General features: G+C 57.1%; 57 protein-coding genes and 2 tRNA genes (1 of these 59 cut by a window edge). 38 read left to right on the top strand and 21 right to left on the bottom strand.

Translation table 11 applies throughout. The features are described from left to right. The 5 genes from GYN08_RS10620 to GYN08_RS10600 all read right to left on the bottom strand — a co-directional run. Positions 1–1,112, bottom strand: partial view of a beta-glucoside-specific PTS transporter subunit IIABC gene (locus GYN08_RS10620; protein WP_166274179.1) — the 5' portion only. 805 nt of this gene lie to the left of the window's left edge; the window shows 1,112 of its 1,917 coding nt (coding positions 1–1,112); the start codon lies at positions 1,110–1,112; the stop codon falls past the left edge of the window. 298 nt (positions 1,113–1,410) lie between these two features. Further along, positions 1,411–2,247: a BglG family transcription antiterminator LicT gene (gene licT / locus GYN08_RS10615; protein ID WP_166274178.1), complete on the bottom strand. Its 837-nt coding sequence runs from the start codon at positions 2,245–2,247 to the stop codon at positions 1,411–1,413. A 210-nt stretch (positions 2,248–2,457) separates the two neighbouring features. Then, the gene (locus GYN08_RS10610) at positions 2,458–3,087 is read right to left on the bottom strand and encodes an SdpI family protein (RefSeq protein ID WP_166274177.1); all 630 of its coding nucleotides are present in this window, start codon (positions 3,085–3,087) and stop codon (positions 2,458–2,460) included. Positions 3,088–3,090: 3 nt separating this feature from the next. Further along, entirely contained in the window at positions 3,091–3,363 is a 273-nt protein-coding gene (locus GYN08_RS10605) for an autorepressor SdpR family transcription factor (RefSeq protein ID WP_166274176.1), read from the bottom strand. A 111-nt stretch (positions 3,364–3,474) separates the two neighbouring features. Then, positions 3,475–4,317, bottom strand: coding sequence for a helix-turn-helix transcriptional regulator (locus GYN08_RS10600; RefSeq protein WP_166274175.1), 843 nt, complete (start codon positions 4,315–4,317; stop codon positions 3,475–3,477). 146 nt (positions 4,318–4,463) lie between these two features. Between GYN08_RS10600 and fabF the strand changes: the two genes are divergently transcribed. Then, the gene (gene fabF / locus GYN08_RS10595) at positions 4,464–5,705 is read left to right on the top strand and encodes a beta-ketoacyl-ACP synthase II (protein ID WP_166274174.1); all 1,242 of its coding nucleotides are present in this window, start codon (positions 4,464–4,466) and stop codon (positions 5,703–5,705) included. A gap of 71 nt (positions 5,706–5,776) precedes the next feature. Here fabF and GYN08_RS10590 read toward each other — a convergent pair. Continuing rightward, positions 5,777–5,849 (bottom strand) — tRNA-Ala (locus GYN08_RS10590). Positions 5,850–6,050: 201 nt separating this feature from the next. Here GYN08_RS10590 and GYN08_RS10585 point away from each other — a divergent pair. Beyond that, complete coding sequence (locus tag GYN08_RS10585; RefSeq protein WP_166274173.1) at positions 6,051–7,214, top strand: serine hydrolase domain-containing protein; 1,164 nt, start codon at positions 6,051–6,053, stop codon at positions 7,212–7,214. A gap of 334 nt (positions 7,215–7,548) precedes the next feature. Here GYN08_RS10585 and GYN08_RS10580 read toward each other — a convergent pair whose 3' ends face one another. Continuing rightward, a complete protein-coding gene (locus GYN08_RS10580; protein ID WP_166274172.1) occupies positions 7,549–8,634 on the bottom strand; it encodes an AI-2E family transporter in 1,086 nt (361 codons plus the stop codon). 242 nt (positions 8,635–8,876) lie between these two features. Here GYN08_RS10580 and GYN08_RS10575 point away from each other — a divergent pair, with 242 nt between their 5' ends. Beyond that, positions 8,877–9,158, top strand: coding sequence for a DUF6171 family protein (locus tag GYN08_RS10575; RefSeq protein ID WP_166274171.1), 282 nt, complete (start codon positions 8,877–8,879; stop codon positions 9,156–9,158). Here GYN08_RS10575 and GYN08_RS24065 read toward each other — a convergent pair. From GYN08_RS24065 to nirB, 5 genes are all read right to left on the bottom strand, one after another. Then, the gene (locus GYN08_RS24065; protein WP_166274170.1) at positions 9,155–9,997 is read right to left on the bottom strand and encodes a methyl-accepting chemotaxis protein; all 843 of its coding nucleotides are present in this window, start codon (positions 9,995–9,997) and stop codon (positions 9,155–9,157) included. The genes GYN08_RS10575 and GYN08_RS24065 overlap by 4 nt on opposite strands. A 135-nt stretch (positions 9,998–10,132) precedes the next feature. Continuing rightward, entirely contained in the window at positions 10,133–10,978 is an 846-nt protein-coding gene (locus GYN08_RS10565; RefSeq protein ID WP_166274169.1) for a methyl-accepting chemotaxis protein, read from the bottom strand. Positions 10,979–11,215: 237 nt separating this feature from the next. Then, positions 11,216–12,043 carry a formate/nitrite transporter family protein gene (locus GYN08_RS10560; protein WP_166274168.1) on the bottom strand — a complete coding sequence of 276 codons (828 nt, stop codon included), beginning with the start codon at positions 12,041–12,043 and terminating at the stop codon, positions 11,216–11,218. A gap of 108 nt (positions 12,044–12,151) precedes the next feature. Then, complete coding sequence (gene nirD / locus GYN08_RS10555) at positions 12,152–12,490, bottom strand: nitrite reductase small subunit NirD (RefSeq protein WP_166274167.1); 339 nt, start codon at positions 12,488–12,490, stop codon at positions 12,152–12,154. A 146-nt stretch (positions 12,491–12,636) separates the two neighbouring features. Further along, positions 12,637–15,081, bottom strand: a complete 2,445-nt coding sequence (gene nirB / locus GYN08_RS10550; protein ID WP_166274166.1) for a nitrite reductase large subunit NirB — start codon at positions 15,079–15,081, stop codon at positions 12,637–12,639. Positions 15,082–15,778: 697 nt separating this feature from the next. Here nirB and GYN08_RS10545 point away from each other — a divergent pair. The 10 genes from GYN08_RS10545 (at position 15,779) to GYN08_RS10500 (ending at position 24,496) form a co-directional block, all read left to right on the top strand. Then, a complete protein-coding gene (locus GYN08_RS10545) occupies positions 15,779–16,882 on the top strand; it encodes a GntR family transcriptional regulator (RefSeq protein WP_166274165.1) in 1,104 nt (367 codons plus the stop codon). A gap of 164 nt (positions 16,883–17,046) precedes the next feature. Continuing rightward, positions 17,047–17,130, top strand: a tRNA-Leu gene (locus tag GYN08_RS10540). A gap of 247 nt (positions 17,131–17,377) precedes the next feature. Next, entirely contained in the window at positions 17,378–19,912 is a 2,535-nt protein-coding gene (locus tag GYN08_RS10535) for an excinuclease ABC subunit UvrA (RefSeq protein WP_166274164.1), read from the top strand. Positions 19,913–20,065: 153 nt separating this feature from the next. Next, positions 20,066–20,695: a 50S ribosomal protein L25 gene (locus GYN08_RS10530; protein WP_166274163.1), complete on the top strand. Its 630-nt coding sequence runs from the start codon at positions 20,066–20,068 to the stop codon at positions 20,693–20,695. 239 nt (positions 20,696–20,934) lie between these two features. After that, positions 20,935–21,222 carry a Dabb family protein gene (locus GYN08_RS10525; protein ID WP_166274162.1) on the top strand — a complete coding sequence of 96 codons (288 nt, stop codon included), beginning with the start codon at positions 20,935–20,937 and terminating at the stop codon, positions 21,220–21,222. Between the two features lie 105 nt (positions 21,223–21,327). Then, entirely contained in the window at positions 21,328–21,765 is a 438-nt protein-coding gene (locus GYN08_RS10520) for a DUF86 domain-containing protein (protein ID WP_166274161.1), read from the top strand. 39 nt (positions 21,766–21,804) lie between these two features. After that, positions 21,805–22,902 carry a DUF4261 domain-containing protein gene (locus tag GYN08_RS10515; protein ID WP_166274160.1) on the top strand — a complete coding sequence of 366 codons (1,098 nt, stop codon included), beginning with the start codon at positions 21,805–21,807 and terminating at the stop codon, positions 22,900–22,902. A 149-nt stretch (positions 22,903–23,051) separates the two neighbouring features. After that, a complete protein-coding gene (gene racE / locus GYN08_RS10510) occupies positions 23,052–23,858 on the top strand; it encodes a glutamate racemase (protein WP_166274159.1) in 807 nt (268 codons plus the stop codon). 78 nt (positions 23,859–23,936) lie between these two features. Next, complete coding sequence (locus tag GYN08_RS10505; protein ID WP_166274158.1) at positions 23,937–24,242, top strand: HesB/IscA family protein; 306 nt, start codon at positions 23,937–23,939, stop codon at positions 24,240–24,242. Between the two features lie 26 nt (positions 24,243–24,268). Next, positions 24,269–24,496: a DUF1450 domain-containing protein gene (locus GYN08_RS10500; protein WP_166274157.1), complete on the top strand. Its 228-nt coding sequence runs from the start codon at positions 24,269–24,271 to the stop codon at positions 24,494–24,496. Positions 24,497–24,636: 140 nt separating this feature from the next. Here the strand turns inward: GYN08_RS10500 and GYN08_RS10495 are convergent, their stop codons facing one another. Both GYN08_RS10495 and GYN08_RS10490 read right to left on the bottom strand, forming a co-directional pair. After that, on the bottom strand, positions 24,637–26,658 hold the full coding sequence (locus GYN08_RS10495; RefSeq protein WP_166274156.1) for an LTA synthase family protein: 2,022 nt from the start codon (positions 26,656–26,658) through the stop codon (positions 24,637–24,639). 46 nt (positions 26,659–26,704) lie between these two features. Beyond that, entirely contained in the window at positions 26,705–27,850 is a 1,146-nt protein-coding gene (locus GYN08_RS10490; protein ID WP_166274155.1) for a THUMP domain-containing class I SAM-dependent RNA methyltransferase, read from the bottom strand. 277 nt (positions 27,851–28,127) lie between these two features. On the opposite strand from GYN08_RS10490, the gene GYN08_RS10485 reads away from it, so the two are divergent. The 21 genes from GYN08_RS10485 (at position 28,128) to GYN08_RS10390 (ending at position 46,593) form a co-directional block, all read left to right on the top strand. Next, the gene (locus tag GYN08_RS10485; RefSeq protein WP_166274154.1) at positions 28,128–28,784 is read left to right on the top strand and encodes an O-methyltransferase; all 657 of its coding nucleotides are present in this window, start codon (positions 28,128–28,130) and stop codon (positions 28,782–28,784) included. A gap of 183 nt (positions 28,785–28,967) precedes the next feature. Then, positions 28,968–30,038 carry a uroporphyrinogen decarboxylase gene (gene hemE, locus GYN08_RS10480; protein WP_166274153.1) on the top strand — a complete coding sequence of 357 codons (1,071 nt, stop codon included), beginning with the start codon at positions 28,968–28,970 and terminating at the stop codon, positions 30,036–30,038. 46 nt (positions 30,039–30,084) lie between these two features. Next, positions 30,085–31,038 (top strand): ferrochelatase, encoded by a 954-nt coding sequence (hemH, locus tag GYN08_RS10475; protein WP_166274152.1) that lies wholly within the window; start codon positions 30,085–30,087, stop codon positions 31,036–31,038. Next, a complete protein-coding gene (hemG, locus tag GYN08_RS10470) occupies positions 31,031–32,461 on the top strand; it encodes a protoporphyrinogen oxidase (RefSeq protein ID WP_166274151.1) in 1,431 nt (476 codons plus the stop codon). The genes hemH and hemG overlap by 8 nt, the downstream gene beginning before the upstream one ends. Positions 32,462–32,711: 250 nt before the next feature. After that, on the top strand, positions 32,712–34,301 hold the full coding sequence (locus GYN08_RS10465; RefSeq protein ID WP_235946118.1) for a CapA family protein: 1,590 nt from the start codon (positions 32,712–32,714) through the stop codon (positions 34,299–34,301). A 39-nt stretch (positions 34,302–34,340) separates the two neighbouring features. Continuing rightward, positions 34,341–35,117, top strand: a complete 777-nt coding sequence (locus GYN08_RS10460; protein WP_206023687.1) for a glycerophosphodiester phosphodiesterase — start codon at positions 34,341–34,343, stop codon at positions 35,115–35,117. A gap of 60 nt (positions 35,118–35,177) precedes the next feature. Next, positions 35,178–35,798: a fumarylacetoacetate hydrolase family protein gene (locus GYN08_RS10455; RefSeq protein WP_166274150.1), complete on the top strand. Its 621-nt coding sequence runs from the start codon at positions 35,178–35,180 to the stop codon at positions 35,796–35,798. Between the two features lie 34 nt (positions 35,799–35,832). Then, positions 35,833–36,654 carry a DUF92 domain-containing protein gene (locus tag GYN08_RS10450; protein ID WP_166274149.1) on the top strand — a complete coding sequence of 274 codons (822 nt, stop codon included), beginning with the start codon at positions 35,833–35,835 and terminating at the stop codon, positions 36,652–36,654. Further along, positions 36,651–37,229: a TetR/AcrR family transcriptional regulator gene (locus GYN08_RS10445; protein WP_166274148.1), complete on the top strand. Its 579-nt coding sequence runs from the start codon at positions 36,651–36,653 to the stop codon at positions 37,227–37,229. Before GYN08_RS10450 ends, GYN08_RS10445 begins: the two co-directional genes overlap by 4 nt. A 141-nt stretch (positions 37,230–37,370) precedes the next feature. After that, complete coding sequence (locus tag GYN08_RS10440) at positions 37,371–39,344, top strand: ABC-F family ATP-binding cassette domain-containing protein (RefSeq protein WP_166274147.1); 1,974 nt, start codon at positions 37,371–37,373, stop codon at positions 39,342–39,344. Between the two features lie 171 nt (positions 39,345–39,515). Beyond that, positions 39,516–40,139, top strand: coding sequence for a GyrI-like domain-containing protein (locus GYN08_RS10435; RefSeq protein ID WP_166274146.1), 624 nt, complete (start codon positions 39,516–39,518; stop codon positions 40,137–40,139). Positions 40,140–40,475: 336 nt separating this feature from the next. Beyond that, complete coding sequence (locus tag GYN08_RS10430) at positions 40,476–41,273, top strand: hypothetical protein (protein WP_166274145.1); 798 nt, start codon at positions 40,476–40,478, stop codon at positions 41,271–41,273. Between the two features lie 154 nt (positions 41,274–41,427). Continuing rightward, entirely contained in the window at positions 41,428–42,264 is an 837-nt protein-coding gene (locus GYN08_RS10425) for an HD domain-containing protein (RefSeq protein WP_166274144.1), read from the top strand. A gap of 201 nt (positions 42,265–42,465) precedes the next feature. Next, entirely contained in the window at positions 42,466–42,873 is a 408-nt protein-coding gene (locus GYN08_RS10420) for a DUF6210 family protein (protein WP_166273845.1), read from the top strand. A 240-nt stretch (positions 42,874–43,113) separates the two neighbouring features. Beyond that, positions 43,114–43,287, top strand: coding sequence for a DUF2281 domain-containing protein (locus GYN08_RS10415; RefSeq protein WP_166274143.1), 174 nt, complete (start codon positions 43,114–43,116; stop codon positions 43,285–43,287). Further along, positions 43,284–43,439 carry a hypothetical protein gene (locus GYN08_RS23490; protein ID WP_206023686.1) on the top strand — a complete coding sequence of 52 codons (156 nt, stop codon included), beginning with the start codon at positions 43,284–43,286 and terminating at the stop codon, positions 43,437–43,439. Before GYN08_RS10415 ends, GYN08_RS23490 begins: the two co-directional genes overlap by 4 nt. A 17-nt stretch (positions 43,440–43,456) precedes the next feature. After that, entirely contained in the window at positions 43,457–43,660 is a 204-nt protein-coding gene (locus GYN08_RS24120; RefSeq protein ID WP_408015059.1) for a type II toxin-antitoxin system death-on-curing family toxin, read from the top strand. Next, positions 43,636–44,313, top strand: coding sequence for a hypothetical protein (locus tag GYN08_RS10405; RefSeq protein ID WP_235946116.1), 678 nt, complete (start codon positions 43,636–43,638; stop codon positions 44,311–44,313). Before GYN08_RS24120 ends, GYN08_RS10405 begins: the two co-directional genes overlap by 25 nt. A gap of 104 nt (positions 44,314–44,417) precedes the next feature. Continuing rightward, the gene (locus tag GYN08_RS10400) at positions 44,418–45,086 is read left to right on the top strand and encodes a Type 1 glutamine amidotransferase-like domain-containing protein (protein ID WP_166274142.1); all 669 of its coding nucleotides are present in this window, start codon (positions 44,418–44,420) and stop codon (positions 45,084–45,086) included. Between the two features lie 117 nt (positions 45,087–45,203). Further along, entirely contained in the window at positions 45,204–45,725 is a 522-nt protein-coding gene (locus tag GYN08_RS10395) for a hypothetical protein (protein WP_166274141.1), read from the top strand. Between the two features lie 214 nt (positions 45,726–45,939). Beyond that, positions 45,940–46,593 carry an SMI1/KNR4 family protein gene (locus GYN08_RS10390; protein WP_166274140.1) on the top strand — a complete coding sequence of 218 codons (654 nt, stop codon included), beginning with the start codon at positions 45,940–45,942 and terminating at the stop codon, positions 46,591–46,593. A gap of 83 nt (positions 46,594–46,676) precedes the next feature. Here GYN08_RS10390 and GYN08_RS10385 read toward each other — a convergent pair whose 3' ends face one another. The 6 genes from GYN08_RS10385 to GYN08_RS10360 all read right to left on the bottom strand — a co-directional run bounded on the left by GYN08_RS10385 (position 46,677) and on the right by GYN08_RS10360 (position 51,435). Next, entirely contained in the window at positions 46,677–47,534 is an 858-nt protein-coding gene (locus tag GYN08_RS10385) for a hypothetical protein (RefSeq protein WP_166274139.1), read from the bottom strand. Next, positions 47,518–48,558: a M42 family metallopeptidase gene (locus GYN08_RS10380; protein WP_166274138.1), complete on the bottom strand. Its 1,041-nt coding sequence runs from the start codon at positions 48,556–48,558 to the stop codon at positions 47,518–47,520. Before GYN08_RS10380 ends, GYN08_RS10385 begins: the two co-directional genes overlap by 17 nt. A gap of 107 nt (positions 48,559–48,665) precedes the next feature. Further along, positions 48,666–49,061 (bottom strand): LapA family protein, encoded by a 396-nt coding sequence (locus tag GYN08_RS10375; protein ID WP_166274137.1) that lies wholly within the window; start codon positions 49,059–49,061, stop codon positions 48,666–48,668. Positions 49,062–49,145: 84 nt separating this feature from the next. Then, positions 49,146–50,948, bottom strand: coding sequence for an oligoendopeptidase F (gene pepF / locus GYN08_RS10370; protein ID WP_166274136.1), 1,803 nt, complete (start codon positions 50,946–50,948; stop codon positions 49,146–49,148). A gap of 64 nt (positions 50,949–51,012) precedes the next feature. Continuing rightward, the gene (locus GYN08_RS10365; protein ID WP_166274135.1) at positions 51,013–51,195 is read right to left on the bottom strand and encodes a hypothetical protein; all 183 of its coding nucleotides are present in this window, start codon (positions 51,193–51,195) and stop codon (positions 51,013–51,015) included. A 6-nt stretch (positions 51,196–51,201) separates the two neighbouring features. After that, the gene (locus GYN08_RS10360; RefSeq protein ID WP_166274134.1) at positions 51,202–51,435 is read right to left on the bottom strand and encodes a hypothetical protein; all 234 of its coding nucleotides are present in this window, start codon (positions 51,433–51,435) and stop codon (positions 51,202–51,204) included. A gap of 167 nt (positions 51,436–51,602) precedes the next feature. Here GYN08_RS10360 and GYN08_RS10355 point away from each other — a divergent pair, with 167 nt between their 5' ends. Then, the gene (locus GYN08_RS10355) at positions 51,603–51,800 is read left to right on the top strand and encodes a cold shock domain-containing protein (RefSeq protein ID WP_166274133.1); all 198 of its coding nucleotides are present in this window, start codon (positions 51,603–51,605) and stop codon (positions 51,798–51,800) included. Between the two features lie 171 nt (positions 51,801–51,971). Here the strand turns inward: GYN08_RS10355 and GYN08_RS10350 are convergent, their stop codons facing one another. After that, positions 51,972–53,285: a multi antimicrobial extrusion protein MatE gene (locus GYN08_RS10350; protein ID WP_166274132.1), complete on the bottom strand. Its 1,314-nt coding sequence runs from the start codon at positions 53,283–53,285 to the stop codon at positions 51,972–51,974. A gap of 326 nt (positions 53,286–53,611) precedes the next feature. On the opposite strand from GYN08_RS10350, the gene GYN08_RS10345 reads away from it, so the two are divergent. The 3 genes from GYN08_RS10345 (at position 53,612) to GYN08_RS10335 (ending at position 56,722) form a co-directional block, all read left to right on the top strand. Beyond that, positions 53,612–54,694, top strand: coding sequence for a tetraprenyl-beta-curcumene synthase family protein (locus GYN08_RS10345; RefSeq protein ID WP_408015058.1), 1,083 nt, complete (start codon positions 53,612–53,614; stop codon positions 54,692–54,694). Between the two features lie 15 nt (positions 54,695–54,709). Next, a complete protein-coding gene (gene pfkA, locus GYN08_RS10340) occupies positions 54,710–55,681 on the top strand; it encodes a 6-phosphofructokinase (protein ID WP_166274130.1) in 972 nt (323 codons plus the stop codon). Between the two features lie 177 nt (positions 55,682–55,858). After that, the gene (locus tag GYN08_RS10335) at positions 55,859–56,722 is read left to right on the top strand and encodes a DUF72 domain-containing protein (RefSeq protein ID WP_166274129.1); all 864 of its coding nucleotides are present in this window, start codon (positions 55,859–55,861) and stop codon (positions 56,720–56,722) included. The last annotated feature ends 34 nt before the right edge of the window (positions 56,723–56,756 follow it).

The following is a 56,756-nucleotide window of genomic DNA, read 5'->3' as shown; positions in this document are numbered from 1 at the left end:
GATCTCAGTTTGACGTCTTTCGTTTTGAGCAGAATGGCGAGAACGACGCCCGTCTGGGCGAAGGAAGCGCCGAACATGCCGGTCAGCACGACCGGATCGTAGCCGAGCGTCGCCAGGTTGTTCATGGCGATCGGAACGAGTCCCCAGTGCAGGCCGAAGATAACGAAGACCTGCCAGAACGCGCCCATGATGATGCCCGCGACGATCGGACTCAGATTATAAACGGCAAGCGTGCCGGCGCCGAGCAGTTGGCCGGCCCAGGTCGCGACGGGACCGATGACGATGAACGTGAGCGGAACGATGACGAGCAGGGTGCAGAACGGAACCAGGAACGTTTTGACGACGCTGGGAATCGTTCTTTTGAAGAAGGCTTCGATCTTGGAACCGACGAACGTAGCCAGGATGATCGGAATGACGCTGGACGAGTAGGTCATCAGAATGACCGGAATGCCCAGGAACGTGATATAGACCGGCGATTCGAACATGGTGCCGCCGAACAAGGTATACAGCGGCGGGTTGCCCGCGGACGTGATGCCCGAGATGTTCGGATAGACGAGCGACGCGCCGATCGCCATGCCGATAAAGATGTTGGCGCCGAATTTCTTCGCCGACGTATAGCCGAGGAAGATCGGGAAGAAGAAGAACAGGCAGTCGCCGATCGCGTTCAAGATCTGATAAGTGCCCGATTCCTGAGTCAGCCAGCCCAGCGTCAGGAACAGGGCGTTCAGACCCTTGATCATGCCGGTAGCGGCCAGGACGCCGAGCGTCGGCGCGAACACGCCGGAGATCATGTCGACGAAGCGGTTGAACAGGCTGGTCTTCTCGCCGGAATTCGCGCCGTCTCCGGAGCCGCTTTCGGTAGAGAAGCCGCCTGCGGAAGTGACTTCCGCATAAACGTCGGGGACATGGTTGCCGATGACGACCTGGTACTGTCCGCCGCTTTTGACGACCGTGACCACGCCGTCCATATTTTTAAGCACGTCGGTGTTGGCTTTGTTTTCGTCTTTCAGTCTGAAGCGCAGTCTCGTGACGCAGTGTTCGAGGCTGTTGACGTTCTCTCTGCCGCCCACGTGTTGAATGATGTCTTTGGCCAATTGCTCATATTTTCCCATTGTTCTCGCTCCTTTTGCATAGATGATAGTAAAGGAAGAAGCTTATAAAAAAAGGCGAGACCAAGGAAGCGCGCGCCCCGGGGGAGCCTGCTTCCTGTTGGTCTCGCCTGCATTACCAGTCACGATCCTTGATTTTATGAAATTGAATACGCTTACTGAATACGCTTGCTTATTGCGGCCCGCGAATCTCCGCTGGTACGTTGACCAAGACGAAAGTAAGGTTACGCCCTCCTGAATCGCACCTAAAGCGTATACATTTCAGCCGAACGCAAACCTCTGATTAGGTTTGGTCAACGTACTAAGGAGCGGAATCCCGGGTGACCCGATGGATATGCAGCGTCAAATACAATTTTTCCTCGTCGGGCAGCTCGATCCGCAAATACTTTTCGACTTTGAGCATGCAGGCGTAGGCTTTTTTGTATTTCGATTTGACCTGCTTGAGCAGAAAGTCGTCTTCGAGCTCGCCGCGTCCCGGCCTGTCGATCCGCTGGAAGAAAAACCGCAGATGGGTGACGAAGCGTTCGTAGCTGATCGAGTTCTCGTCCGGCGATTTGCCGTAGCTGTACTTGATGATGTTCAGGATGTCGCTGATCTTCTCCGTCTGGGCGGCGACGTTTTCCGTCCGGCGGGAAGACTGGTCGATCTGCGCGTTGATGAGATGCAGCGCCACGTTGGCCGCTTCGTCCTCGGGCAGTTTTTTGCCGAGCGTTTCTTCGATGAATTCCAGCACTTTTTTGCCGATGCCGAATTCCTTGGGGTAGATGCGCCGGATTTCCCAGATCAGCGGATTCGTCGCCTTGATCCCTTCGTCGAACAGCTTGAGCGCGTTGTTCATATGGTCGGTCAGCGTCACGTAAATATAATCGCTCAGCGGCACGTCCAGCATGTTTTTCCCGTATTCGATGATGTCGTAGCATAAGGAGATGTACTCGGGCGGCACGTCTTCCAGCAGCAGCTTGAATTTCTCCGAAGCTTCTTTTTGCTGGAGCACGAAAATTTTCTCGACCAATTCCTGATCGACCGGTTCTCCGACTTTTTTCTTGAACGCGATGCCGCGTCCCATGACCACGAACTCGCTTTTGCCCGCATCGCTGGCAATGATGGCATTGTTGTTGAAGATTTTTCCGATAATCATCTGCCGCCCTCCTTATCCTGCGAAATCGCGCAACGGGGATCTATCGATTACATCCTGCCGAAAAAAAGAAATTGATACGAAAAGAAGGCAAACCCCAACACATATGCAGCTTGCATACGCGGTGGGTTTTGCCTTCTTCAGTAACAATCCCAAGGTCATCATAGCAGGTCGAAAAAAGTTTGGCAAGAAAAAAGTATGCGCTTTCTTTGCTTATTTTGTCGAATGCGTTTTCGGACGGCCAACGTGCGAGACGCATGCGGCCGCGACGGAGGTGGCGACGACGAGGGCGATAAATACGGGCAGCAGCATGGCTCCGGGGAGGAAGGCCGACAGCAGCATGAGCAGCCCGCCGCCGATGAAAAAGAGCGCCATCCGGCGTCTGGTTCTGCGCCAAGGATCGGAAGGAGACGCGTCCGGCCGCGCGGCCTCGCCGGAAGAATTCTGATTCACGAGCGGCAGATAGTTGCCGACGGCGATAAACACGATCCCCGTCACCAGCGGGGCGATCAGCTGCTCGTCGATGCCGTAACCCATGCCGTAAGCGAGAATGAGCGCATGAACGAGCAGCAGTCCGACGTAAACGGCGTTCATGACGGCAAACAGCGGCCGTTCGGTTCGCGAGAAAGAACGGTTGCGCGCGGCCAGCGAAGCGATCAGCAGCGTCAGGGCGGACAGAACCAGCAGGAGAACCGGCACGATCGATACGGCGGTCAGCTTGGACAGGGATACGGCGTTATAGCGGGCATTGGTCGTTAGGACGTCGGGCAGCTTGGGATACGCCCAGAAGCTTGCGGCAATGGAGAGAATCAGCAGAAGCACGGGCAGGATCATCTTTTTCATCGGTCACACTCCCTCGTTCGAATTGAATTTCAACATCCAGGTCATCAATTCCTCAAACATGGTCAGGTTGATCGAATAATGCACATGCTGGCCTTTTTTCTCGTTCACGACCAGTTCCGCCTGCTTCAGCAGGTTCAGATGGTGGGAGATCGCCGGCTTGGTCATCTGAAAATGATCCGCGATTTCGCCCGCCGTCAGATCCCGTTCCTTCAGCAGATCCAGAATGGTGCGTCTCGTCGGATCGGCCAATGCCTTGAAGGTGTCGTTGAACGACATGCTGTTCCTCCTCCCGTCTACCTTTAAGTATTTAAACAATTATTTAACAATTTAATAAAAACACGTCCGTAAGCGAAAGTCAATGCCCGAACGCAAAAAAAGAAGACGGATTCAGCCGCCTTCTTCCATCAGCCGCCGCAGCTTGGCTTCCGTGGTCGTGTCGGGAGCCGGCGTGTAGACGCTGCAGCGCAGATCGTCCGGACCGTACACGCTGAGCGACGTCAGTTCGTACACCATTTTGCCGGCCTTGGCGTGGCGGAATTCCAAATGCACTTCGGGCGCGTAGCTGACCTGCCCGTGCTCCCACATCGTCTTGAATTCGGGATGGGCGGCGATCATTTCTTCCAAAAAGCGCTCGTACCAGTCGTCGCCGACGTAGCGGCCGTAATAGGAGCGGAACATGGACAGAAAGCCGCTGGCGAACTGCTCCCAATTCACGGCCAAGCGGCGGAATTCCCGGCGTTCGAACAGCAGGCGGATCATGTTGCGTTCATCCGGGGGGATGCGTTCGAAGTCCAGAAAAACGTGGCAGGCGGCCGCGTTCCAGCCTACGATGTTGCACATGCGGTCGGAAACGATGGCGGGACAATGCTCGAGGCCGGTAATGATTTTTTGCAGCGCAGGACCGATTTGAAGATTTGCGCTTTCGGCGGAAGGAACGGAGGAAGCTGCTTCCAGCGCCAGCGAATACAAATATTTGCGTTCGTCGGCGTTCATGCGCAGCGCGGCGGCGATGCAGTCGAGCACCGACGGAGAAGCTTGGATATCGCGGCCTTGCTCGAGCCACGTGTACCAGGTTGTGCTTACGCCGGCCAGCTGCGCGACTTCTTCCCGGCGCAGTCCGGGCGTTCTGCGCCTCGTTCCCACGGGGAAACCGGCGTCTTCCGGCAGGATCTTGGCGCGCTGGCTTTTGAGAAAAACGGAGAGGGCTTGCAATCGGGCGGTGGAATTCATGGTAAATCCTCCTCTTCAAACGTCGGCATGCCTTAAAATAGCAGTCGTTATACCCGTATAAACGATAACTTGTACTAGGATATTCTCCGTGCCATTATAGCGGTACGGAAAGCAAACGACAAGGAATCGAAAGGGGAATTTTGCGCATGGACAAAGAAAGGGTCGTCATTACGGGAATGGGCGTCGTATCGCCGCTGGGCAGCGAAGTGGAGACATTTTGGTCGGGGCTGGTTAGCGGGGAATCGGGCGTGAAGCCAATCGAATCGTTCGATACGGAAGGCTATAAAACGAAAATAGCGGGCGAGGTGCGGGACTTCGAGGCGGCGGCGCTGCTCGGGGCGAAGGAGGCCCGAAAGCTGGACCGCTTCTGCCAGTTCGCGCTGCATGCGGCGGATCAGGCGATGCGCCAGTCGGGACTCGATCTAGAGCGGACGGATCGCGAGCGGATCGGCGTCTATGTCGGTTCGGGAATCGGCGGGATCGGGACGCTGATGGGACAGGGAGAAGTGCTTGCGGGACGGGGACCCGGGCGGGTCAGTCCGTCGCTCGTGCCGACGATGATCGCGAATATGGCGGCCGCGCTGATCGGCATCCGCTTCGGCGCGCTCGGTCCGTCGATGGCGCCGATCACGGCATGCTCCATCGGCAACACGGCGATCGGCGAGGCCTTTTTTCATATCGAGGCGGGACGCTCGGACGTGATGATCGCGGGAGGGACAGAAGCGGCGCTGCACGGCATATCGCTGGCCAGCTTCTCGAACGCGACGGCGCTGTCGGCGCGCAATGACGATCCGCGGGCGGCAAGCCGGCCGTTCGACCGGGACCGCGACGGATTCGTAATGGCTGAAGGCGCCGGCATTCTCGTGCTGGAGTCGCTGAGCCACGCGCTGAATCGGGGAGCGGACATCCTGGGCGAAGTGATCGGATACGGCGCCAGCTCGGACGCGTATCATATGGTCGCCACGCCGGAAGACGGCAGCGGAGCCGCCCGCGCGATGAAGCTGGCGCTGAAGGAAGCGGGAGTCGCGCCTTCCGAGATCGACGTGATCAGCGCGCATGCGACGAGCACGGTGCTCGGTGACCGCTCGGAAACGGCGGCGATCAAGTCGGTATTCGGAGCAGACGCCTACCGGATTCCGGTAACCGCCAACAAGTCGATGACCGGACATATGCTTGGCGCTTCCGGAGCCGTCGAAGCGATCGCGCTGGTCAAGTCGCTGCAGACGGGCCTCATTCCGCCGACGATCAATCTGAAGAACCCCGATCCGCTGTGCGACCTGGATTATACGGCGGACGAAGCAAGAGAAGCGAATCTGCGGATCGGCATTTCGAATTCGTTCGGCTTCGGCGGGCATAATTCGGCGATCGTGCTGAAGCGGTACGAATAAGGAATCAAATAAAGAACCAAAACAGAACGCAAAAAAAGTCCGACCCTGGGGTCGGACTTTTCGTTAAATTATGGAGCCTAGGGGGATCGAACCCCTGACCTCATCGCTGCCAGCGATGCGCTCTCCCAGCTGAGCTAAGGCCCCTCGCTCAATGACTCACAAGAAATAGTGTATCATGAGCTAGAAAGAGAGTCAACACATTTTTTTGTTTTTATGCCGAATACAGAGTAGCTAAACCGTTTTAGATATGTCAAAATAGAAATTGAGGAACGCTTACATGCTTGACGCATGGTCAAATCTTTACAGCAATGATTCGTTTATTAACGGGAAAAAGAGGCGATAACCATGGCACAATTCGATCACTTATCCGCGCTGCTGCAGTCCATTACGGAAACGGGACCGGCCGGCTGCGCCTGCATGATCGCGAAAGACGGCGAGACGGTATATGAAGGCTACTTCGGCAAAGCGAATCTCGCGGCAGGCACCGACACGGGGCCGGACACGGTCTTCCGTCTGTATTCGATGACCAAAGTCGTCGTCTGCGCGGCGGCGATGATTCTGTACGAGCGGGGACGGTTCCTGCTGAACGAGCCGCTGCATCTGTACCTGCCGGAGTACAAGGATGTACATAAGACGGTAACGGGGCCGAACGGACAAGTCCATACGGAACCCGTTAAAAATCCGATTCTGATCCGCCACGCGTTCGGCATGATGACCGGCCATCCGTATCCGTTCGGCGAATCGCTGTCGGCGCGCGAAATTACCCGGCTGCGCGCGGAACTGAGCGAGAAGACGGGAGGACGCTACACGCTGCGAGACGAGATTCGCGCCACGGCGCAGGCTCCCCTCATGTTCGAGCCGGGCACGCGCTGGCTGTACGGCTACGGCCACGATCTGGTGGCCGGATTGATCGAAGTCCTCTCGGGGAAAAGCATCGGCCAGTTTCTGCAGGACGAAATCTTCGGGCCGCTCGGCATGACGGATACCGGTTATCGCTATCGCGGCGACATCGAAGAGCGAATGGCCGTGATGTACGAACGGGCCGAAGACGGCACGCTGACCCCGGCCTCGGAAGAGATGGACCGGCTGCACCGTCCCGACGCGCTGCTGGAGCTGGGCGGACAAGGTCTTTACGCGACGACGCGCGACTATATGAAGTTTGCCCGCATGATGGCCGCGGGAGGCACGCTGGACGGCGTCCGTATTCTGAGCCGGAACACGATCGACCTGATGCGGACCAATCATCTCGATGCGGCGCAGATGGCGGATTTCACGGGCTCTTACTCCGCCGGCTACGGTTACGGTCTCGGCGTCCGGACCTTGATCGACCGCGCCGCGGGCGGCAGCAACAGTCCGCTGGGCGAATTCGGCTGGACGGGCATGGCCGGCACCTGGACGTCCATTTCGCCGGAAACGAACACCGCGATCGTCTATATGCACCAGATGCTGCCGAACATGGAGGAATACTACCATCTGCGGGTACGGGCGGCGGCGTACGGAGCGCTTTAAGACCGAACCGAACGGGCGGCGGAAAGCGGCATAATCGGAGCGGAATAGGCGTTCCGCCGTATTGCTCTCTTTTATCCGCTTTTCATCCTCGCTTCAGGTTGTTTTCAGGTTCGGGGGTTAAGATCCTTACAATCCCCTCTGAAACATAGAGATTGACCCCGGCGATGCCACCTCGCCGGGGTCCTTTTTTTGCGGAATTCTGCGATTCGGACTTCGTTTCGGCACTGGATGTGCGGCTGGGCCGCGAATCGAAAAAAGACCGAACCCGGAGATAGGGCTCGGTCTTTTTCGAATGAAGCCGTTACAGAAGGGCGGAGCCGCCCTGACGCGAAAATTATTGGATGTTCGGCGGCATCGCCGGCGGTTCGTCCTTTTTCTTCAGCGAAGCTTTGCCGCCCGGTTCGAGCGGAACTTCCAGGATGTCGAGCAGGAAGATGAAGATCGGCACGCCGACGATCAGTCCCCATGCGCCGAGGAAATGTTCGCCCAGCAGCAGGATGAGGAAGGTGAAGAAGATCGGCAGATGCGTTTTGTTCGACATGAATTTCGGGTTGAGGATATACGCTTCGAACGCATGCAGCACGACGATCATGATCAAGATGTACAGGATCATCTGCAGACCGCCTATATTGAAGGCGATCGCGCACAGCGGAATCAGCGAGACCACGACGCCCATGACCGGAACCAGGCCGAGCAGGAAGATCATCAGCCAGAGCGCGAACAGATTCGGGAATCCGAACGCCCACAGGAAAATCAGCGACAGCAGCGAGTTGGTCAGCGAGATCATGAACTGGACTTCCAGCACTTTGCCGAACGAAGCGACGAACTTGCGTCCGAAGTATTCCAGCTCCGTGAAGAAGTAAGCGGCCTTGCTGTAGCGGAACTTGGACATGAGCGACGATATTTTGTCTTTTTCCAGATTGAAGAACAAGCTCAGAATAAAGGCGATGAACAAGTTGAGACTCAATTTGCCCAGATCCGTCAGCGTATGCAGAATGAAATCCAGCCCGCCTTCGACGTAGCTTGCGATATCGAACTCTTTGATCGAATTCATGATATAGCGGGTAAAGGCATTGTCGGGCACGACCAGATTCGACAGATTGTTGTAAAAAGAAATGACCTGATTGATCAGCTGTTGAATTTCGTAGATGAACACGGGCAGATAGCGGTAGATGCCGAATCCGAGCGCAAATACCAGCAGAGCGTACGTAAGGACCAGAACAAGTTTGCTGTTGAGCTTGATGCGGTCCGTTCCTTTGCGGATAAAGCGGTGCAGGCGGTTCATCAGGTAAGTGAGGATAAACGTGATCAGCAGCATACTGAGCATGCTCCGGAGCGAAATAATCAGCACGACGGCCAGAATAAGCGCCAGCGTCCTGCGAATTCCCGGAATGTAAAAGAAATCTCTAAGGGCCTTCATGAAATCGTGGTTCTCTCCTTCAAAATCAGACTTTTTGGCGGATGTGTGGTCTTGCTGCGCCGAACCTTCTATCTAACAGTTTAGAGTCTGGAGGCCGGTAAAAGCAAGAACGGAAAAGGCGAGGGCGAAGGCGCGGCGCAAATAAAGCGACCGAACATTGACTCCGGGCACGAATTTGTTCTTATAATAGGGAAAACGAGAGTGATTCGCCAATAAGCAAGTTAAGACAACGGAGGGATGTCATGCGTCAAAATCAGCGAACGTGCCGAAGCTGCGGAGACGAATTTGCGGTGAACGAGCGGCAGATGGAGAGGCTGCTGGCTTCGCCGGCGTTCGCTCCCGAGCTGAGGGTGTCCGAAGCCGAATACGAATCGCGCCTCGCGGTCTGCGAGAGCTGCCCCAAATTCCACGGCGGCACCACCTGCATGCTCTGCGGCTGCCTCGTTCCGGTTATCGCTCATCTAAAAAGCAAAAACTGCCCGTATCCCGGCGGGAGCCGGTGGGCAGCCTGGGGCGAAGCTTAAGCTTGCGCCTTAACATGATACTGCAGCAGGCTTTTCGACAGGTTCTGCATCGTTTCGCCGGTCTGCTGCAGACGATCGATAACGTCGGTGAACGATGCGACCAGCTCAGACTGCTGCTGCGAAGAAGCGACAATCTGTTCGATCTCCGTTTCCATGACGCGAATCGAATTTTGAACGTCTTTGAGGGCCGTTTCGATGTCGGCGGTCGCCGTTTTGGAGTGGACGGCCAGCTTGCGCACTTCGGTCGCCACGACGCCGAAGCCGGCACCGAGCTCGCCGACGCGCGCGGCTTCGATCGCGGCGTTGAGGCCCAGCATGTTGGTCTGGTCGGAAATTTCCTTGATCAGCGTCGCCACGTTCGTGATTTTGCCGGACTTTTGTACGGCCGTTTTGGTGTTCTGCAAAATCTGCTCGCTCGTTGCCTGAAGCTGCTCCGAGTGGGCCGCGATGCTCTGCGCCATCTCCCCGAGCTGCTCGGTAATCGAGCCGTTCGCCTGTACGATCGCGTTCAATTCGTCCCGGCTGGTCTGGTTGTAGGTGAGGTTCAGAACCGCGACCACTTCTCCGGCTTCGAGGATCGGAACGACGACGGATTCCAGCGGTTTGCTGTACCATTCCGGAGGAAACTTCAGAATGAAAGGCTCGGTTCGCCCCTGCAGCGTCACAAAATTCTCAAATCCTTCTTTCATCGGTTCGCCGGTCTGATAACCCAAATGAAAGCTGCCCGCTTGTTCATAGTAGAGAACGTGCGTCGCGTCATAAATCGTGACCGCGATCTCCTCTCGGGCCACCGTACTGAACAGAGGAGCCATTTGCAGCAGAGCTTCTAACTTGTTCATCTATTCACATTCCTTTCCGCATATAGACAGTCAACAACCTATTTATCGGAAAATAAACGTTTTTTTTGAATACGGCAAGCAAAAAAAACCGTCCATTCCCTTTAAGAGAAGGACGGTTTTGAAGGTTGAAAAAAGTTAACGAACTTCTTCGTGATAACGGGTCAGGCTGCCGGACAATTCCTGCATCGCTTCCCCGGTCTGCTGAAGGCGCTCGATGACGTCGGTGAACGTGGTGACGAGGTCCGCCTGCTCCTGCGAGGAAGCGACGATCTGGGAGATTTCGCGTTCCATCACGCGAATGGACTCCTGCACGTCTTTCAGCGCGACTTCGATATCGGCGGTCGCCGTTTTGGAGTGGACGGCCAGCTTGCGCACTTCGGTCGCCACGACGCCGAACCCGGCGCCCAGCTCGCCGACGCGCGCGGCTTCGATGGCGGCGTTGAGGCCCAGCATGTTGGTCTGGTCGGAAATTTCCTTGATCAGCGTCGCCACGTTCGTGATTTTGCCGGAGTTTTGCACGGCGATCTTCGTATTCTGCAGAATCTGCTCGCTCGTTGCCTGCAGCTCCTGGGAATGGGCGGCCACGTGCTGCACCATTTCGACCAGATTATCGGCGATCGTACGGTTATCGGACGCGATGCTTTTCAGCTTCTCCTGGTTGGTCTGATCGTAAGTAACGGTCAGCACGGCCTCGACTTCGTTTTCTTCGAGCAGCGGGATGATCACGGCATGCAGCGGATAACCGTAGCCGAACATATCGGCCGGATACTCCGCAAGGGTCGGATTTTTGCTGCCTTTCAAAGCGCCGAAGTTTTCGAAACCGGGAAGCAGCGCTTCGCCGCTTTTGAGACCGAGATCGAAGTTTCCGTACTGGGCATAGTACAAAATATGGGTGCGATCGTAAATGGTAATGGCTGTGTTCTCGCGCATCATCTTGCCCAAATAAGGGGCTGCCGCGATCATCGAATCGACAATACTCATACTGCGTTTCACAATCCTTTCTATGTAGGGGACCTAAGTCTTAAGTATGAATCGAATATAAAGGGAATAGGACTTAAATTCAATATTAATATTGAAAATCATCGAAATACAGGCAATAGGAACTAGTCTTTCCAACGACCGAAAACATTTTCCGAAGCATGCTTCGCGCGTAAGCCAAGATCGAAGCAAAGAAAAAGCCTGCCTTTCCGGCAGGCTTTCTCGAGGAAAAGGTTCTCTTTACGAAGCGGAGCGCGTTTCTTGCTGAGGAACTTGCGGCTCGCTTCGATCCGATTTGCGGACCGGCGAGATGAACCAGTAAGCTGCGGCCATGAAGAAGGCGCCTCCGACGATATTGCCCAGCGTAACGGGAATCATGTTGTGCAGCCAGCCCGCGATCGTGATCGTGGCCGGATGGCCCGGCAGCAGCAGCGCCGTGCTGAGCAGCGTCATGTTGGCCACGCTGTGCTCGTATCCGCTGGCGATGAAGGCGAACAGGCACCACCAGATGAGCATGATTTTCGCGGCGTCGTTCGTCGTCCGGCTGGCCATCCAGATCGCCAGGCACACGAGCCAGTTACAGAGGATGCCGCGGAAGAACAATTCCATAACGGGCAGGCTCATTTTTTTGGCCGCGGCGGCGAAGATCAGATGTTCCGGAGCGATGCCTTTGAACAGGCCCGTTCCGAGAACGAGCAGGCTGAGCACGATCGCGCCGGCAAGGTTGCCGAGGAATACGAGCGTCCAGTTTTTGCCGAGGTCTTTTACCGAAGTGCGTCCGGCCAGCGTAGAAGCGGTGAAGAACATATTGTTGCCGGTGAACAGCTCCGAGCCCGCGAAGATGACGAGCGTGAGGGCGATCCCGAACGAAGCGCCCATGACGAGCGGCTGGAACGGGGACTTGATAGCGGCGAGCGGAGCGCCGAGCGAGAAGATCAGGATGATGCCGAGTCCGACGAAGGCCCCGGCCAGCATGGCGCTGACGAAATAGCGGAGAGGATGCTTGTCCATGAAATCTCTTTTTTTGACTGCGGCTTCTACAACGGATTTGACACTTTCGGTAAACATAAGATTCAGCCTCCCGGGCGCGCGAATGGGAAATGCGGGTGAAGCGGCGCGGCGTGCAGGCGATGGCCGACAGGCAGCGCGAATTTAATCATGCTGTTTTAACGAAGTTTATTTCGTGAATAAAATCACTTGATCGTCCCGGACTTCGATACGGAACGTTTGAACCTGTCCGCTGTCGGGTTCTTGCACGAAACCGGTCTGCAGATCGATTTTCCAATCGTACAGCGGATCGTAGATGTAACGGCCGGATACGATCGCTTCGGCGAGCGGGCCGCCTTTGGGATGGGGGTTGCGGTTTTCGATTGCATAAAATTCGTTGTCGGAAGTGCGGAAGACAGCGATTTCGGTGTCGTCGACGAGGAAGACTCGGCCGATTCGGCTCGGAAAACGGTCCAGGCTGTCCAGCGCGACGCCGTTTGCGGTAAGGGTGTTCAATTCATGGTTCATGGTCAGGCTCCTCTCGGAATCGTTCTGTAAGGTCGTTGCGGGCGAAACGGGCGGGAGAGACCGGAGATGAACAAAAGATTTTTCGGTGTCTCTCCGCCGGCGTTTCATCTATAAGCATGCGGCAGAGCTTATCGCCAAGTCTGGATTTAGGCTTGAGGAACAGCCGGTTTGGCCGTTTCGAACAGCTCGCTGCGTGTCTTCTTGTCGTTCAGCACTTTCTTCCACGGATCTTCGACGAAGGTCAGCGCATGCTCGATGCTTTCAACCAGCGCTTTGCGGCTCTCCGCGTCCGCGACCGTCTTGTTGTAGATGTCTTCCAGGCCGATCCGTTCGACCCATTCCGACGTCCGTTCCAGATAGTTGCCGGTCTCGCGGTAGTACTGCATAACGGCGGCTACCGTGTCGGTCAGCTCCTGATCCGTTTTGACTTTGCAGAGCGAGTCGGCCAGTCTGGCTTTGATGCCGCCGTTGCCGCCGATGAAGATTTCCCAGCCGCCGTCGTTGCCGACGATGCCGATATCTTTCGTGCACGCTTCCGCGCAGTTCCGCGGGCAGCCGTTGACGGCCATTTTGAATTTCGCCGGGAAGTCGAGCCGCTCGAATTTTTGTTCCAGCATGGCGCCGACGCCCATCGAGTCCTGGGTACCGAAGCGGCAGTACTGCGAGCCGACGCAGGTCTTGACCGTGCGGAGCGATTTGGCATAGGCGTAACCCGAAGGCATGTCGAGCTCTTCCCATACTTTCGGCAGATCTTCTTTCTGCACGCCGATCAGGTCAAGGCGCTGTCCGCCGGTGACTTTGACCGCTTTGATGCCGTATTTGACCGATACGTCGGCGATTTTCTTCAGGTCTTCCGGAGTCGTCACGCCGCCGTACATTCTCGGAACGACCGTGTACGAGCCGTCTTTTTGGATGTTGGCGTTCATGCGTTCGTTGACGAAGCGCGATTCTTTCTCGTCTTTGTGTTCGCCCGGGTAGATGACGCCCAAGTAGTAGTTGACGGCCGGGCGGCACTTCGAGCAGCCTTCCGGATTGTGCCATTCCAGCACGTGCATGACTTCCTTGGTGGTGCGCAGCCCTTTTTCCTTGATGCTGGCCACGATTTCCTGACGGCTCAGAGGGGTGCAGGCGCAGATGCCGGTTTTGGCCGTTTTTTTGAAACCGTCGCCGAGCACGTAGCTCAGAATTTGTTCGACGACCGGTTTGCAGCCGCCGCACGAGCCGGTGGCGCCGGTGCAGGCTTTGATTTCGTCGACCGTCGTCAGTCCTTTTTCGTTGATGGCGTCGACGATCACTTTTTTGGTGACGCCTTTGCAGCCGCAGACGATTTCGTCGTCGGCCATTTTTTCGACGGCCGCCGTTTTCGACTTGCCGCCTCCGCAGTGGCCGCCGGTGCCCATCAGGTCGCCGTAGATTTCGTCGGTCATTTCCGTGCCTTCGCGAACGTACTTCTGAAGCGAAGCCGATTCGGTCACGTCGCCGAAGAGGACGGCGCCGACGATCTTGTTGTTTTCCAGCAGTACTTTTTTGTAAGTGCGTTTCCATTCGTCTTTGGCCGCGATAACGGTATGCTGAGGTCCTTCGATGAACTCGCCGGCCGAGAACACGTCCACGCCCGAAATTTTCAGTTTGGTCGAAGTGATCGATCCCGCGTACCCGTCCGTGTCGATGGCGCAGATATGTTTCGCCAGCACGTTGCCCTGTTCGAACAGCGGGGCGACCAAGCCGTAGCAGACGCCGCGGTGTTCGGCGCATTCGCCGACCGCGTAGACGTCCGGAGCCGATGTGCGCATGAAGTCGTCGACCAGGATGCCGCGGTTCGTCTCGATGCCGCTGGCGTCGCCGATTTGTTTGTTCGGACGGATGCCGACCGCCATGACCACGAATTCGGCGTCCAATTCTTCGCCGTCCGTGAACACCAGCTTGCGTACGCGGTGGTCGCCCTGCATTTCGGCCGTCGATTTGCCCATCGCGAATTTGATGCCCTGACGCTCCAGCTCGGCTTTCAGCATGGCCGAAGCCTGGCTGTCCAGCTGGCGTTCCATGAGGTCGTTCATCAGGTGAACGACGGTGACGTCCATGCCGAGTCCGACGAGGCCTTTGGCGGCTTCGAGGCCGAGCAGGCCGCCGCCGATAACGGCCGCCGTTTTATACTGCTTCGCCGCTTCCAGCATCTGGTCGCAGTCGGCGATATCGCGGAAGCCTACGACGCCTTCGCGTTCGCTGCCCGGGATCGGAAGCATCAGCGAATTCGAACCGGTCGCGATCAGCAGCTTGTCGTAGCTTTCGTTATGTCCGCCGTCGGTAAGCACCGTTTTGCTTGCCGTGTCGATCTTCGTTACGGTAGTGCCCGTGTGCAGGGTAATGCCGTTTTCTTTGTACCAGTTCCAGTCGTTAATCACGATGTCTTCCATCGTTTTGCTGCCTTCGAGCACGTAGGAGAGCATGATGCGGTTATAGTTGGGATGCGGCTCGCTGCCGAATACGGTAATCTCGAAGCGGTCGGTCAGCTTCAGGATCTGTTCGACCGTATTGATGCCGGCCATGCCGTTGCCGATGACGACGAGTTTTTCTTTCGCTGGGGTAGTCATAATAAGGTGCCTCCTTGGCGGTTATATTCATGGGAGAGAATGAAATGTGATATTCTTCACAAGTTAACAGTCGGTAAACGGCGGGCCGGGCAGAGCCGGTAAGCCGCCGCTATTTCAAATTTGATCTAACTTACAAGTTTATTATATTTAATTAAAATTCAAAGGGTTTGTGATTGTAATCACATTATATGTGAATTTTTTCACTGATATTTGTCACAATTTAAAGTTTGAATAGAACTATCTTCAATTTTATATATCGGACCCGATCGATCGAATCATAAGCCCCTGACATAAAAGGAACAGCATTACGGAATAGACTCGAAAAAGGGACGGGTCGCGCTTGCTTTTTTGAAGAGGCGGTTATAAGATAGAGTTGTACGTACAATTTTAAGTTTATGAAGACGAACTTTAAAGGTATGTACAATCGGCGATCGGCCGAACTTCCTGCCGCGCGGCGGAATGCCGAAGACAAGCGCTGGTCCTGAATTGAAAGCGCTATCCTGAGGTTGCGACTTATACAACCCGACCGGTCACGGTTCGTTGGACTCGGCCGCAGGCATTAACTGTCCCCGAAGCCGCTCGCTCGTGATACACTAATGGAGTTTGGATCGCAGGACAATCCGGCACGCCCGCCGACGATTTCTTTCGGCGGATCGGACCGAATACGGCACGTAAATACAGACCGAGGTGAATCACGATGAGCAAGCGGCTTCCCAAATATATCGTATTGAAAAATGAACTGCTGAGCTGGATGGAGAGCGGCAAGTTGTCGCCGGGCAGCCAGGTCCCGTCCGAGAACGAGATTGCCGAGCAGTTCTCGCTGAGCCGGCAGACCGTGCGCCAGGCGTTCTCCGAACTGGAGAGGCAGGGACTGCTGGAGCGGGTGCAGGGAAAGGGGACGTTCGTGCGCAGCGCGGGCTTTCGCGAAGAAGCGGCGCAGCCGCGGACGATCGGAATCGTCACGACCTACATTTCCGATTATATTTTTCCGCATATCGTGCGCGGCGCCGAGGCCGAGCTGCGAAGCCGAGGGTATCGGCTGCTGCTCGCCAGCACGGACAACGACAAAGAGAAAGAGATGGAGTGTCTGCGCCTTATGCTGAGCGAGCCGCTCAGCGGGCTGATCATCGAGCCGACGAAGAGCGCGGAAGGCAATCCGAACCTGCCTTTTTACCTGTCGATGCAGTCGCGGAACCTGCCGTTTCTTATGATTAACGAGCGCTACCGCGAGCTTGAAGTGCCGTGCCTGAAAGTGGACGACGAGCTGGGAGGCCTGACGGCGGCCCGCTATCTGATCAAGCAGGGCCACCGCCGGATTGCCGGTTTCTTCAAAACGGACGACCTGCAGGGCGTGAGCCGTCTGCGAGGCTTTATGCATGCGCACCGGGAAGCGGGGATTCCTCTGGCTCCGGAACATGTCGTTACTTATGCAACGGGACAGAAAGGCGAGCTGCCCGCCGCGAAAGTCCGCGAGCTGCTGTCCGCGCAAGAGCGCCCTACCGCGCTGGTCGCTTATAACGACGAGCTGGCCATGCCGCTGATGAATGCGGCGCGCGAACTGGGATTGTCTGTGCCGGACGATCTGTCGGTCGTCGGCTTCGACGACTCGGCGCTGGCTTTGGCGTCCGGCGTGCCGCTGACGACGCTCTCTCACCCGAAGGAAGAAATGGGCAGGGAGGCGGCACGGCGGCTGATCGCCATGATCGAAGGCGAAGCCGACGCGGCGGGCGATCCGGACGACGTCTTGTACGTGCCGGAATTGATCGAGCGGAATTCGGCGGTCGCTCCGGCGAGCCGGTAGCGAAAATGCGGATTGCCGTTCCCCGAGCAAACGCGCGGCAATCGTCGAATCGACAAGACGCCCTTTGGCATGAATTATAAAATTTCTTGCCAAAAGGGCTTGCGTCGCGCCTGCTAACCGTGTTATATTATTCGGGCAGGGCAAAACGCTCGGCATCATAATAAGCGGTCGTGGCGGAATTGGCAGACGCGCACGGTTCAGGTCCGTGTGGTAGCAATACCGTGGAGGTTCGAGTCCTCTCGACCGCATCTATGAATAAAGAGAACCCCAGGATTTCCTTCGCGGAAATCCTGGGGTTCTTTTTTGCGTTTTTTCGCGGGGCGTGCAGCCGGCTCTGTTTCTGAAAGCACTCATTCCGGTAAAGAGGAAAGGGAGAGGATCGGCAGCCGCTCCGGTCCCTCCGGAAGCCGATTCGCGGAATCCGGGTAGGCGAGGCTGGACAAAAAAGCAGCGCCGGCCGGCCAAGCCGGCTGCAGACGCGAAGGAGGAATTTCGATGCATTCTATAAATAAATCCGGTCGGCACGAAGGCTTCATTCGCGTAAGAGGAGCCGCCGAACACAATCTCAAGCACGTCGATCTCGATATCCCGCGCGATGCGCTGGTCGTGTTTACCGGCGTCTCGGGATCGGGCAAATCTTCCCTCGCTTTCGGCACGCTGTATGCCGAAGCGCAGCGCCGCTATCTGGAATCCGTCGCGCCGTACGCGCGGCGGCTGATCCAACAGGCGGGCACGCCGCAGGTGGAGAGTATCGAAGGGCTTCCGCCCGCGGTCGGGCTTCAACAGCAGAGAGGCGTGCCGCAGGAGCGCTCCACGGTCGGCAGCCTGACGACCGTATCCAACGTGCTGCGCATGCTGTATGCCCGCGCGGGCGATTATCCCGAAGGGCAGGGCGTGCTGTACGCGGAAGACTTCTCGCCGAATACGCCGCAGGGCGCCTGTCCGGAATGCCAGGGACTCGGACGGATCTACGACGCGGACGAATCTTCGATGGTGCCGGACCCCTCCCTAAGCATCCGGCAGCGGGCGATCGCTTCCTGGCCGGGCGCCTGGCACGGGCAGAATCTGCGCGACATTCTGATCTCGCTCGGGTACGACGTCGACAGACCGTGGAGAGACCTGCCTCGGAAAGACCGGGACTGGATTCTGTTCACGGACGAACGGCCTTCCGTCCCCGTCTATCCGGGGCTTAGTCACGAAGAGATTCAGGAGGCGATCGCGTCCGGCCGCCGCCCGGATTATATGGGCAACTATATGGGCGCCCGCAGGCTGCTGCTTCAGACGTACGCTTCCGCCGACGACGCGGGCAGAAGACGGAGGCTGGAGCCGTATCTGCGGGTCCGTCCGTGTCCGCTGTGCGGAGGCAAGCGCTTGAAGCCCGAAGCGCTGTCCGTCAAATTCGCCGGCTTCGATATCGCGGAGCTGTTCCGCATGCCGGCCGCGGCGCTGAAAAAGACGCTGGAAGACGCCGTCGCTTCCGCGCCCGAAGCCCGGGGCGGCCGCGACAACGAGAAAAATCTCGTCGCGCGCCGCCTGGTCGGGGACGTGACGGGGCGCCTGGAACGACTGACCGATATCGGGATCGGGCATCTGTCGCTCGATCGTTCGGCTCCGACGCTGTCGTCGGGCGAACTTCAGCGGCTGCGTCTCGCCACGCAGCTGATTTCCAAGCTGTTCGGCGTCGTCTATGTGCTGGACGAACCGTCGGCGGGGCTGCACCCGGCGGACGGAGAGGCGCTGCTCGACGCGCTGGCGGCGCTTCGGGACGCCGGAAATTCCGTGTTCGTGGTGGAGCATAACCTGGACGTGATGCGGCAGGCGGAGTGGTTGGTGGACATCGGCCCGGAAGCGGGCGACCGCGGCGGGCGCGTGCTGTACAGCGGTCCGCCGGAAGGATTGGGCGAGATCGGGGAATCCGTGACGAAGGACTATCTGTTCGGACGCGGCGCGGAACGCCTGCGCGAACGCCGTCAGCCCGAAGATTGGTTGACGCTGAGCGGCGTGACGTTCAACAATCTGAACGGGCTCGATGCCGCTTTTCCGCTCGGCTGCCTGACCGCCGTGACCGGGGTATCGGGATCGGGAAAATCGAGTCTCGTCTCGCATGTACTGCCGCAGCTGCTGGCCCCGCATCTGGGCGCGCTGCCGGAGGAACCGGAGGAGGAAGCCGAAGGCGATGAGCCTTCCGCGATCGCGGGAGCGGTCGGCGGCGGCGCCGAGACGCTGCGCCGGCTGGTCCGCATCGACCAGAAGCCGATCGGACGGACGCCGCGTTCCAATCTGGCGACGTACACGGGATTTTTCGACCATGTCCGCCGCCTGTTCGCGTCGACGCCGCTTGCCCGCGAAAGAGGCTACGCCGCGGGACGCTTTTCGTTCAACGTGGCGGCGGGACGCTGTCCGGTCTGCGAAGGACAAGGCTTCGTTCAGGTCGAGCTCATGTTTCTCTCGAGCCTGTACGTGCCCTGCGCGGAATGCGGAGGGGCTCGCTATAACGCAAAGACGCTGGAAGTGACCTGGGAAGGCCTGAACATCGCGGACGTGCTGGCGCTGACGGTGGAAGACGCCGCGGCCTTTTTCGCGGGGCAGCCGTCGATTGCGCGTCCGCTGTCCGTGCTGCTGGATCTGGGACTCGGCTATTTGAAACTCGGGCAGCCGGCGACCGAGCTGTCCGGCGGCGAATCCCAGCGCATCAAGCTCGCTTCGGAACTGCAGAGGACCCAGCGGGGACGGACGCTCTACATCTTGGACGAGCCGACGAACGGGCTGCATCCGATCGATGCCGACCGGCTGCTGCGCCATCTCGACGCGTTGACGAAAGCCGGCCATACGGTCGTCATGGTCGAGCACGATATGCGCATCGCCGCGCAGGCGGATTGGATCGTCGATCTCGGTCCGGGCGCGGCCGGGGAGGGCGGACGCATCGTCGCGTCCGGCACGCCGGAAGAGGTCGCGTCGGTCCCGGACAGCCGAAGCGCCGAATATCTGGCCCGCTGGCTGCCCGGAGACGGCCGTCCGCAGCCTTATTGACGGAAGCTTCCGCCGGCGACCGAACGACGTGCGTGATACAAGTTAGCTTCCCCGGGGTAATAGAATAGGGTGAAGACGGAAAAGGCGCCGGCGCAGTCCGGAAATACGCCTTTTGCCGCATGAATTGTCCAATTCCAAGGAGGTCGATTAGTCATGAGTAAAGCACTTACAGCCGAGAAAAGAAACGGTTTTAAACGTTCCGATATCAAAAGCCTGCGCCAGAGCGGCCGCGTTCCCGCGGTCGTATACGGCAAAGACGCGGCGGGCATTCCCGTTCACGTCGATGCCAAGGAACTGCAGCGTCACGTGCAGCTCGGAGGCGCCGACATTTTCTCCTTGAACGTCTCCGAAGGCTCGCCGATGCAGGTGATGATCAAGGACGTTCAGCGTTTGAACGGCCGCATCATCCACGCCGATTTCCTGAAAATCGACAAAAACACGCCGGTTCGCGCGACGATCGCGGTTGATTATCAAGGCGAAGCCAAAGGCGCGAAGGAAGGCGGCATCTTCCAGGTGCAGGCTACGGAGCTCGAAGTCGAAGCGCTGCCGGACGACCTGCCGAGCACGCTGGAAATCGACATCTCGAATCTGGAAGTCGGCGAAAAGCTGACCGCTGCCGACATCAAGCTGTCGGATAACGTCAAGCTGCTGTCTTCCGAAGAAGAGATTCTCGCTTCCGTGGTGCTGCCTCAGGTTACGGCGGAAGATACCGAAGACGCCAACGCGTCCGGCGAGCCGGAAGTGGCGCCGGAGCGCGTGGGCGACGAAGAAGCATCCGAGTAAAAAAGCGCGCGGCCCGGAGCCGGCGCCTGCTTCCCGAAGCAGGACCGCACCCCCGCCGCCGCGCAGCGAAAAGACCGTCGGCCGCTTTGCGGCCGCGGTCTTTTTTTTGTCCGCGCGCATTTTTCGGGAAATCGACGCGCGCATTTTGGCTGAAACCGCTCTCCTTATGATATAGTTTCTTTGTGAGCTTTTTTGGAAAGCATGGGCATTCCTTAATCCGCGTAGGGAGATGAGAAAATATGATCAAGCACATCGTCTTTTTTAAGTTGAAAAACCGTTCGCCCGAAAGCGTGACGGAAGCGGCGGACGTACTGCGCAGCATGGACGGTCAAATCGAGCAGCTCAAGTCGCTGGAAGTCGGCGTCGACATCCTGCGTTCGGAGCGCTCCTACGATATCGCGCTGACAGCGACCGTCGAGACGCTCGACGACCTGGAAGCGTACCAGGCGCATCCGGTGCACCGGAAAATCATCGAGTACATCAACGGAGTCAAGGACATCTCGCTCGCGGTCGACTACGAAGTCTGACGATCCGTCCGTGACCGGGCAGCGGCGGCGAAGCCGGCGGAAGACCCGGGAACACGGACGGGCCGCGATCGGGCGGCGGAGCGAAAGACACGGGAGGAACCGACATTGTATTACGTGAATCGGGAACAGATCGAGAAGCGTCTGCTGTCGCTGCCGCAGACGATCGAAGCGATGCGGCTTGCCGCGGCGGAATGGGAAGGCACGCTGCTGCAGGGGCTTGCCCAGGAGCGCGCGCTGCATCTGGCTTTGGAGGCGGTGACGGATATCGGAAGCTACCTGATCGACGGCTTCATTATGCGCGATGCGGGCAGCTACGAGGACATCGTCGACATTATCCACGGGGAAAAGGTGATCGACGACGAGCTGCAGCATACGCTGCTCAGGCTCGTCAGGCTGCGCCGCCCGCTGGTACAGGATTATTACGAGTGGGACCGGAAGACGCTGCATCCGATGACGATGGAGCTGCCCGCCGCGCTCGAACGGTTTGCGGACCGGGTGAACCGGTATCTGCTGAGCGAGCTCGGCGAGAACCGGCCGCAGTAGACGGGCGGACCGGACAGACACGGAGGAGGAAGCGGACATATGGCCGATTCGGCAGGGCAACAACCGAGAGAAGGCAAACGAATGAAACCGGGCTTTTTGCCGGTATACGCGGTCGAGCTGCTGTTCCGGGAGGAACCGCAGCTCGACGCTGCGCACGTTTTGCGAAGCATCCATCAGCGGATTCGCAAGACGGCGATCAATACGGGGCCGTTCCGGGAAACGGAACGGGTGGAGAACGAAGCGCTGCGGCGCAAAGAAACGACGGGCGACGACCGGTTCGAGTTGGCCGCGGTCTTTTACCACGGCGATTACACGGTCGCGTTCACGGATGCCGAAGTGCCGGCGCAGACCCGCCTGTTCCGTCCCAGACCGATCCGCGAGGATCTGAACTGGGAGGGCGTGCTTCAGCAGAGCTGGAAATGGGAAGGCGGAGAGGAGCGGCTGGAAGAATATCGGTACGCGGTAACGCTGTGCGATTGGTACGCGGCCATGCTTCCTTTCGAGCGGCGGGTGGAGATGTTCCAGGCCGTGCTGGCCAGCGTCATCGAAACGACCGGCTGCGACGCGATTTACTGGCAGCCCAGCGGACAGCTGGTCGATGCGCGCGCCTTCATGGCGGCCCATCTGCACGAGCCGCTGTACGGGGCGCTGAACGTTCGCGTCTATCAGATGCAGCGGCAGGACGAAGTGCTGGTCGATACGCTGGGACTGACCGCGCTGGGCGTCCCCGATATCCAGTGCCGCGTCGTCGGAATGACGCCGGACCGGGTCATTCCGATGATCTACGGCGCTTCGTACTATCTCTACGGCAACGGCGGCGAAGTCGCGGACGGGCAGCTGCTCGGCGGCGCCGGCTTGAGATGGCGCTGCGAGCGCCAGCGTTCCGCGCTGGCGCCGGAGCGGGCGGTCGTCGATCTGAATCCGGGCCATCCGTATTATGCCGGCACGCAGACGGACGATCCGGTAGGCTACGAAAAAGAAGAGGGCGATTGGGGCGACGACTCCGACTCGGCTTCGGGCTACCGCCTGCGCGAGGAAGACGGAACGGAATTCCGGACCGAACGCGAGTACCGCATGCGGGAGAGCCGGCAGTCGGCGGATTCGCATGCGCCGGGCCGCGCTTCCGAGGAAGAGTGACGGATCGACCCGAAAATCGTCTTGCGGCGGAGTTTGCGCTTCGCTATGATAGAGGTTAGGCTCAATTTCAACCCCGGTCCGTGCCCGGCGGTCAGACTGTCCGCCGGATACGGCTATCCGGGAAAACGATATGAAGGAAGCGTGTACTCGTGCAGCAAGCTATTGCCATAATGGATTCGGGAGTCGGCGGGTTGACCGTGGCCAGAGAGGTCATGCGCCAGCTGCCGCGAGAGCAGATTGTCTACTTCGGAGATACCGCGCGTACGCCTTACGGACCGCGCGATCTCCTGGAAGTCCGCGCGTTTACGGAGCAGATTGTCGACTATCTCATGAGGTTCGATCCGAAAATGATCGTCATCGCCTGCAACACGGCGACCGCCGCGGCGCTGGATACGATCGCCGCCAAAGTCGACATTCCGGTCGTCGGCGTCATTCATCCCGGCGCCCGCGCGGCGATCACCAAGGCGAACAACGGGATCATCGGCGTCATCGGCACCAAGGGAACGGTGGACAGCGGAGCGTACGCGCAGGCGCTGAAGCAGATCTCTCCCTATGTCAACGTCGTCAGCCGCGCCTGTCCGCCGTTCGTTCCGCTGGTCGAACAAGGACATTTCAGCGGCCGGGCCACCTACGAGATCGTCAAAAACGAGCTGCTGCCGCTGCGCGCGCTGCCGCTCGACTGCCTCATTTTGGGCTGCACGCATTATCCGTTTCTCGCCGATACGATCCAGCGGGTGATGGGGCCGTCCGTCAGCTTGATCAGTTCGGCGGAGGAGACGGCGCGCGAAGTCAGCACCATTTTGTACGAAAGAGGACAGCTGGAGACCGGCGACTCGGTTCCCGAACATCGCTTCCTGCACAGCGGGGAATCGGACATGTTCGAGAAAATCGCGCAAAAATGGCTGGCCGAGTACATCGCGAGAACCAAGGCGATTTGGCAGGTCGCGTCGTTCTGACGGGCTTTGCCGCTTCGCTGTCCGCGTCATCATACCACTACGGGCCTCGGCCGATGCCGCAGGCGGAAGGAGTCTGTCATGAAAGTCAAAATTACGCGCAACGCCGCGAAGAAATTGATGGAAGAACTGAACAAGGAAGAGAACAAGGACATGAAGCTGCGCGTATTCGTTACGCATTCCCACGGCGACCATGCGCATTACGGCATGGACCTGGACAAGCAAAAAGACGGCGACGAACTGGTCTCGACCGACAAGGACATCGACGTGCTGGTGGACGCCAGCGAGCCGATGCTCGACGGCATCAAGATCGATTATTTGTACAGCGCCCAGGAAGAAGGATTCGTGATCACGAATCCGGCGAAGGGCAACCACGGCGATCACTAAGACCGCCGAAGAAGAAGGGAACAATCATGGCCAACGATATTCGCGTCTGCGACAAATGCAAACACATCCGAATGAAGACGATCGTGCCGAAGCTGCAAAAAATGGCGCCCGACGCCGAGATCAAAGTCGGCTGCAAGTCGTACTGCGGTCCCTGCGGCAAGCGGGCGTTCGTGTTCATTAACGGTCGTTACGTCAGCGCTCCGACGGAAGCCGAAGTGCTGGCGAAGGTCGAGCCTTTTATCAAAAAGGCATAAGCGGCCCGGCGCCGTTTGGTTATCGGTAAGTTGTCATCGGTACGACAGCAAAAAAGCCCCGCAGTCCGTTCGCACGGATGGCGGGGCTTTTGTCGCGGAAACGATTGAACGAAAAGGCGGGCGAAGAAGACGCGCGGCCGCTATTTGCCTTTCAGGGGAGGGAGCAGGTCGCGCGTAATCACGTCGTCGGAAATCGACAGCCGCTTGGCCGCTTCTTCGTAGCCGGCCCGCGCTCTCTCGACATCGGTCTTTTGCCGCGTCTTCAGATCGTAGCAGACGCCGTTTTCGAACACGCCGTCCGCGGAAGGCGCGTAATAAATCTTTCCGTCGGTGAAAGCGCCGGATCGCAGCACGACGAGCCGTCCGCGGTCCGCGCCGTTCAGAAGATTGCTGCCCATCAGATCGTAATCGCCGGAATCGATGCCCAGCAGAGGCAGCAGCGTCGGCATGATGTCGAGCTGACCGCCGGGTTCGTCGTACGTGCCGGCGAGTCCACCGTCCGGCAGATGGATCAGCAGGGGCACCTGGGCCATCATCTGCTCGTAGTCGAAAGCCGACAGTTCGCGGCCGAGCAGGCGTCCCGCCGCTTCGCGTTCGTCGAGCGAATAATCGTGATCGCCGTAGAATACGAAGATCGTATTTTCCCACAGCCCGTCGCGTTTGAGCCGCTCTACCATTCCGCCGAGCGCGGAGTCGAGGTAATGCACGGACTGAAGATAATCGCCGAACGTCGTGCCTTCGAACTCGCCGACATCGAGTTTGTCTTCGTCTTTGAGCGCCAGGTTATAAGGATGATGGCTGGACAGCGTAATCAGGAACGAATAAAAAGGCTCCGGCGTCTCTTCCATAAAGCCGACCGACTGATCCAAGAAAGAGCGATCGCCGAGCGACCAGCCGAGCGGCTCGTCGATCTCGTAGTCCTGCTCGTCGTAGAAGCGGTCGTAGCCCATTTCCTTGTACATGCGGCTGCGGTTCCAGAAACTGCCGTCGTAGGCGTGATACACGTTCGCCGCATACCCGCGCTCTTTCAAGACGGAAGCCATCGTATCGAACGCATTGTCCGCGTAGCGGATAAAGACCGAACCCGAAGGCAGAGGATGCAGAGAAGCGTTCGCGCCGAGGTCGGCGTCGGATGTCCGTCCCTGTCCCGTCTGATGATAAAAATTGCCGAAATACAGACTGTCTTCCCGAAGCTTGTCGAGGTTCGGCGTGATCGGCCGTCCGTTCAGTTCTTTTCCGACGAAAAAGTTCATGAACGCTTCGCCCTGTACCGTGATCACGTTGCTTCCTTCGTACTTGCCCAGCAGCTCCGGAGGCCCCATGCGGGCTTCACGGTTGTCTTCGAACCAGCCGCGGATTTCGGAGAGCCGGTCTTCCGGCAGCTCGCGTCCCTTCTCGATCGTCGTCTGCGCGTAGCGGTAAGCGTCGATCGCATGGAAGCCGAGCAGTCCGGTGACGTTATAGACCGACATGTTCCACCAGTTGTTTTCCAGCAGGTTTTTGGCCCAGGTCTGGGAAGCGTGACGGATCGGGAAAAAGGCGGCCGAGAAGCCGATCGCCAGCAGCAGCAGCCCGGCGGCGAAACGAAGCGTCAGGCGCCGAGCCCGGCCGTGCCGGACGGCTCCGTCCTTGGCCGGCGAGAAAAAGGACCGTTCGGCAGAACCTGCAGCGGGACGGTCCGCGGCGGGAAGCCACCGTTTTTTTCGGCGGCCGGCCAGGCTCCATAGAGCGGCGGCCAGCATCGGCGGCCAATCGGCGAACAACCAGAGATCGCGCCAGCGGAGCAGCTCGGCGATGCTCCCGCCCAGCGAGTCCACCTGCCCGGCCTGCAGCAGGACGGGCACGGTAAGGAAGTCGCCGAAGTAGCGGAAATAGACGAGATCCGCGAAGATCAGCGCGGTGAGCAGCAGGTCGAGCAGAGCCAGCGCCGGGAAGCGTCCGCGCGGCGGAAGCCAGAACACCCAAAATGAGAGCGCAACCAAACTTCCCGCCGCGACCAGCGTGTCCACTCCGTTCATCGTGATGTAGGGAAGCTGCAGATTGCCGTGAAGCAGCCGCAGCTTGCCCAGCATCAGGCAGAGGAACAGAACGTAGAGCACGGAAGTAAAGAGAAGACCCGGCTTGCGGCCGGGCCCGTGCGAAGCTTGATTAAAAAAAGACATTCAGAGCACCTCCTGATACCTGAAACGATAGAACGCCTGCAGCCGACTAGCGGCGCGGAGGCAGCGGTCCCAAAAACTGCAGATACTGGCACTCGATCCGTCCGTTGAACAGCTTGCGGCGCTTGTCGGCGCGCTTGCCGAAGTTCTGCTCGAAATTGGCCGTCGGCGTGATGGCGAAGAACGACCAGTCCGGCAGGTCCAGCGCGGCGCGCCCGAGCTGGCGGATCATTTTCTCCACTTCTTCCTCTTCGCTGAGGCGCTCGCCGTAAGGCGGGTTCGTAATGACGACGCCGAATTTGCCTTCCGGCTTGAAGCGTGCGACCGGCTGCACGGTAAACGTGATCTCGCCGCCGAGCCCCGCGCGTTTGGCCGAAGCCTTGGCGATCTCGATCGCTTCGGGATCGACGTCGCTGCCGCCGATCTGCAGCGGGATATCGTCGCGCACGGCGTCGAACGCTTCGTCGCGCGCCGCGCTCCACAGTTCTTCCGGCACGAAATCCCAGCGCTCGGAAGGGAAAGTGCGGCGCAGCCCCGGCGCGATGTTCCAACCGATCAGAGCGGCCTCGATCGGCAGCGTGCCGGAGCCGCAGAACGGATCGAAGAACGGACGGTGTGGGCCCCAGCGGCTCAGCAGGATCAGCGCGGCGGCCATCGTTTCTTTCAGCGGCGCTTCGACGGTCGTTTTGCGGTATCCGCGTTTGTGCAGGGAAGGTCCCGTCGTGTCGAGGGTGATCGTCGCGACGTCATTCAGCAGCGCCACTTCCAGCGTGAACAGCGGGCCGTCTTCGTCGAACCAGTCGGTCCCGTACGATTCCTTCATTTTTTCGACGACCGCTTTTTTGACGATCGATTGGCAGGCCGGCACGCTGGACAGCTGCGACTTGTGCGAGCGTCCGTTGACCGGGAATTCGCCGTATTCGGGAATGAACGCCGCCCAGTCGACGGCTTTGACGCCCTGGAACAGTTCTTCGAACGTCAGCGCCGGGAATTCGGCCATCTTGATCAGCACGCGGTCCGCGGTGCGCAGCCACAGATTGGTGCGGCAGATGTCGGCGGGTCCGCCGGTGAAAGTCACCCGGCCGTTTTCCGTGCGGGCGTCGGCATAGCCGAGGTCTTTGAGTTCGCGTGCGACGACCGCTTCGATGCCCATCGGGCAGGTGGCGATCAAGGTCAATTTTTCTGGGATTTTCATAAATTCAGCTCCGTTTATAAGGTGAAAATGTCGGGCGTTCGCATCGGCGGGAAGAGGGAAACGATCCGCCTTCCTGCTTGTGGAGCCCGCAATAAAATCGTACAATCGTTAAATGAAGAACCGGCGGAGGCCGGAAAGGGCCTGATGCGGTCTGCATGTAAACGCACCGCCGCGTTCAGCGCTCAATCTAGTATAGGGGAACGGTGTTCCGGTTACAATATATTAAGGACGGATCATCGGGCAAATCAGGCGGAAGCGAAAACGGAGAGTGGAGAAAATGAGCGAACTGCATACGGACGTTACGGCGGCCGAAGCTTATATGGAAAGTCTGGCGGGCGAGGACGAACTGCTGATCCGGATTCGGGAAGCGATTCGGGAAGCCGGCATGCCGGAAGTATCGGTGGCGGCGGGATACGGAAAAATGCTGACGATGCTGGCCGCGCTGAGCGGCGCGAAGCGCATCTTGGAGATCGGCGCTTTGGGCGGATACAGCGGCGTATGCATGGCCCGCGGCATGGCGGAAAGCGGTACGCTGACTTCGCTGGAGCTGAAGGCGGAATACGCGAAGTTGGCGGGACGCCATCTGGAGCAAGCGGGATTCGGCGGCAGATTCCGTCACCTGGTCGGGCCGGCGCTGGAAGGATTGGAGCGGCTGAAGAAGGACGGAGAGACGTTCGACTTCTTTTTTATCGACGCGGACAAAGGCAATTACTTGAATTATCTGGACATGGCGCTGGAGCTGGCCGAACCGGGAGCGGTGATCGTGGCGGACAACCTGCTGCTGCGCGGGCGAACGCTGAACCCCGACAAGAACGGTCCGGCGGTGCAGGCGGTGAGGGAGTTCAACCGCCGCATGGCGGAAGACCCGAGGCTGCTCGGCACGCTGCTGCCCGCCTACGACGGCCTCGCGGTGGCAATGGTGAAGAAAGCGTGAAAGTTGAATGAGAATATGCCGCCGCCGGTTCTCAAACGTCCGGTTGGGGTGGATAATGAATAGGTGCAAAATCGTCAAGGAATCGTCGTAAACGAACCTTGTGATAAATGTCTCAAAAGCGCATAATGAAAGTTGACTGTATTTTTGTAAGAACCCAATCCGGTATTGGAGGACCCAACCGACATGACTTATAACGATCGTTTTATCCGGGCCTGTTACGGCCGGGAAGTGGATCGTCTGCCTGTATGGTATATGCGGCAGGCCGGCAGATACGATCCGGAATACCGCAAAATCAAAGAAAAATATTCGCTGCTCGAAATCTGCCGTCAGCCCGAGCTTGCGGCGGAAGTCACGTTGATGCCGGTGCGCAAGCTGGGCGTGGACGCGGCCATTTTGTATTCGGACATCATGAACCCGGTCGCTTCGCTCGGCATCGACTTCGACATCGTCAAAGACGTCGGGCCGGTGATCGACAATCCGATCCGAAGCATGGCCGACGTGCAGCGCCTGCGTCCGATCGACGTGGAGGGCGATCTCGGCCACGTGCTGGAAACGATCCGCATTCTGGACCGCGAGCTGAACGTGCCGCTGATCACGTTTGCCGGGGCTCCGTTTACGATCGCCAGCTACCTGATCGAAGGACGGCCGTCGAAAAACTACATCCGCACCAAGACGATGATGTACAGCGAGCCGGAGACCTGGTTCGCGCTGATGGACAAGCTGGGCGACATGGTGATCGCTTATCTGCGCGCGCACATTCTGAACGGCGGCAAAGCGTTCCAACTGTTCGACAGCTGGGTCGGGGCGCTGGCGCCGCAGGATTTCTCTTATTACGTGCTGCCGACCATCACGCGAATCTTCGACGAGCTCTCGGCGATGCCGGAGCTTGCAAACGTGCCGAAGATTTACTTCCCGGGCGTGAGCTCGGGCGAGCTGCTGCCGACGCTGCGGGGACTCCAAGCGAACGTGATCGGTCTCGATTGGCGCGTGTCGATCGCGGAAGGCCGCCGGCGGCTCGGACCGGACTTCGCCGTGCAGGGCAACCTCGATCCGTTCGTGCTGACGGCGCCGCAGAACCTGATTCACGAACGCGCGGCGGCGATTATCGACGAAGGCGTGCGGGAACCGGGCTTCATTTTCAATCTGGGCCACGGCTTGTTCCCGGAAGCGTCGCTGGAGAAGCTGCGCGAACTGACCGGCTATATCCACGAATACTCGGCGCAGGCGCTGTCGCGCGCGGCGGCGAAGAACTGAACCGGAATGTTTTCTCCCAATTACGAAAAGAGAGGGGATTATCAAGTTGAAGAAAAAAATCGGAGTACTCGTCATGTCGTACGGAACGCCGAAAAGCCTGGATGACGTCGAGGCGTATTACACGCATATCCGTAGAGGCAATCCGCCTGCTCCCGAGCAGCTCAAGGAATTGAAGGACCGCTACGAAGCGATCGTGGGCGGCGTGTTCCCGCTGCGCGAAAACACGGACCGTCAGGTCGAGGAGCTGCAGGCGGAACTGAACCGGCTGGAGCTGCCCGACGCGGAGTTCGTGTGCTATCAAGGGCTGAAGCATACCGAACCGTTCATCGAGGACGGGGTGCGGCATATGGCGGCGGACGGCATCGCGGAAGCGGTCGGCATCGTGCTGGCGCCGCATTACTCGACGATGAGCGTCGGCAGCTACATCAAGCGCGCCAAAGCGACGGCGGAAGAAGCGGGAGTCCGGATGAGCTTCATCGAGAGCTATCATCTGCATCCGAAGCTGATCGAAGCGTTCGCGCAGCGGGTATCCGCCAAGCTGGACGCCTTCGTCGAAACGGGCGCGAAGCGCGAAGACGTCAAGGTGCTGTTCAGCGCGCACAGCCTGCCGGAACGCATCTTGTCCATGGGCGACCCGTACCGCGATCAGCTGCTGGAAACGTCGGAAGCCGTCGCGGAAAAAGCGGGCGTAAGCAACTGGCAGTTCACCTGGCAGAGCGCGGGACGCACGGCGGAGCCGTGGCTCGGACCCGACGTGCTCGACACGATGAAGGAGCTGTCCGAACAGGACGTTCGCTATATGCTGGTGTCGCCGCTGGGCTTCGTGTCAGACCATCTGGAAGTGCTGTACGACCTCGATATCGAGGCGCAGCAGGTCGCCGAGGAACTGGACGTCCGCCTGATGCGGATCGACTCGCTCAACACGGATCGCCTCTACATGGAGACGCTGGCCGACTGCGTCTTGACCGAATGCCGCAAGGGGGCGCTGGTTCATGGCTGAACAGCGTAAAGTCGTCATTATCGGCGGGGGCCTCACCGGTCTCAGCGCCGCTTTCTATACCCGTAACTTCCTGCGGCAGTCCGGCTTCGAGCCGGTCGTGACGGTATTGGAAAAAGGGAATACCTGGGGCGGAAAGATCGAGACGCTGCACAAGGAAGGCTTCGTCATCGAAAAAGGTCCGGATTCGTTCCTGGCCCGCAAGACGGCGATGGTCGACCTCGCGAAGGAACTCGAGATCGATCACGATCTGGTGACGACCAATCCGGAAGCCAAAAAAACGTACCTGCTGCATAAAGGTAAACTGCACGAGATGCCTTCGGGCCTCGTGCTCGGCATTCCGACGCAAATCAAGCCTTTTCTCTCCAGCAAGCTCGTCTCGCCGGCGGGCAAGCTGCGCGCGCTGATGGATTACGTGCTGCCTCCGCGCCGGAGCGAAGAAGACGAGTCGCTGGGGAATTTCATCGAACGAAGACTCGGGCACGAGGTGCTGGAAAACGTAACGGAGCCGCTGCTGGCGGGCATCTACGCGGGAGACACCCGGCATCTCAGCCTCAAGTCGACCTTTCCGCAGTTCGGCGCGGTGGAGCGCGAATACGGCAGCCTGATCCGCGGCATGATGACGGGACGCAAGCCGACCGAGACGCATACCGGCACGAAAAAAAGCGCGTTCCTCACGTTCCGCCAGGGGCTGCAAAGTCTGGTGCATGCGCTCGTGAACGACCTGGCCGGTTCGGTCGATCTGCGCTCCGGCACCGGAGCGGCGTCGATTCGCAAACAGCCGGAAGGCGGCTATACGGTGGAACTGGAAGACGGGAGCATGCTGGCGGCCGATTCGATCGTGGTCACGACGCCGACGTTCTCGGCTTCGAAACTGCTGTCGCCGCACGTCGACACGGCGGCGCTCGACCGGATCGATTATGTGTCGGTCGCGAACGTCGTGCTGGCGTTCGACAAAAAAGACATCCGGACGACGTTCGACGGATCGGGATTCCTCGTGCCGCGCAAGGAAGGCCGGACCATTACGGCCTGCACCTGGACGTCGGCCAAGTGGCTGCATACGAGCGCGGACGACAAAGTGCTGATGCGCTGCTACGTCGGCCGGGCCGGCGAACAGGAAGCGCTGAAGCGGGACGATGCCGGATTGGTGGAGCTCGTTCGCAAAGACATCCTCGATCTGATGGGCATCGCCGCGCAGCCGCTGTTCACGGAAGTGACCCGGCTCAATCGTTCGATGCCGCAGTATCCGGTCGGACATCTGCAGCAGATCGCCGAACTTCGCGGACAGATGGCGAAAGAGCTGCCGGGCGTCTATATCGCCGGAGCCGGCTACGACGGCGTCGGACTGCCCGACTGCATCCGTCAGGCGAAGGAGATTTCGGCGGAACTGGCCTCCGCGCCGGCCGCGGCCGTATCCGCGGTCTAATCTGCCGAAGCGGCCAAGAAAACGTCAAGAAGACGCCCGCCCCGTAGATCGGGACGGAAGGTTATAGGAAGGCCGCCCCGTTATCGGCAGATAACCGGGCGGCCTTTTTGCCGCGGGCCCCGCCGGGCCAAGCGATTTTGCGACCGCGCCTTCTCCTTCTGCCGGATAACCTGCTATAATGGAGAATAGTTTTCGAAGCCGGGTCCGCGTGCAGTCGGCGGACTCAACGAACCAAAGGAGATTCCAACATTTGAACCCTTCATCCCGTTCCAGAAGCACTCGAGTCGAGAAATCCCGGAAGCGCAAGCGCCGGGTGCTGTTGATCGTCAATCTGACGATGTTGATTCTTGTCGCGGCGGGCGGCGCGCTGATCTACGCGCGGGAACATACCGCCCGCGAAGCTTCCACCGCGGCCGCCCTGCGCGCCGCCGCTGAGCAGACGGAGGCCGCGATCGCCTACGCGGCAGGCTCGGACGCGTTCGAGCCTGCCGTGTCCGAGCCTGCCGCTCCGCAAGAGCCGGCCGCGGCCGGGGAAGAGCCCGCCGCCCCCGCCGCCCCCGATGCGGCCGGCGGGGAAACGCCGTCCGGCGATGCTTCGCAGCCGGACGAAGACCTTCCGGCCGACGATGCGGCCGGGGACGCGCCGCAGGCCGGCGCGGAGGCGGATTCCGCCCGGCCGAATCCGCCTCTGACCGCCGGAGCCGCCGTGGGCGCGGCCCCTCCGGCGGCCGGCGCTGCCGCCGCGAAGCCGCCCGCGAACCCGGGCGGCGGGCAGCCGGAGAGCGAAGCCTCCGGCCAAGCGGAGGCTTCCGCCTCCGAAGAGCCGGCCGGAACCCGGTCTCCGGCCCCCGAAGCGGCGGAGCCGCCGAAGAAGGCCGCTTCCTCCGGAGCCGGCGGCCCGGTCGTGAACCTGACCTTTGCCGGCGACGTCATCTTTTCCGGCAAAGTCCAATCGGTTCTGGAGCAGCAGGGGTACGATTATCCGTACACTTATGTACGGAACCGGTTTAAAAGCGACGATCTGACGGTTATTAACCTTGAAACGCCGGTTACGTCGGGAAATACGACCGGCGCGGACAAGACGTTCGTATTCAAATCGCCTCCCGAGGCGCTCGCGCCGCTGAAGGATGCGGGCGTCGACGTGGTCAATCTGGCGAACAATCATACGCTCGACCAGGGCATTCCCGGACTGCTCGACACGATCGCCAATCTGGACAAGAACGGCATCGCGCATGTGGGCGCGGGCAAGAACGCTTCCGCCGCTTACGCGCCGGTCTATGTCGAACGCAAAGGCGTCAAGATCGCGATCGTCGGCGTCAGCCGCGTGCTGCCGGAGACGAGCTGGGCTGCCGGGCCGAATCATCCGGGCGCGGCCAGCGCCTACGATCCGGAAGCGGCCGCGCGCGCCGTTGAAGAAGCGAAGCGGAACGCCGACGTCGTCGTGGCCGTCGTCCACTGGGGCAAAGAACGGGTCGATATGCCGGACGGCAATCAGACGACGCTGGCCCGCCGGATGATCGACGCGGGAGCGGACCTGATTATCGGCGGGCACGCGCATGTGCTGCAGGGCTTCGAGCAGTATAAGGGAAAATGGATCGCTTACGGAACGGGCAACTTTATCTTCACCCGTTCCGCGACGGCGAAAACCTGGGAGACCGGCGTCTTCCAGGCCGAATGCCGCAAAGACGGTACCTGCTCGCTGAAGCTCGTGCCTTACTGGGCGGAACTGGCCCGTCCCGTGCCGATGGACCAGGCCGACGCGCAGCGGCTGCTGCGGCGCATCGAGAAGCTGTCTCCCGGCGTCAAGATCGATGCGGACGGCCGCGTGCGCGCCAATTGAAGCCGGGTCGATCCCCATTACTCCGCAGGAGATGAAATTATGCTGAACAATCGCTGCGTGGCGCACCGGGGATTTTCGGGCGCCGCGCCCGAGAATACGCTGGCCGCGATCCGGTTGGCGGCGAAAATCCCGGAAGTCGAGTGGATCGAGATCGACGTCCAGCTGTCGAGCGACGGAGTGCCCGTCGTCATTCACGACTTCAAGCTCGGACGCACCACCGACGGAAGCGGCGAGGTTCGAGAGCGCACGCTGGAACAATTGAAGCGGCTGGATGCCGGCCGCTGGAAATCGCGCCTTTTTGCCGGGGAACGGATTCCGACCTTGGACGAAGTGCTGGACGAAGCGCAAGGCCGGCTGAAGATCAATATCGAACTGAAAACCAACGCCGAGCGTTATGCCGGATTGGCTGCGCAAGCGGTGAAAGCGGTCGCGTGCCGCGGGATGGAACGGGACGTCGTCTTTACCTCGTTCGAGCCGCAGGCGCTGCAGGAAGCGAGAGAAGCGGCGCCCGACATTCGGCGGGGATTGATTATCGACGCCCGACCCGCGGATCTGGAGCGGCGGCTCGAGGACTGCGGCTGCACGCTGCTGTCGATCGGGCACGGCCGGGTAGATACGCATTTTGTCCGCTCGACGATCGGGCGCGGCATCGATATCATGGTCTGGACGGTAGACAATTTGCGCCGCATGCGCGAGCTGGCCTCCATGCATCCGGACCTGATGATCTGCACCAATCGCCCGGACCGCTGGTTGCTGGCGAAGAAGCTTCCGGCCGTCGGAGAGCGCGCCGTCTGGCGCCGCTGGATGGGATTTTGAATAAGGATGAACGCCGCGCTTTCCGCGGTGTATACTAACGATAAAGGCGGGATGTTTTCGATGATGGCCGTAACGAACGTGTACTGCGTAGGACGCAATTACAAAAAGCATGCCGAAGAGCTGGGCAACGACGTCCCGACGGAGCCGATGATTTTCCTCAAGCCTTCCCACGCGGTCTGCGCGATGGACGACGGAACGGTCGAACTGCCGCAGGACCGGGGAGAGATTCACTACGAAGCGGAGCTTGTGCTGCGCATCGGCCGGGCTTACGAGCCGGGCATCCGGGTCGAAGATCTCGCCGCTTCGGTGTCGCTGGGCATCGACTTCACGCTGCGCGACGTGCAGTCGAAGATCAAGGCGAAAGGTCATCCGTGGACGGCGGCCAAAGGCTTCCGCAATTCCGCCCCGCTGACCGCAGAGTTTGAGTTCCCGGGGCTTGAAGCACTGGGCGAAGCCTGGTTCTCGCTGCGCAAGAACGAGGAGACGGTGCAGCGCGGCAATATCAAGAACATGATCTTCGATCTGCAGACGCTCGTCGATTACATCGGAACGCATTACGGTCTCGGCGAAGGAGACCTTATCTATACCGGCACGCCGGAAGGCGTCGGACCGACGCGGGCCGGAGACGTGCTGGAACTGTACTGGAACGAAGAAAAGCGGGGCGGCTGCACCGTCGGATAGACGGGCGCCGCATCCCTGGGAGGCGTATCATCAAGTGGATTGGATCATCGGAGCGGTAGGAGCCTGCCTGGTAGCCGGCGCGGCCTACGCCAAAAAATCGCTCTCGGCGTCCGGCGCGATCGCGGCCGTCCTGATGGGCACGATTTATTACGGAGCCGGGAACTTGTTCTGGTTCGGGCTGCTGCTGCTCTTTTTCGTCACGTCGAGCGTGCTGTCCAAGGTCAAGCAGGCGGAAAAGCGCCAGGCGGAGCAGATGTACGAAAAGTCGGGCCGCCGCGACGCCGCGCAGGTCATGGCCAACGGCGGCATCGGCATGATCCTGTGCCTGGGCAATTATATTTGGCCGTCGCCGATCTGGTTCGGCGCGTTCGTCGGCGTCATGGCGACCGTAACGGCCGATACCTGGGCGACGGAATGGGGCAGCCTCAGCAAAAAGCCGCCGCGGTCCGTCGTCAGCTGGAAGCCGCTGCCTGCGGGGACGTCCGGAGGCGTGTCGCTTCGCGGCAGCGCGGCTGCGGTCGTCGGCGCGGGCATGATCGGCACCGCTGCCGCCGTACTGCTGGCCTGGACGAAGAGCGGACCGGATTGGCCGCTGTGGGCTTGGATTCCGGCGGGCGCGCTGGGCGGTACGGTCGGCGCGTTCGTCGATTCTTTTTTGGGAGCGACGGTGCAGGTGATGTACCGCTGCCCCGTCTGCGGCAAGAGCGTGGAGAGCCGGACGCACTGCGGCTCGCCGACGGTCCGTTATCGCGGATGGGCATTCATGAATAACGATGCGGTCAACCTGCTGTCTTCGGCGGCGGGCGGAGCGCTGGCGCTTGCGGTTATGATTCTGGCGGGGAGGTGGTTCGGGTGAGCGAAGCGCAGCGCGAAAAGCATGAAGCGATTCTGGACTCGGCCTTCGAAATTTTCGGGAAAAAGGGTTTTTACGATACGAAAATTTCGGATATCACCGAACATGCCGGAATTGCCAAAGGCACGATGTATTTGTATTTCAAGAGCAAAGAAGAGCTTTTCTCTGCCGTGACGAGACGGGACTGGGAAGGTTTTCTGCGCGAGCTGAATTATCAGATCAAGCACGCGGACGGCCTGCCGGGCAAGCTGCAAAAAATCGCGGAGCATCATTTGGTCTACTATTACGAGCGCAAGGCGCATACCAAGCTGTTTTTCCACGCGCCCAACAACGATCCCGAACTGATGCGGATGATGCACGGTTTCCTCAGCCGCTACATGGCCGCGGTTCAGGGCGTGCTGGAAGAAGCGGGCATGCCCGATCCGGACTTTTACGCAAAAGCGTATATCGGCATGCTCGACCGTCTGAAAATGGACATTTTGTTCGAAGGCACGTTCACGCGCGAGGAGCTGGAGAAGAGGGTACGGCAGACCGTGTGCCTTTTCCTTCAGGGCAGCGAGCGGGAATTGAACGATTGAGCGCGGCCCGGAACGCCGAATTCCGGCAGCCGGCTCCGAACGTCCGGACTTCCGCGGGCTGCGGAGGACCGGACTTTTTAATGGGCGCCGGGTGCGGACATCGCACCATACGGCGGGACCGACGAAAGGGGAATGACGGCAATGAACATCATGACCGTTGAACATTTATCGAAAAGCTACGGGGAAAAAGTGCTGTTCGACGACGCGTCGTTCGGCATGGAAGACCAGGATAAGATCGGCGTGGTCGGCGTCAACGGCACCGGCAAATCGACGTTTCTCAAAGTGATCGCGGGACTGGAACAGCCGGATTCCGGACAGGTCGTCAAAGGCGGCAGCATTCGCGTCCGCTATTTGGCGCAGAATCCCGACTTCGATCCGGAGCTGACCGTGCTGCAGCAGATGCTGCACGGCGAAGGCGAAGAGATGGCCGCGGTCCGCGATTATGCGGAGACGGCCGCCAAGCTCGAAGCGCGGCCGGATTCGGAAGAACTTCAGCAGCGTCTGCTGAAGGCGGGACAGGAGCTCGACCGTCTGAACGCTTGGAGCATCGAAAGCGAAGCGAAAAGCGTCCTCTCCAAGCTGGGACTCGACATTTTCGACGCGAAAATGGGCAGCCTGTCCGGCGGACAGCGCAAACGGGTGGCGCTCGCGGCCGCGCTCGTGCAGCCGTCCGAACTGCTGATCCTGGACGAGCCTACCAACCATATCGATTCGGAATCGGTAGCCTGGCTGGAAACGTATCTCAAAAAACGCCGAGGCGCGCTGCTGATGGTGACCCACGATCGCTATTTCCTCGACCGGGTGGCGGATGTCATGCTTGAGCTGGATTTCGGCAAACTGCATCGCTACACGGCCAACTATTCGCGTTTTCTCGAACTCAAGGCGGAGCGGGAGGAACGAGAAGCGGCTTCCGAGGATAAGCGGCAGAATCTGCTGCGCAAAGAACTGGCCTGGATCCGCCGCGGCGCCAAAGCCCGTTCCACCAAGCAGAAAGCGCGGATCGAGCGGTTCGAGCAGCTTCAAGACGACAAGCCGCAGCAGAAATCGGGCGATCTGGAGATGGCGACGCTGTCTTCCCGTCTGGGCAAAAAAATCATGGAGCTCGAGCATGTGCGCAAGTCCATGGCGGGCCGCCTGCTGATCGACGGCCTGAACTACATGGCCGTGCCGGGCGACCGGATCGGCATCGTCGGCCCTAACGGCCGGGGCAAATCGACGCTGCTCAATCTGATCGCGGGCGATCTCGAGCCGGACGGCGGCAGCATCGACAAGGGATCAACCGTGCGCGTCGGCTACTTCCGCCAGGAACCTGCGGAGATGGACCCGAATATGCGCGCGATCGACTATATCAAAGAAGCGGCCGAGACGGTCAAGACGGAAGAAGGCACCGTCACGGCGTCGCAGATGCTGGAACGCTTCCTGTTTACCCCGACCGCCCAGTGGACGCCGATCGGCAAGCTGTCCGGCGGCGAACGCCGCAGACTGTACCTGCTGCGCATCCTGATCGCCGCGCCGAACGTGCTGCTGCTGGACGAACCGACCAACGATCTGGACATCCAGACACTGACCGTGCTCGAGGACTATCTGGACGACTTCCCGGGCGTCATGATTACCGTTTCCCACGATCGCTACTTCCTCGACCGCGTATGCGACAAGCTGTTCGCGTTCGAAGGCGGAGGCAAAGTGGCGATTCATGCGGGCAATTACAGCGAGTATATGGAACGGACGGGCGGCGGTTCGCTGAAAGACGGCTTTTTCGAAGGCAGCAAGGCAGCGGCATCCGGCAGTAACGGCTCATCCTCGTCTGCGGCGGCTAAGCCGACCGCCGGGGCTTCGTCGAACGGCGCGTCTTCCGCTCCGGCTCCGGCGGCGAAAAAGGTCAAGTTCACTTACAACGAGCAGCGAGAGTACGAGACGATCGACGCGACGATCGAAGCGGCCGAGCAGCGGATCGCCGACATCGCCGTGCAGATGGAGCGTTCCGCCAGCGACTCGGCCAAGCTGCAGGAACTGATGGAACAGCAGGCCGCGGCGGAAGGGAAGTTGGAAGAACTGATGGAGCGCTGGACGTACCTGAACGAACTGGCGGAGCAGATCGAGCAGGGGAAAGGCTGAATTCGGGCCAGAAACGGATTCGGCATAATGCAGCGGAAATGAAGGAATCGAAGCAGGCTTTTGGATGGGTATCCGTCTAAAAGCCTTTTTATTATACGTATACATACTGCTGTCCGGAATGTGGCGCTACAATCAAGACATCCCTCATTCGATCGATAAGGAGAGAACCTTATGAACCGAAAAGTAGCGTACAAAAAGGATTACAAGACGCTGTATATGCCCGGCGTATCGCCGGAAATCGTGGACGTTCCGAGCATTCCTTTCATCATGGTCGACGGCTCCGGAGATCCGAACGGCGAACAATACGCTTTGGCCGTGGAGGCCCTGTACAGCCTGAGTTACGCCGTCAAAATGTCTTATAAAAGCGACAGCGTGCCGGAAGGATACTACGAGTATACGGTCTTTCCTCTTGAAGGCATATGGGACCTGGTCGACCACGCCAGACCGGCGACGGATAAAAGCAACTTGAAGTATACCATGATGATCCGCCAGCCCGATTTTTTGACCGAATCCTTGTACGAGCACTTCCTGGAACAGACGATGAAGAAGAAGACGAATCCGTTCCTGGAAAAAGTCCGCTTTCAGCCGCTGACGGACGGACGATGCTGCCAGATGATGCACCAAGGAAGCTTCGAAGACGAGCCGGCAAGCTTTGCCCGAATGGAAGCGTTCTGCATGGAACAAGGCTATACCCGCGCAAGCAAAACTCACCGCGAAATCTATTTGTCCGATCCCCGCAGGACCGAACCGGCTAAGATGAAGACCGTGCTGCGTTTCTCGGTTGAGGCGAAGTAACGGGACAAGGCGGGTTTGCGGAACTGAATGCTCGGGTAACGGACGAACAGAAGCGAAAAGGTTAGGCTGAAAAAGACGCCATACAGGTTAAAGAGCAGGGCTTTCGGAAAGCGACCATCCGAAGGTCCTTTTGCTGTGAGAGTTTATATTCAAATCCCTTGATTGGTGCTAAACTGGAAAACAAAGCAATCAAGCCATGGGGAAGGGAGAGGGCGTGCTTCAGGAATAAGGCAGGTGCTGTCGGATTGGCGAAGTTCGGGAATACTGCGGAAGGAAGCGGGTTAGCGAAGTTCGGGAATAAGACGTTAGTTGAAATTACTTTAAAGGAGAAGAACGATGAAATCTGAAGAAATTATTGAAAAGATTAAAGCGGAAGTTAATAAAACAGGATTTCCACTTGAATTAAGGGTTTCAAAGCTGCTAAAAAGCAGAGGATATTTTGTGAATCATAGCGCATATTATATTGATGAGGATGAAGGGAAGTCGAGAGAGATTGACATACTCTCACATTCAAATAGAAAATTTAAAGACGAAGAAAGTAATCAAGATGTATATGTTAGGAATATATTAGCAATAGAGTGTAAAAAAAGCGATAACAAACCCTGGGTATTTCTATCATCAGAGATTGACGAGTATGACGACCCAGAGTTGGAAGAATTATTTGTGTGGAACTTTGGTGATCTTAAGCCTTTTTCGTTGATATCAACGATTAATATTAAAGAAGCTCATCCATTTAAACATTATAAATACAGAGCTCGAAGCTTTTTTGAAGCCTTTAAAGGATCGGAAACAGGCGAAACAATATTTAAAGCTCTAACAGCATCAGTAAAAGCTAGCTTGTTTGACGGTAAAGAAAAAATGAAGGACGACATATGTATTTATTATCCAATGGTTATATTTGATGGTCGTATGTTTCAAGCTATACTTGATGAATCTAATGAGATTAATGTAAGTGAAGTCAACTCCGTTTTATTTACTTTTAAATACAAATCATTAAATCATGCCAAAACCCTTATAATACCTATTTTGAGAGAAGACTATGTTGAAGAGTTTTTAGAACAACTAGAGGGTAGTTTAGATGTTGCTGTTGAACAGGCAGAGATGCTTAGAAATAGATTTAAAAATCTTGGATAAGAGCAGTAACATCAACTAACAATATATTCACGCTGCGGACATTCGTCCTTGGTCTGGCATTCGCCAGACACCCGACATGCGTCGGGTCGTGAATACAGGAACGTTATACAACAGAATCGAAGCCATATAAATTGATTTTTAAGGAGAGAGTACCATGTATTCATCTAGACTGATTCGAGAAAAATCAAAAAGAAAATTGAATGAAATTTTAGAAGAATCCAACTCAAATATTTCTGAAAAGCTTAATACGATATTTAATATCATTAATGATAACTATGAAAATATTCTAAATATTGAGATAGATATTTTGGAAAGTAAAGGTAAGCAGATTTATAAAGACATTAAAAAGTTATCAAAACAAATAAATAATGCAAAGAAAAAAGAGATACATGATTTGAAAAAATGTCTAGATCAAACTATTAAAGATGCAGAGCGATTGAAAGATAAAACTAACGAGTCAGATGCAAAAAAAAGATTCCAAAAGAAAAGCAAGAAAATTTCTGATCATTCACAATGTGTATGTTATATAGCTAAAGAAATTAATGACAGAATGAAGGGAGGGGTGCAAAATAATTTAATAGAATATGCAACAATCATGCACGATTCAATTAAACTTAGCGATCCATCATATAAGCATGCATCAAAAGGAAGTGAGTTTTTAAAGGGGTTATTTAAGTTGAAATTTTTTGAAGATGAATTAACGGAACATGAAGTGAATATTATTTCTAAGGCTATCGAATTGCATAATAAAAGCGAAAAGATATACAAAGGAACGGAATACTCTGACGAAGAACTACTAGCATGTATTGTACATGATGCTGATAAGATATCGAAGATATTTAAAGCGAGTTTCTGGAAAAGAAAAGGTAAATATCTCAAGGTCAAAGAATACGAACGAAACATAACAAAAATAAGAAAAAAATTAATGCTTTTAGATTCTGAAGAAATTTTCATAGATTATTTAGAGGATATAAGCTCTAGAAGTTTCTAAACTAATCTACAAATTAAGTGGAGGTGAAAAACGTGTGAGTTAACCAAGGTAGTGATTCCGTCCTATAACATAACATTCACGCTGCGGACATTCGTCCTGGGCCCGGCATTCGCCGGACACCCGGCATACGCCGAGTCGTGAATACAGGAACGTTATCGGAAATCAGCGCATTTAAAAGACTGAAAAGACGAGGACAATAAAATGAACAATAATCGAAAAGTCTGCTTATATGATTTGGAGCAATTAGCTTTAATTATAAAAACTAAATCAGGAGTGATTTACTTTAATCAAGCAGGTGGTCATTCGTGTATGCAGCCATCTGTAGAAGGCATTTTTACATTTATTGAAGACGATACTAAGGATGCTTTGAATTTTTTAATGAAATACACTTTAAATAAAACGAATTTGACTAATGAAGATGCCGATTGTATCGATGTATATTTTCAAGGAAATAGAAATACGAATTTTTTGTCTATTGATAGACATAGGCTCAGTGAGTCAATGGAAGCATGGCTAAATGTTAATATTTGTTATCAAGAAAACAGTAGAATATCGTTTGAGGGATTTACTGAGAATGAAGGTGTATTAACTTGGAGTAATAGCGATTAGAACATAATAACATTGATATAAATAAAAATAATTTAGTGGATTCACCGGACACATCCCACCGCCTAACTGCCGCAAGCGGCAGCCGGTTCCTGGCGGAACCTTAAGGCGCTGGGACGTCGTAAATGCGGGAACGTTAGACGTAATACCGGAAAAACATATTTAAAAACTAGACCAGACAAAGAGTTAATTGATTTAACGTTTTGCGTTATACTGTGAAGTAAGAATAGGAGGCGATTCATCATGAGCCTGGAACAGAAATTGATTAATGACTTTTTATCTTTACCCCAAGAAAAACAAATGGAAGTCATTGATTTTGTGGAGTTTCTAAAGACGAAAAATAAATCTCAAACAGAATCTATGATGGACGACATCATTAACGAGAATTTAGAAGCGCTTAAAGAACTCGCCAAATGAAATCGATTACGATTGATCAATTGCTAATCTATCATCAAAAGATCATGAAGGTAACGGGTGGATCGGATGGAGTCAGAGATCAAGGATTGCTAGAAAGTGCGTTGGGTAAAGCTGAACAGACCTTTGATGGTGAAGAATTGTCCCAGGGCTAACAAGGAAAGTTTCTGTCGTGGCTTTCTCCTTAATCAAAAAACATGGATTCGTGGATGGAAATAAACGTATTGGAGTAGCCGTTATGCTGCTTTTGCTTCGATTAAATGGGTATTCTATTCGATATAGTCAAGATGAACTCGTTCAATTAGGGTTGGGAACAGCAGAAGGCAAATTAAATGAAAAAGATATTGAGGAATGGATGATAAGGCATCGAGAATGAAGCTCGGTGTCTTATTCTATATCTTCTTGAATATTCAAAGAAGACCGGTACTACGTATAACCTCCTATTCACGCTGCGGGCATATGCTCTGGAGCCGGCGGTCGCGGGACACCCGGCATGCGCCGATTCGTGAATACGGGAAAGTTATGCGAAACCCTTGTAAGAATAAAACCTATTTAAAGCCCAGTAATGGATGTGAAGAAGTGGATTTTAAACTTGTAACGTGTACACATATAGGCGCATATGGACAGGCCCTTACGAAAGGGAAAGTTTATCAGGCGGTGGCTGAAGAAGCGGAGCGACTTAGAATCATCGGAGACCATCAAAAGAGAGTATGGATAGAAAAATATTACTTTGCCGAGGGCGAAGTCGAGGTTCCCGTTTTAAGCGGCTGGAAGTTCGATGATCCGTTAGAGGACTTTGATTTGATTGAAGTAACGGTAACCTTTAACAACGGAATGAAGCGATGGTGTCTGATCACAACACCGGAAAGATTGGTCAAACACTTTGAACAACTTCATTTAGAACCGCCAGGATTTAATATTCGGCACTTGATTATTGTAAGGACGATGAATGATGAAGATATCGAGCAAACTCTGAAATATTTGGATGAACAAGGCGAGATCGAGAAAGCAACCCTGTTTTTAGAATAGCAGCGGGCAGGTCAACGTCGAAGCGTATTTCTTATACTTGAATTCCATGTTGTGGTAACATTGAATGGAATTCATGAAGAGTGTACATATGGAGGTATTTAAGTTTGAGTACTTGCTACTATCTCAGTTGGTTTAATGATTTGTTGCCGGAGAAGCTGGCCCGCTGTCTGCACGAGGATATACAAGACAGAAAATCGCTTGTTATGATTAGCGGCGAGCCGTCTGTCTCTACAGATGAACCGACTCGCATTGACGATGTTACTGAATGTGCATGGCTAAAACAAGCGGGTCTTATTTTTGATGAATATCATTTCATTGATTGCCGCATGCCTAAGGAAGAGGCCCGACGCTTCGTTCGCGACGCTTCTGTCGTTTTTTTATGCGGCGGCGATCCTGTTTCGCAAAACGAGTTTTTGACGGATTATGAATTATCGGATGTGATCAAGAGCAGCGGTGCCGTTATCATGGGTGCCAGCGCCGGCTCGTTAAACATGGCTGCCAAATGGTCGAGCTCGATCGAGAACGGCCGTGAAGTTGCGGCAGGTACGGTTTATGAGGGACTCGGCTTTCATCATTTCGCCTATGAATCTCATGCTAAACGCGACTACGCATCGTTTGTCCAGGGCTATCTGTTCCCTTTGTCTGAAGAAATTGAGGTTTATGCTGCAGAACAGGAAAGCGCTATACGTGTAAAAGACGGCAAAATAGACGTAATAGGTCCTACATATTTAATTTCCCGCGCAAAGATTCAAAAATTGATTGAGACGCTCTAACTAGGGGGATCGGCTGTGACCTGGCAGAATTTATAGAAGATGAACCCTTCACGCACTTCCACTTGAAGGATCAGACCCTCGGGTGGTTGCGAGAATTTTCAAAGGCGGGCAGATCACTTGAAATATTTCAAACCGGAGTACTGGACCGATATGCAGTCACTGGAACCTACGGAGGAAAGCGATCGATTATGGGAGACGGGCATAGCGGAATACCTCGCGCAGCTCGAAGGGCTTCAAACGAAGTTAAGTGCAAGAAATTATGCATTTTTCAGGCACGATAGTTTGCATGACGGCTATGTAACTGACCTTATCGTCACGAATCAAAATGCAGCCAGAATGAAAGCCGAAGGCCGATACGGCGGCGTAAGAATACAGCAAAATCCGATCACGGTTACCGTTGAAGTGTTGTCTCGCGAATTTGTTTATACGCTGAAATTCTCGAAGGTTTCCAGGTTTTCGGTAGATTCGCCCGCAGAGGAGCTGCTGCCCGGATCGAGCGGTTTTGGAGATTGGGGATATGCGGAACTGACAGAAGTCCAGGATGCCCTATTACGTTATGAGGTGCTGTTCAGTTCGGGTGCCACGATGCTTATCGAATTCGCGGGGTTTAGTTATGGCAGAAAAAAGTTCGCGAAGTAAGAGACTTCAAGCATAAGGAATGATTAATGATGCAAGATCTCGAAAAAGCAATCCGCTTAAGAGAGTCGGGCCGCTTGCAAGAAGCAAGAGAGCTGCTGCTCGAATTGGTGCGTAAGTACCCGATGAATCCCTCTGTTCGGTACTAATGTGCATGGGTGCATGACGCGATGGGCCTGGACTTGAGAAAAGGTTGCGCCAAAAGGAGAGAATCGGCATGCCGTTTTCATTCGAAGTCATCCGCGAGCGAATCGACCGGATCGCCGATTCGGTCATCGCTGGAGGCGGGGTAGTTCAAGCAATGCGTATGGGAGCTCCGGCAGCGGAAGAACAGGTTGCAGAAGCGGAACGTCGACTGGGCGCGGAACTGCCGGCCGGCTTCAGGCAGGTACTGCTCCGCTGCTCGGGCGAGTTCGATTTTCGCTGGTTCCTGGACGAAGACGCCGAGCTTCCTTCTCCTTACGGGGATATATTCAGAGGGGAACTGGGGTGGAGCCTAGCCCGGCTGCCGGAAATCGACGAAGGGAGACGGAACTGGGTCAAAGAAGTATTCTCGAACCCCGATAACGAGTACGACAAAGTCTGGCAGAACAAGCTGGCTTTTATGGAAGTCGGGAACGGCGACTATCTGGCTCTCGATCTGGGCGAGGACGACGGTCCTGTCGTGTATCTCAGCCATGCCGACGGGAAAGGTCACGGCTTCGTGCTGGGACGGAACTTTATCGACTTCTTGGAACGCGGATCGAGGATCGGGTTTGTCGGACCGGAAGATTTTCAATGGGTGATTTTCGCCGATTCCGGACACGGCGGATTGAACGCGGAAGGTCATGAAGCGGCCGGATTCCGCAAGCTGATGGGATTCGAGCCGTGAAGCCGGCGAAGCGAAAAGAGCCTTCACATCCGCTGGATGCGGAGTGAAGGCTCTTTTTCGTTTATCGAGACCGCGGAGTAGGATCATTCGGATGGAGACACCGCGATCATCTGCACGACCATCCGCTCGTCGCCCGGCAGCACGATCTCTTCGGCGTTCATCTGCGACGAGCCGTCGCCGTCGAGGAAGACGCCTTCGCGTCCCGTTCCCGGAACGGCGTCCAGCAGCGCCTCGCGGAACTCGGCCGCCGTGCTCATCGTCGGGGTGACGATCAGCCAGAGCTGTCCGGCGTCGTTGTACACGAGCGCGGAGCGCATGCGGCGCTCGTCGGCGAAGGGGAGATGTTCGTCGGTAATCCGCTTCTTCCATTTCGTTTCGTCCGACAGGCTCAGGCTCACGCCGCCCTGGGCGAAGTAGCGGCTTCTGTCGCTCACCCGCAGCTCGTCCGCCGAAGAGACGACCTGTACCGAAAAGGTTCGCTTCGCGCCGTCCCAGACCAGCGTGCCGCGGGCGTATTTGGCGTTGAACCAGCCGGAGCCGTAATCGCCGCGTTGTCCGGCGACCGGCCGATCGTTCTGGACGGCGATCGACAGCAGCGAATCCTCGTAGAAAAATCCGCCGTTTATGCCGTAAGCCGGGACCTGCCGCAGCGGCAGGCGGTCCGCCCGCAGTACGATGTCGTCCGGCGAGACGGCCATCATATGCAGTTCGGCGTGGCTCGGCCGGATATGCTCCATATACGTATAATGCTTCGGCAGACCGTCGAATACTTCGCGGGGCTGGGGAGGAGAGAGCAGGCGCCAGGCGGCCAGCGCACAGAACGCGACCAGCAGCGCGATCGAGCCGGCAGTCAGACGCCGGCGCAGCCTGAGGCGCCGGGAATCCGGAGCGGTCCGTTCGGAAAGATTCGGATCGCCCGTTTCGTTATTCTCCTTGGACATAGGCGCACAGCAGGCGGGCCGTGCCGATCACGGCGCGGGTGTGCGTCCGCTCCATGGAATGCGACGCATGTACGCCCGGACCGATCAGGGCGGCGCGGATATTGCTGCCGCCGCGCAGGGAGGCCGAAGCGTCCGAGCCGTAGAACGGATAGATGTCGACGGCATATTCGATCCCCTGCGCCCGGCACAGCTCGATCAGTTTGCCGGTCATGTGATAGTCGTACGGACCGGACGAGTCTTTGGCGCAGATCGAGACGTCGGTTTCTTTGCAGCTCAGGTCTTCGCCCATGCAGCCCATGTCGACCGCGATCAGTTCGGCGATGTCGGACGGGATGTACGAGGCGCCGTGGCCGACTTCCTCGTAGTTGGAGATCAGAATTTTGACGTTCCGTTTCGGCTTCCAGTCTTCGCGCTTGATCGATTCCAGCAGGCCGAACAGGGCGGCGACGCTCGCTTTGTCGTCGAGATGGCGGGATTTGATATAGCCGCTCTCCGTCACGACGGCGCGCGCGTCGAACGAGATATAGTCGCCGGTCAGGATGCCGAGGGCTTCCACGTCTTCGCGGGAAGAGACCAATTCGTCGATGCGCACTTCCATATGTTCTTCCGAACGCTTGAAATCGCGGGCGTCCGCATATACATGCACGGAAGGATGCTGGGTGAGAATGGTACCTGTATAGGTGCGGCCGCCGCGGGTATGGATGATGCAGTATTCGTTCTCGATGCTGGACATGGCGAAGCCGCCGAGCGACGTGATCTTCAGCGTGCCGTGCGGCGTGATCGAACGAACCATGGCGCCGAGCGTATCCACGTGGCCGCTGAGACCGACCGTGTACGAATCGTCTTCGCCTTCGACGTGGATGATGGCTCCGCCTTTTTCGTTGAACGTTACCGGAAAGCCGAGCGACTCCGCTTCTTCGCGGATCATGTCGATAATATGGTGCGTATAGCCGGTCGGGCTCGGCGTGTCGAGCAGTTTTTTGAGCAGGGAAACGACATAGTTCTCATCGATATGTACGGTCATGCGGCATTCCTCCAATAATTGAATAATCGGCGTTCAAGAAGAAAACCGCTCCCTTAAAAAGCAGGGCAGCGGTTTCCTGTCGAACGCTTTTTCGATCGGGTTCCGTGTTATTTGTCCGAGCGGAATCCGCGCGAATCCCGCGTACGGTCCAGGTCGTCCGAGATCGGCTCGAGCGGCGCCGCATCGGCGGACACGGTCGGCTCGTCGTAAGCCGGCGGCGCGACCGTCGAAGCGACCGACGATGCCGCGGACTGGGTACGCAGCTGCTCGTTTTCCTGGCGCAGACGCTTCAGCTCGCGCTGCGTCCGGAACAAGCGGTAGATGCCGAACATGCCGACGATCAGGCCGCCGACCAGCGCGCTGCCCAGAATAAGCAGCACCAGCGGGACGTCGGCATAGCCGAACAGGAAGTTTACCTCGACCGGATTGACGTTGATGACCGCGAAGATGGCAATCACAAGCGCGAAGACCAGCATCAGGATCAAAGACCATTGAACTTTCATATGCGAATACTCCTTTCCCTGAAAAGCTCTACGTGCATCATTAGCCGATCGATCGGGCTTTGACGCAGCGCTTTCCGAGGGCGTTTACTTCGTAAGCTGTTCCATCTGCTCGATCAGCGCTTCGAACACGCTCATCGCTTCGCGTACCGGTTCCGGGGACGACATGTCCACGCCGGCTTTTTTCAGGATATTGATCGAATAGTCGCTGCCGCCGCTTTTCAGGAAGCTCAGGTAGCGTTCGACGGCCGGCGCGCCTTCTTCGAGAATCTGCTTGGAGAAGCTCGTCGCGGCGGAGAAGCCGGTCGCGTACTTGTACACGTAGAAGCTGTTGTAGAAGTGCGGGATGCGCGCCCATTCCATCTCGATATCCTGATCGACGACCATATCCGGCCCGTGGTACTGCACGTTCAGGTCGTAATAGATGCTCGACAGATCCTGCGGCGTGAGCGATTCTCCGGCTTCCGTGCGCGCGTGAACGATCTTCTCGAACTCGGCGAACATCGTCTGGCGGAACACGGTCGTCCGGAACTGATCGGCGTAGTAGGTCAGCAGGTACATTTTTTCTTTCGGATCGGTCGCTTTTTTGAGCAGGTAATCCATCAGCAGCGCTTCGTTCGTCGTCGAGGCCACTTCGGCCAGGAAGATCGTGTACTGCGCGTCGCGGTATTTCTGGTTGTTGTCCGAATAGTACGAGTGCAGCGCATGGCCCATCTCGTGCGCCAGCGTGAACATGCTGTTCAGGTTGTCCTTATGGTTGAGCAGCACGTAAGGGTGCACGCCGTAAGCGCCGGAAGAATAAGCGCCCGTCCGTTTCCCTTCGTTCTCGTACACGTCGATCCAGCCGTCCTTGAAGCTGTCGTCCAGTACCTTCAAATAATCTTCGCCGAGCGGCTGCAGCCCTTCGGCCACGATCTTCTTCGCCTCGTCGTAGGTGATATCCATCTTGAACTCTTCCACGAGAGGGGCGAACAGGTCGTACATGTGCAGCTCGTCCACGCCCATCAGCTTTTTGCGCAGCCGCATGTAGCGGTGCAGAACCGGCAGGCTTTCGTGGATGGCGTCCAGGAGATTGTCGTACACCGATACCGGGATATTGTCGCCGTACAGCTTCATTTCCAGCACCGACGGATATTTGCGGGCGCGGGCGTAGAAAATGTTTTTGTTCACGTTGGCCGTCAGCGACGCGCCGATCGTGTTTTTGAGCTTGGCGTATGTAGCGTAAACGGCCTGGAACGCCCGGCGGCGCACGTCGACGTTCGGGTTTTCGAGGAACTGGATATAGCTGCCGTGCGTCAATTCCACTTCGTTGCCGTTCTCGTCCTCGATGTTCGGGAACTTAAGATCGGCGTTATTGAGCATGCCGAAAATGTTCTGAGGCGCCTGCGACAGATTGCCGACCTGCGCGAGCAGCGCTTCTTCGGCCTGGGACAGCACATGCGCTTTTTCCCGTTTCATCTCCTGGAGAGTAAACCGGTAGTCTTTGAGCGACTCGGCTTCGATCAGCTTGTCGAGCTCGGCATCGTCGAGCGACAGAATCTCCGGCGTGATGAAGGACATCGCTTCGCCGGCGTCGACCAGAAGCTTGCGGCCTTTTTGCGTCAGCGCCTGATAGGTCGGGTTAGCGGTATCCTGGTCGTGATACAGGTGGGTGTAGACATACAGCTGTTCGAGCTTGAGCGATACTTCGTCCTCGAACTTGAAGCAGGCGCCGATCGTCTGCTCGTCGCTCAGTTTGCCGCGGAATTCTTCGAACTTTTTCAGCTGTCCCTTGACTTCGTCGTAGACGGCGTCCCAGGAAGCTTGATCCGCGAACAGGTCGCTCAGCTTCCATTGATGCTCCGAAGCCACTTCGCTTCGTTTGGGCAGGGTATTGGGCGTTGTACTCATTCTCAGGACCTCCTCAAAGTTGTTCGGCTAAGCCGGTTCCGATGATCGCCGAAGAAGGTCCGGCTCAGGAGCCCATGGTGAAAAGCGTATACACCGTCAGGATAAAGGCGAGCAGCAGCATGACGGCGGCGGCGGTCGCGAGACCGCGCTTCAGTTTCTGCGGAATGCTGTCCTTGTAAAAAACGATGACGCCGCCGAGCAGCAGCGTCAGAACGATCAGGGCGGCAATGTTGGTGGTGTTGTCCATGGGCGCTTATACGCTCTTGAGCGCATCCATGATGCTCTGCCACTCTTCGTCGGTGCCGTCGAATTTCTCTTTGGCGAAGCGGTTCTTCGCCCATTCCATCATTTCCGGACGGCTGATGAAATGATGCGTTTCCTCGCCCCATTGATCGGAAATTTCGCGCAGCACGAGCTGGCGTCCCTGAACTTCGACCGTCATCATGTTCCAATTATCCCTTTTGTAGATCTGGTGCTTTTTCATCATGTCAACCATTCCTCGTTTCACATCGTTTCTTGCTAAAATCATAACCCACGCGCGCTTGCAAAAGCAATGCCGGCGGACGTTTGAAGTTTTCATTTGCCAAAGGTTTTTTGTTGCAGTATAATAACGATATTCACCATAGATGGTGATATTTTTAGGAGGTTGTTCACTTGAAAGGTACAGTTAAATGGTTTAACGCAGAAAAAGGTTACGGTTTTCTTCAAGTAGAAGGCGGAGAAGACGTATTCGTTCACTTCTCGGCTATCCAAGGTGAAGGTTTCAAGACTCTTGACGAAGGTCAAGAAGTTGAATTCGAAATCACTGACGGAAACCGCGGACCGCAAGCAGCTAACGTAATCAAACTGTAAGAATTTACTTCTTACCTTATTTGATGACATAGCAAACCCCAGGCACAGCTCCTACCCGGAACTGTGCCTTTTTGCATGCTTTTTTTGCCGCATTCCGGAGAAAACCGCCGCCTCGGAGACCGAACCGCAGGGCGGCCGGACGACAAAGCGGCGGTATCGGGACAGGGGGCATCAAGAGGAGGATCGGTCCAGCTTCGGCTCGCGGCCCATGCGGCGCACGACGAGGAAGATGATGACCGCTTCGGCGAGCAGACCCAGCGACTGCGCGAGCGCGCCGACCATGCCGTTCCAATGGGGGACGAGCGCGACGAGCAGAAACAGCACGGCGATCGTGCAGCCCGCGTTGGCGATCTGGGAGCGGAACATGACCTTCGTCTGTCCGCCCAGCAGGATCAGGCCGTTGCCGTAATCGAGCCACGGCATCACTAGCGGGTAGAGGATAAATGCGCGCAGCGTATACAGGCTTTCTTGCAGCAGTTCGCCCTCGACGTTCATCAATTGGCCGAATACCCAGTAGCCGAGCGGCGTATAGGCGATGGCGGCGACGAGGGCGGCGGGAATGAATCCGATCGCCAGCGCGAACCGGCGCACCAGCAGCGGATCGATCCGGTAGTAATTGAGCACGATCTGATGGATGTACATGAAAAAGCTCAGCATGAGCTGCATCAGGCTGGCCGCGACGGCGAACGCCGAAATGGCCAGCGCCACTCCGTCCGTCTTGCCGAGCATGATGTTGAGAGCGGGGCCGATGAACATGGCGACGAGCGCCGAATACAGCAGCGGCTTGTAGAAGCGGAACACGTCGCCGCGCGTCTCGACCGGATGCCCTTCTTTTTTGGACGGCATGCGGCGGGCGATATTGCGGCCCTCGAAGAAGCTGACGGCAGCCTCGATCATCATGCCGGCCAGGAAGATGACCGCGCCGACGATGCCGCTATGGACGCCGTATACATGGACGAAGTACAGCGACAGGCCGTACATCCCCGCCAGCCGGATGACCATGCCGATCGTCAGCCATTTGGTCCGGTTATGGGTAATGATGATCCCTTGATAAATATTGCGGATGACGGAAAAGACGCTGACGAACATCAGGACGCCGTAAACGGCGAGCACGCTCGGCAGCAGCTGACGGTCCACGCCGAACACGAAGCCGAAAATGCCGCGGCCGATCGGGGTGTACACGATCAGGCCGCCGATCAGCATGACGCACGCGAGAAAGACGTAAGTGACGAACGTCAGCGCCTTGAAAGAAAGCTTGTCCCGCACGAGCGCGGAGCAGGTCTGCCGCAAGAGCGTGGACGGACGCTCCGTAATCGCCAGCAGGCTGCTGGCCAGCGCATAGCTCGCGATGACCGTTTCCGGCGAAGCCGAGGAGGCCAGCGTGCGGTTGATGATGACATGGGACAGCGTGACGAGCGAAGCGGACAGGCCCAGCGGAACGAAGAAGGCGAGCAGCCGCTTCCAGGAAAGCGGAACGTCGGACATGAGAAACTCCTTTCGCAAACCCTTGAAGTAATCTTCAGTATACCATTTTTGGAAACGGTTGCAGACGGCGAAAGGAATCTTTCTTCTCTTTGAACGTTTCTTCCGACGCGAATGCGGCAAAACGGCAGAAGAATTTGAAGACGACGCGATTTTTGCAGAAAAAAGGCTGAAAAAAGAAATGAATATGACGAAGGTTATTTGTACAAACCAGGACCTCATATTATAATGGAAATGAATTTGGGTACTGCCCGCGCGCAAATCAGCGATCGGTCCGCCGAAGCTTCGAAACGCGCCATAAACTTATGACTGGTACTTGGAGGTACGCTTTGAACCGACTCAGAACCGCTCAACCCGTCCCCGAAGATCCCGTCAGCCTGATGCGGTGGGTGTACAAGATCGTCCTGCCGGACGTTCGGGAAGCCCTCGGGAGATGGCGCAGCCGTGCCGAGACCATTCCCGACCCCGAACTGCGGACCCAAGCGCTGGCGAGCATCGCCGACAAAGAGTTCCATTGTCAGGGAGGATCGGTATACGCCGCAATCAATTTGGACAAAAAAGACGTACTTATTCCGCTGATCGTCGCCCTTCAGACCATCAGCGACTATCTCGACAATCTGTGCGACCGGAGCACATCGCTCGACCCGGAAGATTTTCGCCTCTTACATAAGTCCATGCTGGACGCGGTCGATCCGTCCGCGCAGCCGGAAAACTATTATCGCTTCCGTGACGAACAGGAAGACGGAGGTTACCTGAACGCTCTGGTGGCCGCCTGTCAGGAGAATATCCGGCAGCTTCCCGGTTATGTCCATGCACAGCCTTATGTACGCCGCCTCGTCGGCCTCTACGGCGATCTGCAGGTCTATAAGCATATCGCTCCCGAGCTTCGCGAGCCGTCGCTCACGGCCTGGAGAGCGGAGCACGCCGATCTTGCGCCGGACCTGTATTGGAACGAGTTTGCCGCCGCCACGGGATCGACGCTCGGCATGTTCATGTTGTTTGCCGGCGCCAGCCGGGACGATTTCGACGCGCAGGCGGCGAGATCCGTCTACGAAGCCTATTTCCCGTACGTCTGCGGCCTCCATATCATGCTCGATTACCTGATCGACCAGGAAGAGGACCGTATCGGAGGAGACCTGAATTTTTGCAACTATTACGAGAGCGGGGAAGCCATGCTCGGACGCGTCGAAGAGATCGTGAACGGCGCGCGCCGCGACGTGGCGGGGCTTCCGCATGCCGCTTTCCACCGGATGATTATCGAAGGACTGCTCGCGCTGTACTTGTCCGATCCGAAGGTCAGCCAGCAGAAGGACGTGCGAACCGTGTCTAAACGGTTGATGAAGAGGAGTCCGCTGACGCGCCTGTTCTTTTTCGTCAACAGTATATGGATCCGCAAACATAAGCAGCATTAACAAGGAGGAAGCAACATGTCAGCAGTAAAAAAGATCGCAGTATTGACCAGCGGAGGGGACTCCCAGGGGATGAACGCGGCGCTCCGCGCCGTCGTGCGCAGCGCACTGTACCACGGAATCGAGATTTTCGGCATTCAACGCGGCTACCAGGGCCTGCTCAATAACGATATTTTCTCGATGGACCTTCGCAGCGTCGGCGACATCATTCAGCGCGGCGGCACCGTTCTGCAGTCGGCCCGTTCCAAAGAGTTCTATACGGAAGAAGGCCAGCGCAAAGGCGCGGAAATTCTGCGCAACTACGGCATCGACGGACTGGTGGTCATCGGCGGCGACGGCTCTTACCAGGGCGCGAACAAGCTGAGCAAGCTGGGCATCAATACGATGGGCCTGCCGGGCACCATCGATAACGATATCTCCTTCACCGACTACACGATCGGGTTCGATACGGCCGTAGGCGTCGTCGTGGATGCGATCAACAAGCTGCGCGACACGATGTCTTCGCACGAACGCGCTTCCGTCGTGGAAGTCATGGGCCGTCACTGCGGCGATATCGCGCTGCACGCGGGTCTCGCTTCGGGCGCGGAGACGATTCTCGTGCCGGAAGTGCCGTACGATCTGGACGAAGTGGCACAGCGCATGACGCACAACTTCGCGATGGGCAAACGCCACAGTATCATCGTCGTGGCCGAAGGAGCGGGCAAAGGGGACGACATCGCGTCCGAACTGTCGAAGCGTTCCAGCCAAATCGACGCCCGCGTAACCGTGCTGGGCCATATTCAGCGCGGCGGCACGCCGACTCCGTTCGACCGCAACCTGGCCAGCCGTCTCGGCGACTTCGCCGTACGCTCGCTCATTCGCGGCGAGAGCGACAAAGCCTGCGGCATTATCAAGGGCGAGCTGACGCTGACGGATATCGACAAGGTCGTCAACACGAAGACTTCGTTCGACCACGAGATGTACGAGCTGGCGCTGCGTCTGTCGCAGTAATCTTTTTGGACCTCGGATATGCGTTCCGCCGAATCCGCTCCGCCGAGCGGAGCGGCGGACGACGACCTCCCCGGCAGGGCGGCAGCATTTGAGCCGCTTCGTCCGGGGAGGTTTATTTCGTTTTGCGGGCCGGGTAAAAGGAAGGAAGACCAGACTGACGGAGAGGAGGGGCGGGAGATGATCACGATCGGATTGACGGGCTGGGGCGATCACGACTCGATCTATACGACGAAAGAAGCGGCGAAGCAGAAGCTTGTCGCCTACGGCAAATTGTTCGGGACCGTCGAAGTGGACAGCATGTTTTACGCCGTGCAGTCCCAGCGCAACATGGAGAAATGGACGGCGGAGACGCCGGGCGATTTTCGGTTTGTGGTCAAAGCGTTCCAGGGCATGACGGGACATTCGCGCGGCAAAATTCCGTTTGACGGCGAAGACGAGATGTACGAAGCGTTCCGTCTGTCGATCGGGACCATGCAGCGCGCGGACAAGCTGAAAGCGGTGCTGTTCCAGTTTCCGCCCTGGTTCGACTGCACGAGGGAGAACGTCGGGAAGCTGCGGGAGATCCGCGGCCGGATGGAAGGGGTGCCGTGCGCCCTGGAATTCCGGAATCAGAGCTGGTTCCAGCCGGTCATGCGGGAGCGCACGCTGAAATTCATGCGCGAGGAGCGGTGGATTCACAGCGTCTGCGACGAACCGCAGGCCGGGATCGGCTCCGTGCCGATCGTCGAAGAAGCGACGGACGACGAACTGACGATCGTGCGCATGCACGGGCGCAACGCGTCCGGCTGGCAGTCGGCCAATCAGCCGAACTGGCGGGAAGTGCGATACCTGTATCGTTACGATACTCAGGAGCTGGAAGAGTGGGCGGAGCGGCTTCGGCGGCTGGAGCGGCAGTCCCGGGAAGTCGCCGTTATCTTCAACAACAACTCCGGCGGCGATGCCGCCGACAATGCCCGCGAGCTTATGGCGCTGTTGGGTCAGGACGTGCCCAAGCTGCCCGGCGAGGATGCTCCGCAGCAGCTGGATTTGTTTGAATTTTAATGCAAGAAAAAAGAAGACCGTTCTGGGGGCAGGA

This window comes from Saccharibacillus alkalitolerans (assembly GCF_011090185.1).
Lineage (GTDB): Bacteria > Bacillota > Bacilli > Paenibacillales > Paenibacillaceae > Saccharibacillus > Saccharibacillus alkalitolerans.
Note: the sequence above shows the minus strand (reverse complement) of the source record. Positions and strands in the feature narration are given on the sequence as shown.

Bases quoted from the DNA above. Each gene is read 5' to 3' on its own strand.
- GYN08_RS10500 (WP_166274157.1), top strand. From the start codon at position 24,269: ATGGCCAACGATATTCGCGTCTGCGACAAATGCAAACACATCCGAATG.
- GYN08_RS10405 (WP_235946116.1), top strand. From the start codon at position 43,636: ATGGATGATAAGGCATCGAGAATGAAGCTCGGTGTCTTATTCTATATC.
- GYN08_RS10440 (WP_166274147.1), top strand. From the start codon at position 37,371: ATGAACATCATGACCGTTGAACATTTATCGAAAAGCTACGGGGAAAAA.
- fabF (WP_166274174.1), top strand. From the start codon at position 4,464: ATGGACAAAGAAAGGGTCGTCATTACGGGAATGGGCGTCGTATCGCCG.
- nirD (WP_166274167.1), bottom strand. From the start codon at position 12,490: ATGAACCATGAATTGAACACCCTTACCGCAAACGGCGTCGCGCTGGAC.
- GYN08_RS10485 (WP_166274154.1), top strand. From the start codon at position 28,128: ATGAGCGAACTGCATACGGACGTTACGGCGGCCGAAGCTTATATGGAA.
- GYN08_RS10490 (WP_166274155.1), bottom strand. From the start codon at position 27,850: ATGAAAATCCCAGAAAAATTGACCTTGATCGCCACCTGCCCGATGGGC.
- hemG (WP_166274151.1), top strand. From the start codon at position 31,031: ATGGCTGAACAGCGTAAAGTCGTCATTATCGGCGGGGGCCTCACCGGT.
- GYN08_RS10600 (WP_166274175.1), bottom strand. From the start codon at position 4,317: ATGAATTCCACCGCCCGATTGCAAGCCCTCTCCGTTTTTCTCAAAAGC.
- GYN08_RS10430 (WP_166274145.1), top strand. From the start codon at position 40,476: ATGAAATCTGAAGAAATTATTGAAAAGATTAAAGCGGAAGTTAATAAA.
- GYN08_RS24065 (WP_166274170.1), bottom strand. From the start codon at position 9,997: ATGAACAAGTTAGAAGCTCTGCTGCAAATGGCTCCTCTGTTCAGTACG.
- GYN08_RS10380 (WP_166274138.1), bottom strand. From the start codon at position 48,558: ATGACCGTACATATCGATGAGAACTATGTCGTTTCCCTGCTCAAAAAA.
- GYN08_RS10580 (WP_166274172.1), bottom strand. From the start codon at position 8,634: ATGAAGGCCCTTAGAGATTTCTTTTACATTCCGGGAATTCGCAGGACG.
- GYN08_RS10420 (WP_166273845.1), top strand. From the start codon at position 42,466: ATGAACAATAATCGAAAAGTCTGCTTATATGATTTGGAGCAATTAGCT.
- GYN08_RS10415 (WP_166274143.1), top strand. From the start codon at position 43,114: ATGAGCCTGGAACAGAAATTGATTAATGACTTTTTATCTTTACCCCAA.
- GYN08_RS10390 (WP_166274140.1), top strand. From the start codon at position 45,940: ATGCCGTTTTCATTCGAAGTCATCCGCGAGCGAATCGACCGGATCGCC.
- GYN08_RS10385 (WP_166274139.1), bottom strand. From the start codon at position 47,534: ATGTCCAAGGAGAATAACGAAACGGGCGATCCGAATCTTTCCGAACGG.
- licT (WP_166274178.1), bottom strand. From the start codon at position 2,247: ATGATTATCGGAAAAATCTTCAACAACAATGCCATCATTGCCAGCGAT.
- GYN08_RS10610 (WP_166274177.1), bottom strand. From the start codon at position 3,087: ATGAAAAAGATGATCCTGCCCGTGCTTCTGCTGATTCTCTCCATTGCC.
- GYN08_RS10360 (WP_166274134.1), bottom strand. From the start codon at position 51,435: ATGATGAAAAAGCACCAGATCTACAAAAGGGATAATTGGAACATGATG.
- GYN08_RS10495 (WP_166274156.1), bottom strand. From the start codon at position 26,658: ATGTCTTTTTTTAATCAAGCTTCGCACGGGCCCGGCCGCAAGCCGGGT.
- GYN08_RS10435 (WP_166274146.1), top strand. From the start codon at position 39,516: ATGAACCGAAAAGTAGCGTACAAAAAGGATTACAAGACGCTGTATATG.
- GYN08_RS10350 (WP_166274132.1), bottom strand. From the start codon at position 53,285: ATGTCCGACGTTCCGCTTTCCTGGAAGCGGCTGCTCGCCTTCTTCGTT.
- GYN08_RS10605 (WP_166274176.1), bottom strand. From the start codon at position 3,363: ATGTCGTTCAACGACACCTTCAAGGCATTGGCCGATCCGACGAGACGC.
- GYN08_RS10365 (WP_166274135.1), bottom strand. From the start codon at position 51,195: ATGGACAACACCACCAACATTGCCGCCCTGATCGTTCTGACGCTGCTG.
- GYN08_RS10525 (WP_166274162.1), top strand. From the start codon at position 20,935: ATGATCAAGCACATCGTCTTTTTTAAGTTGAAAAACCGTTCGCCCGAA.
- GYN08_RS10455 (WP_166274150.1), top strand. From the start codon at position 35,178: ATGATGGCCGTAACGAACGTGTACTGCGTAGGACGCAATTACAAAAAG.
- GYN08_RS10425 (WP_166274144.1), top strand. From the start codon at position 41,428: ATGTATTCATCTAGACTGATTCGAGAAAAATCAAAAAGAAAATTGAAT.
- GYN08_RS10545 (WP_166274165.1), top strand. From the start codon at position 15,779: ATGAGCAAGCGGCTTCCCAAATATATCGTATTGAAAAATGAACTGCTG.
- GYN08_RS10530 (WP_166274163.1), top strand. From the start codon at position 20,066: ATGAGTAAAGCACTTACAGCCGAGAAAAGAAACGGTTTTAAACGTTCC.
- GYN08_RS10515 (WP_166274160.1), top strand. From the start codon at position 21,805: ATGGCCGATTCGGCAGGGCAACAACCGAGAGAAGGCAAACGAATGAAA.
- nirB (WP_166274166.1), bottom strand. From the start codon at position 15,081: ATGACTACCCCAGCGAAAGAAAAACTCGTCGTCATCGGCAACGGCATG.
- pfkA (WP_166274130.1), top strand. From the start codon at position 54,710: ATGTCAGCAGTAAAAAAGATCGCAGTATTGACCAGCGGAGGGGACTCC.
- GYN08_RS10335 (WP_166274129.1), top strand. From the start codon at position 55,859: ATGATCACGATCGGATTGACGGGCTGGGGCGATCACGACTCGATCTAT.
- GYN08_RS10375 (WP_166274137.1), bottom strand. From the start codon at position 49,061: ATGAAAGTTCAATGGTCTTTGATCCTGATGCTGGTCTTCGCGCTTGTG.
- pepF (WP_166274136.1), bottom strand. From the start codon at position 50,948: ATGAGTACAACGCCCAATACCCTGCCCAAACGAAGCGAAGTGGCTTCG.
- GYN08_RS10585 (WP_166274173.1), top strand. From the start codon at position 6,051: ATGGCACAATTCGATCACTTATCCGCGCTGCTGCAGTCCATTACGGAA.
- GYN08_RS10560 (WP_166274168.1), bottom strand. From the start codon at position 12,043: ATGTTTACCGAAAGTGTCAAATCCGTTGTAGAAGCCGCAGTCAAAAAA.
- GYN08_RS10535 (WP_166274164.1), top strand. From the start codon at position 17,378: ATGCATTCTATAAATAAATCCGGTCGGCACGAAGGCTTCATTCGCGTA.
- GYN08_RS10575 (WP_166274171.1), top strand. From the start codon at position 8,877: ATGCGTCAAAATCAGCGAACGTGCCGAAGCTGCGGAGACGAATTTGCG.
- GYN08_RS10565 (WP_166274169.1), bottom strand. From the start codon at position 10,978: ATGAGTATTGTCGATTCGATGATCGCGGCAGCCCCTTATTTGGGCAAG.
- GYN08_RS10505 (WP_166274158.1), top strand. From the start codon at position 23,937: ATGAAAGTCAAAATTACGCGCAACGCCGCGAAGAAATTGATGGAAGAA.
- GYN08_RS23490 (WP_206023686.1), top strand. From the start codon at position 43,284: ATGAAATCGATTACGATTGATCAATTGCTAATCTATCATCAAAAGATC.
- hemE (WP_166274153.1), top strand. From the start codon at position 28,968: ATGACTTATAACGATCGTTTTATCCGGGCCTGTTACGGCCGGGAAGTG.
- GYN08_RS10460 (WP_206023687.1), top strand. From the start codon at position 34,341: ATGCTGAACAATCGCTGCGTGGCGCACCGGGGATTTTCGGGCGCCGCG.